The 57671-nt window shown below is 60.6% G+C and carries 51 protein-coding genes, 1 pseudogene and 4 riboswitches (1 of these 56 running past the window's edge); of the genes and pseudogenes, 28 read left to right on the forward strand and 24 right to left on the reverse strand.

The window, feature by feature from the left end:
• Positions 1-206: hypothetical protein (locus M0D69_RS23095; RefSeq protein ID WP_301784212.1), on the forward strand; the 206-nt coding region annotated here is incomplete at its 5' end.
• Positions 207-258: 52 nt separating this feature from the next.
• Here the strand turns inward: M0D69_RS23095 and M0D69_RS23100 are convergent.
• A pseudogene (locus M0D69_RS23100) lies at positions 259-1167 on the reverse strand (LysR family transcriptional regulator); the annotation flags it as partial.
• Positions 1168-1364: 197 nt separating this feature from the next.
• Here M0D69_RS23100 and M0D69_RS23105 point away from each other — a divergent pair.
• From M0D69_RS23105 to M0D69_RS23125, 5 genes are all read left to right on the forward strand, one after another.
• On the forward strand, positions 1365-2192 hold the full coding sequence (locus tag M0D69_RS23105) for an alpha/beta hydrolase fold domain-containing protein (protein WP_301784214.1): 828 nt from the start codon (positions 1365-1367) through the stop codon (positions 2190-2192).
• A 37-nt stretch (positions 2193-2229) separates the two neighbouring features.
• On the forward strand, positions 2230-3423 hold the full coding sequence (locus M0D69_RS23110) for an efflux RND transporter periplasmic adaptor subunit (RefSeq protein WP_301784215.1): 1194 nt from the start codon (positions 2230-2232) through the stop codon (positions 3421-3423).
• Positions 3424-3550: 127 nt separating this feature from the next.
• A complete protein-coding gene (locus M0D69_RS23115; protein WP_301784216.1) occupies positions 3551-6745 on the forward strand; it encodes an efflux RND transporter permease subunit in 3195 nt (1064 codons plus the stop codon).
• An 11-nt stretch (positions 6746-6756) separates the two neighbouring features.
• Complete coding sequence (locus M0D69_RS23120) at positions 6757-8280, forward strand: efflux transporter outer membrane subunit (RefSeq protein WP_301784217.1); 1524 nt, start codon at positions 6757-6759, stop codon at positions 8278-8280.
• 108 nt (positions 8281-8388) lie between these two features.
• A complete protein-coding gene (locus M0D69_RS23125; RefSeq protein ID WP_301784218.1) occupies positions 8389-8622 on the forward strand; it encodes a hypothetical protein in 234 nt (77 codons plus the stop codon).
• Positions 8623-8634: 12 nt separating this feature from the next.
• Here the strand turns inward: M0D69_RS23125 and ppk2 are convergent, their stop codons facing one another.
• Positions 8635-9531 (reverse strand): polyphosphate kinase 2, encoded by an 897-nt coding sequence (ppk2, locus tag M0D69_RS23130; RefSeq protein ID WP_301784219.1) that lies wholly within the window; start codon positions 9529-9531, stop codon positions 8635-8637.
• Between the two features lie 269 nt (positions 9532-9800).
• Between ppk2 and lhpI the strand changes: the two genes are divergently transcribed.
• Both lhpI and M0D69_RS23140 read left to right on the forward strand, forming a co-directional pair.
• Positions 9801-10748, forward strand: coding sequence for a bifunctional Delta(1)-pyrroline-2-carboxylate/Delta(1)-piperideine-2-carboxylate reductase (gene lhpI / locus M0D69_RS23135; protein WP_301784220.1), 948 nt, complete (start codon positions 9801-9803; stop codon positions 10746-10748).
• Between the two features lie 81 nt (positions 10749-10829).
• Positions 10830-11165, forward strand: coding sequence for a hypothetical protein (locus M0D69_RS23140; RefSeq protein ID WP_301784221.1), 336 nt, complete (start codon positions 10830-10832; stop codon positions 11163-11165).
• 75 nt (positions 11166-11240) lie between these two features.
• Here the strand turns inward: M0D69_RS23140 and M0D69_RS23145 are convergent, their stop codons facing one another.
• Entirely contained in the window at positions 11241-11801 is a 561-nt protein-coding gene (locus M0D69_RS23145; protein WP_301784222.1) for a histidine phosphatase family protein, read from the reverse strand.
• 43 nt (positions 11802-11844) lie between these two features.
• Positions 11845-11979, forward strand: a riboswitch (cobalamin riboswitch).
• Between the two features lie 30 nt (positions 11980-12009).
• Here M0D69_RS23145 and M0D69_RS23150 point away from each other — a divergent pair.
• Positions 12010-12243, forward strand: coding sequence for a CbtB-domain containing protein (locus tag M0D69_RS23150; RefSeq protein WP_047846732.1), 234 nt, complete (start codon positions 12010-12012; stop codon positions 12241-12243).
• A gap of 8 nt (positions 12244-12251) precedes the next feature.
• Entirely contained in the window at positions 12252-13019 is a 768-nt protein-coding gene (locus M0D69_RS23155; RefSeq protein WP_301784223.1) for a CbtA family protein, read from the forward strand.
• A gap of 46 nt (positions 13020-13065) precedes the next feature.
• Here M0D69_RS23155 and M0D69_RS23160 read toward each other — a convergent pair whose 3' ends face one another.
• Genes M0D69_RS23160 through cobA form a run of 5 tightly spaced genes read right to left on the reverse strand, consistent with a single transcriptional unit; the run spans position 13066 to position 16303 of the window.
• Positions 13066-13302 carry a DUF1289 domain-containing protein gene (locus tag M0D69_RS23160; protein WP_301784224.1) on the reverse strand — a complete coding sequence of 79 codons (237 nt, stop codon included), beginning with the start codon at positions 13300-13302 and terminating at the stop codon, positions 13066-13068.
• Complete coding sequence (locus tag M0D69_RS23165; RefSeq protein WP_301784225.1) at positions 13299-14597, reverse strand: cobyrinate a,c-diamide synthase; 1299 nt, start codon at positions 14595-14597, stop codon at positions 13299-13301. The genes M0D69_RS23160 and M0D69_RS23165 overlap by 4 nt, the downstream gene beginning before the upstream one ends.
• Position 14598: 1 nt before the next feature.
• Entirely contained in the window at positions 14599-15201 is a 603-nt protein-coding gene (gene cobO / locus M0D69_RS23170; protein ID WP_301784226.1) for a cob(I)yrinic acid a,c-diamide adenosyltransferase, read from the reverse strand.
• Complete coding sequence (locus M0D69_RS23175; RefSeq protein ID WP_301784227.1) at positions 15201-15596, reverse strand: cobalamin biosynthesis protein; 396 nt, start codon at positions 15594-15596, stop codon at positions 15201-15203. Before M0D69_RS23175 ends, cobO begins: the two co-directional genes overlap by 1 nt.
• On the reverse strand, positions 15593-16303 hold the full coding sequence (gene cobA, locus M0D69_RS23180; protein WP_301784291.1) for a uroporphyrinogen-III C-methyltransferase: 711 nt from the start codon (positions 16301-16303) through the stop codon (positions 15593-15595). The genes M0D69_RS23175 and cobA overlap by 4 nt, the downstream gene beginning before the upstream one ends.
• 597 nt (positions 16304-16900) lie before the next feature.
• Positions 16901-17169: riboswitch (cobalamin riboswitch) on the reverse strand.
• Positions 17170-17329: 160 nt separating this feature from the next.
• Positions 17330-17599, forward strand: a riboswitch (cobalamin riboswitch).
• Positions 17600-17770: 171 nt separating this feature from the next.
• On the opposite strand from cobA, the gene cobW reads away from it, so the two are divergent.
• The 4 genes from cobW (at position 17771) to M0D69_RS23200 (ending at position 24305) form a co-directional block, all read left to right on the forward strand.
• Positions 17771-18859, forward strand: coding sequence for a cobalamin biosynthesis protein CobW (gene cobW / locus M0D69_RS23185; protein ID WP_301784228.1), 1089 nt, complete (start codon positions 17771-17773; stop codon positions 18857-18859).
• A 3-nt stretch (positions 18860-18862) separates the two neighbouring features.
• Positions 18863-22636 carry a cobaltochelatase subunit CobN gene (cobN, locus tag M0D69_RS23190; RefSeq protein ID WP_301784229.1) on the forward strand — a complete coding sequence of 1258 codons (3774 nt, stop codon included), beginning with the start codon at positions 18863-18865 and terminating at the stop codon, positions 22634-22636.
• The gene (locus tag M0D69_RS23195) at positions 22633-23631 is read left to right on the forward strand and encodes an ATP-binding protein (protein WP_301784230.1); all 999 of its coding nucleotides are present in this window, start codon (positions 22633-22635) and stop codon (positions 23629-23631) included. Before cobN ends, M0D69_RS23195 begins: the two co-directional genes overlap by 4 nt.
• A gap of 92 nt (positions 23632-23723) precedes the next feature.
• Positions 23724-24305, forward strand: coding sequence for a VWA domain-containing protein (locus M0D69_RS23200; protein WP_301784231.1), 582 nt, complete (start codon positions 23724-23726; stop codon positions 24303-24305).
• Position 24306: 1 nt separating this feature from the next.
• Here M0D69_RS23200 and cobJ read toward each other — a convergent pair whose 3' ends face one another.
• Genes cobJ through cobG form a run of 4 tightly spaced genes read right to left on the reverse strand, consistent with a single transcriptional unit; the run spans position 24307 to position 28635 of the window.
• Positions 24307-25980 carry a precorrin-3B C(17)-methyltransferase gene (gene cobJ / locus M0D69_RS23205; protein ID WP_301784232.1) on the reverse strand — a complete coding sequence of 558 codons (1674 nt, stop codon included), beginning with the start codon at positions 25978-25980 and terminating at the stop codon, positions 24307-24309.
• Complete coding sequence (locus M0D69_RS23210; protein ID WP_301784233.1) at positions 25968-26693, reverse strand: precorrin-2 C(20)-methyltransferase; 726 nt, start codon at positions 26691-26693, stop codon at positions 25968-25970. Before M0D69_RS23210 ends, cobJ begins: the two co-directional genes overlap by 13 nt.
• On the reverse strand, positions 26694-27320 hold the full coding sequence (locus M0D69_RS23215) for a precorrin-8X methylmutase (RefSeq protein ID WP_301784234.1): 627 nt from the start codon (positions 27318-27320) through the stop codon (positions 26694-26696).
• Positions 27313-28635, reverse strand: coding sequence for a precorrin-3B synthase (cobG, locus tag M0D69_RS23220; protein ID WP_301784235.1), 1323 nt, complete (start codon positions 28633-28635; stop codon positions 27313-27315). The genes M0D69_RS23215 and cobG overlap by 8 nt, the downstream gene beginning before the upstream one ends.
• A 100-nt stretch (positions 28636-28735) precedes the next feature.
• Positions 28736-28913, reverse strand: a riboswitch (cobalamin riboswitch).
• Positions 28914-29032: 119 nt separating this feature from the next.
• On the opposite strand from cobG, the gene cbiE reads away from it, so the two are divergent.
• The 5 genes from cbiE to M0D69_RS23245 are packed head-to-tail and all read left to right on the forward strand — an operon-like array spanning position 29033 to position 33229.
• Positions 29033-30235, forward strand: a complete 1203-nt coding sequence (gene cbiE, locus M0D69_RS23225) for a precorrin-6y C5,15-methyltransferase (decarboxylating) subunit CbiE (protein ID WP_301784236.1) — start codon at positions 29033-29035, stop codon at positions 30233-30235.
• A gap of 18 nt (positions 30236-30253) precedes the next feature.
• Positions 30254-31345: a cobalt-precorrin-5B (C(1))-methyltransferase gene (locus M0D69_RS23230; protein WP_301784237.1), complete on the forward strand. Its 1092-nt coding sequence runs from the start codon at positions 30254-30256 to the stop codon at positions 31343-31345.
• The gene (locus M0D69_RS23235; RefSeq protein WP_301784238.1) at positions 31342-32094 is read left to right on the forward strand and encodes a cobalt-precorrin-6A reductase; all 753 of its coding nucleotides are present in this window, start codon (positions 31342-31344) and stop codon (positions 32092-32094) included. Before M0D69_RS23230 ends, M0D69_RS23235 begins: the two co-directional genes overlap by 4 nt.
• On the forward strand, positions 32095-32823 hold the full coding sequence (cobM, locus tag M0D69_RS23240) for a precorrin-4 C(11)-methyltransferase (protein ID WP_301784239.1): 729 nt from the start codon (positions 32095-32097) through the stop codon (positions 32821-32823).
• Positions 32824-32833: 10 nt separating this feature from the next.
• Positions 32834-33229 (forward strand): DUF4186 domain-containing protein, encoded by a 396-nt coding sequence (locus M0D69_RS23245; protein ID WP_301784240.1) that lies wholly within the window; start codon positions 32834-32836, stop codon positions 33227-33229.
• 55 nt (positions 33230-33284) lie between these two features.
• Here M0D69_RS23245 and M0D69_RS23250 read toward each other — a convergent pair whose 3' ends face one another.
• A complete protein-coding gene (locus M0D69_RS23250; protein ID WP_301784241.1) occupies positions 33285-34031 on the reverse strand; it encodes a TerC family protein in 747 nt (248 codons plus the stop codon).
• 286 nt (positions 34032-34317) lie between these two features.
• On the opposite strand from M0D69_RS23250, the gene M0D69_RS23255 reads away from it, so the two are divergent.
• Entirely contained in the window at positions 34318-35445 is a 1128-nt protein-coding gene (locus M0D69_RS23255; protein WP_301784242.1) for an OpgC domain-containing protein, read from the forward strand.
• A 132-nt stretch (positions 35446-35577) separates the two neighbouring features.
• On the opposite strand, the gene eutC is transcribed toward M0D69_RS23255, so the two are convergent.
• Together eutC and M0D69_RS23265 are read right to left on the reverse strand one after the other, a co-directional pair.
• Positions 35578-36381: an ethanolamine ammonia-lyase subunit EutC gene (gene eutC / locus M0D69_RS23260; RefSeq protein WP_301784243.1), complete on the reverse strand. Its 804-nt coding sequence runs from the start codon at positions 36379-36381 to the stop codon at positions 35578-35580.
• The gene (locus tag M0D69_RS23265) at positions 36381-37760 is read right to left on the reverse strand and encodes an ethanolamine ammonia-lyase subunit EutB (RefSeq protein WP_301784244.1); all 1380 of its coding nucleotides are present in this window, start codon (positions 37758-37760) and stop codon (positions 36381-36383) included. The genes eutC and M0D69_RS23265 overlap by 1 nt, the downstream gene beginning before the upstream one ends.
• Positions 37761-38043: 283 nt before the next feature.
• Here M0D69_RS23265 and mnmH point away from each other — a divergent pair, with 283 nt between their 5' ends.
• Both mnmH and M0D69_RS23275 read left to right on the forward strand, forming a co-directional pair.
• Positions 38044-39129: a tRNA 2-selenouridine(34) synthase MnmH gene (gene mnmH, locus M0D69_RS23270; protein WP_301784245.1), complete on the forward strand. Its 1086-nt coding sequence runs from the start codon at positions 38044-38046 to the stop codon at positions 39127-39129.
• A gap of 34 nt (positions 39130-39163) precedes the next feature.
• Positions 39164-40219: a permease gene (locus tag M0D69_RS23275; RefSeq protein WP_301784246.1), complete on the forward strand. Its 1056-nt coding sequence runs from the start codon at positions 39164-39166 to the stop codon at positions 40217-40219.
• Positions 40220-40357: 138 nt separating this feature from the next.
• Here the strand turns inward: M0D69_RS23275 and M0D69_RS23280 are convergent, their stop codons facing one another.
• The 3 genes from M0D69_RS23280 to M0D69_RS23290 are packed head-to-tail and all read right to left on the reverse strand — an operon-like array spanning position 40358 to position 42909.
• Entirely contained in the window at positions 40358-40516 is a 159-nt protein-coding gene (locus tag M0D69_RS23280; protein ID WP_301784247.1) for a hypothetical protein, read from the reverse strand.
• Positions 40494-41495: a cytochrome d ubiquinol oxidase subunit II gene (cydB, locus tag M0D69_RS23285; RefSeq protein ID WP_301784248.1), complete on the reverse strand. Its 1002-nt coding sequence runs from the start codon at positions 41493-41495 to the stop codon at positions 40494-40496. The genes M0D69_RS23280 and cydB overlap by 23 nt, the downstream gene beginning before the upstream one ends.
• Before the next feature lies 1 nt (position 41496).
• A complete protein-coding gene (locus tag M0D69_RS23290; protein ID WP_301784292.1) occupies positions 41497-42909 on the reverse strand; it encodes a cytochrome ubiquinol oxidase subunit I in 1413 nt (470 codons plus the stop codon).
• 461 nt (positions 42910-43370) lie between these two features.
• On the opposite strand from M0D69_RS23290, the gene M0D69_RS23295 reads away from it, so the two are divergent.
• Both M0D69_RS23295 and waaC read left to right on the forward strand, forming a co-directional pair.
• Positions 43371-44291, forward strand: a complete 921-nt coding sequence (locus M0D69_RS23295) for a neutral zinc metallopeptidase (protein ID WP_301784249.1) — start codon at positions 43371-43373, stop codon at positions 44289-44291.
• 339 nt (positions 44292-44630) lie between these two features.
• Positions 44631-45644 carry a lipopolysaccharide heptosyltransferase I gene (gene waaC / locus M0D69_RS23300; RefSeq protein WP_301784250.1) on the forward strand — a complete coding sequence of 338 codons (1014 nt, stop codon included), beginning with the start codon at positions 44631-44633 and terminating at the stop codon, positions 45642-45644.
• Between the two features lie 58 nt (positions 45645-45702).
• Here waaC and M0D69_RS23305 read toward each other — a convergent pair whose 3' ends face one another.
• The 3 genes from M0D69_RS23305 to M0D69_RS23315 all read right to left on the reverse strand — a co-directional run bounded on the left by M0D69_RS23305 (position 45703) and on the right by M0D69_RS23315 (position 48961).
• The gene (locus tag M0D69_RS23305) at positions 45703-46353 is read right to left on the reverse strand and encodes a DsbA family protein (protein ID WP_301784251.1); all 651 of its coding nucleotides are present in this window, start codon (positions 46351-46353) and stop codon (positions 45703-45705) included.
• A 41-nt stretch (positions 46354-46394) separates the two neighbouring features.
• Positions 46395-47267 (reverse strand): hypothetical protein, encoded by an 873-nt coding sequence (locus M0D69_RS23310; protein WP_301784252.1) that lies wholly within the window; start codon positions 47265-47267, stop codon positions 46395-46397.
• A gap of 353 nt (positions 47268-47620) precedes the next feature.
• A complete protein-coding gene (locus M0D69_RS23315; protein ID WP_301784253.1) occupies positions 47621-48961 on the reverse strand; it encodes an FAD-binding oxidoreductase in 1341 nt (446 codons plus the stop codon).
• Positions 48962-49167: 206 nt separating this feature from the next.
• Here M0D69_RS23315 and M0D69_RS23320 point away from each other — a divergent pair, with 206 nt between their 5' ends.
• The 3 genes from M0D69_RS23320 (at position 49168) to M0D69_RS23330 (ending at position 51554) form a co-directional block, all read left to right on the forward strand.
• Complete coding sequence (locus M0D69_RS23320; RefSeq protein WP_047846670.1) at positions 49168-49599, forward strand: OsmC family protein; 432 nt, start codon at positions 49168-49170, stop codon at positions 49597-49599.
• A 513-nt stretch (positions 49600-50112) separates the two neighbouring features.
• Positions 50113-51204 carry a calcium:proton antiporter gene (locus M0D69_RS23325; RefSeq protein WP_301784254.1) on the forward strand — a complete coding sequence of 364 codons (1092 nt, stop codon included), beginning with the start codon at positions 50113-50115 and terminating at the stop codon, positions 51202-51204.
• Between the two features lie 200 nt (positions 51205-51404).
• Positions 51405-51554: a hypothetical protein gene (locus tag M0D69_RS23330; RefSeq protein WP_166681306.1), complete on the forward strand. Its 150-nt coding sequence runs from the start codon at positions 51405-51407 to the stop codon at positions 51552-51554.
• Positions 51555-51713: 159 nt separating this feature from the next.
• On the opposite strand, the gene M0D69_RS23335 is transcribed toward M0D69_RS23330, so the two are convergent.
• The 3 genes from M0D69_RS23335 to M0D69_RS23345 all read right to left on the reverse strand — a co-directional run bounded on the left by M0D69_RS23335 (position 51714) and on the right by M0D69_RS23345 (position 56247).
• Positions 51714-53108, reverse strand: coding sequence for an NCS2 family permease (locus M0D69_RS23335; protein WP_301784255.1), 1395 nt, complete (start codon positions 53106-53108; stop codon positions 51714-51716).
• Positions 53109-53434: 326 nt separating this feature from the next.
• The gene (ggt, locus tag M0D69_RS23340) at positions 53435-55162 is read right to left on the reverse strand and encodes a gamma-glutamyltransferase (RefSeq protein WP_301784293.1); all 1728 of its coding nucleotides are present in this window, start codon (positions 55160-55162) and stop codon (positions 53435-53437) included.
• 155 nt (positions 55163-55317) lie between these two features.
• Positions 55318-56247, reverse strand: coding sequence for a LysR substrate-binding domain-containing protein (locus M0D69_RS23345; RefSeq protein ID WP_301784256.1), 930 nt, complete (start codon positions 56245-56247; stop codon positions 55318-55320).
• A gap of 477 nt (positions 56248-56724) precedes the next feature.
• Between M0D69_RS23345 and M0D69_RS23350 the strand changes: the two genes are divergently transcribed.
• On the forward strand, positions 56725-57671 hold the 5' portion of the coding sequence (locus M0D69_RS23350) for a peptide ABC transporter substrate-binding protein (RefSeq protein ID WP_301784257.1). It continues 754 nt past the right edge of the window; the window shows 947 of its 1701 coding nt (coding positions 1-947); its start codon is at positions 56725-56727; the stop codon falls past the right edge of the window.

The raw sequence follows: 57671 nt of genomic DNA on the forward strand, positions 1-57671 counted from the left end.
CTAAACCTAAACCTAAACCTAAACCTAAACCTAAACCTAAACCTAAACCTAAACCTAAACCTAAACCTAAACCTAAACCTAAACCTAAACCTAAACCTAAACCTAAACCTAAACCTAAACCTAAACCTAAACCTAAACCTAAACCTAAACCTAAACCTAAACCACCACCTCAGCGGTACCGGCAACATCCGGCGTCCCGTGTTTAACGACCGAGGACTTAGGCGTAGCCGTCGGCAGACACCGCTGCTCGGCATCTTCCTGCCCTGAAAGCAGAGGACACCGTTCAAACAACTCAGCGGCCCAGTCGACAAAAACCCGCACCTTGGGCGACAAATGCCGGTTGTGCGGATAAACCACCGAAATGGGCATGGGCAACGGTTTCCACTGCGGCAGCACTTCGACCAGTTCGCCGGAGCGCAAATGCGGAAGGGCCATGAAGCGCGGTATCTGGACGATCCCCACTCCTTTGACGCCGCACGCGATATAAGCCTCGGCGTCATTCACGGCAATCTTCCCGCGCATCTTCACGTCGACGGATTTCCCATCGACGACAAAATCCATATCCATCACGCGGCCAGTACGGCTGGAAAAATAATTCACAGCCGTGTGCTGCTGCAAATCCTCGATGGTATGCGGTACGCCATGAAGTTCGAGATAATCCGGACTCGCCGCGGTCAGGCCCTGAAATACGCCGATCCGCCGCGCCACCAGACTCGAATCCTGCAGGGTCCCGACGCGAATGACACAATCCACCCCTTCCTGAATCAGGTCGACCGGTTTGTCGCCGAAACCGATCATCAATTCGATGTCCGGATAACGCGAGTGGAATTCACAAAGCTGGGGCATGACGATCATGCGCCCGATCGACCCCGGCATATCGATCCGCAATTTACCGCGCGGACCTTTGCCGGTATTGGCGAACGAACTCTCGGTTTCCTCGATATCCGCGAGAATCCGCACGCAGCGCTCGTAATACGCAGCGCCGTCCGGCGTGAGGTTCAGGCGTCGTGTCGTGCGTTGAAGGAGACGCACGTTGAGGAACGCTTCGAGGTTCTGAATGATCGTCGTCACCGAGGCGCGGGGCATATCCATGGTGTCTGCCGCGCGCGAAAAACTGTTGGTGTCGACGACTCTTGTAAACACCTGCATAGCTTGTAGCCGGTCCATTTTTCTCTCACCGTCAATGCTTTGCAGCGTCCGGAATAAGGATGCCGCTCAGACAGGAATGGGCAGTTTCGATCGCGATTGTTCGGTGCGACCGAATTGTGTTGCCGGATTATAGGCATTTATTTCAAATGTCGTTGCCCCCAGAATTCGTTCCATCGCAACTCGGGTGGGATGGCGCGGACGCGCTGAAAATAACCATGGCATCAACGCTGGATCTGGGCCTCTGCATAGAGGATGTTCGAATCGCGGGACATGCGCAACCCATAACCTTGCGCAGTTATCGCCCCGCCTCGGACGGCAGCGTCCTGCCGGTCGTGCTCTATTTTCATGGCGGCGGTTTTGTGCGCGGCACGCTGGATGACGCTGACATTGCCGCAGCCACTATCGCCCGGGACACCGCGGCGTGGGTCGTGTCGGTGGGCTACTCGCTGGCCCCTGCTTTCCCGTTTCCTGCCGCGCCTGAAGATGGTTATCGGGCGGCGCAATGGGCCATAGCGAACGCTCGTGCGCAACGGGCGGACGCGAATCGGATTGGTGTGGCGGGGCACGATGCAGGCGGCAATCTGGCCACCTGTCTTGCGGCTATTGCACGGGATCGCGGGGACATTGTGATCCTGGCGCAAGCGCTGCTCGCGCCGCTGCTCGATCCAAGCATGACGCGCATGGCCGACGAGAACAAGGTGCGCTCGCCGGACATCTGCATGACGGAGTGCGCGCAGTGTTATCGCGCGTACCTGCCGAACGCTTCGCAACGGCTTCATCCGTACGCAGCGCCGCTGGAATCGCGGCGCCTTGCAGGCTTGCCGCCGGCGCTGATTGCAAGCGCCCAGCATGATCTGCTGCATATCGAGGCAGAGAAATACGCGGGTGAGCTGATCGCCGCCGGTGTGCCGACGGAAGTCACGCGGCACGTCAATGCATCGCATAACGCGCTTGCAGCGGACCCGGCCGCACTCGCCGACGTCGTCGCATTTTTCAAGAAACGGCTTCGCGCGCAGGCAGTTGCACCACTCGCGACACATTAAAAATTCAAACAATCTCAACGACTAATCGGAGCAACGCATGTCCATCACTCGCAAACGTCTTATCGTCGCGCTGGGCGCCACGCTGATCGTCGCAGGCATCGGAACATTCACTGCCATGCACGGTTTCGGCCGCGGCGATCTGCCGGTGAATGGCGCCGAGGCCGCCATCAAGCCGTCGGCGCCCGCCATGGAAGTGGATGTCGCCACGGTGGTCTCGAAGACCATCACCGACTACCAGAACTATTCGGGGCGCCTTGAAGCCGTCGACAAAGTCGAGATCCGTCCGCTCGTGCCGGGGACCATCGTCGCGGTGCATTTCGCCGACGGCGCGCTCGTCAAGAAGGGCGATCCGCTCTTCACGATCGATCCGCGGCCGTACGTGGCGGCAGTCGATCAGGCAGCGGCACAGCTCGCCGCAGCGCAGGCGCGCAACGGTTATACATCGACCGATGCCGCGCGCGCCGAACGGCTGCTGGCGGACAACGCCATCGCCAAGCGCGACTACGACGAGAAGCAAAACTCGGCGCATGAAGCGGCTGCGAACCTGAAGGCGGCGCAAGCGGCGCTAGAGACGGCGAAGATCAACCTGACGTACACGCAGATCGTGGCGCCGGTGTCAGGCCGTGTATCGCGTGCCGAGATGACGGTGGGTAACATCGTGTCGACGGGTTCCAGCGCACCGTTGTTGACTACGCTGGTGTCGGTGTCGCCGATCTACGCTTCGTTCGATGTCGATGAACAAACTTACCTGCGTTATCTGAGCCGCGACTCGCGTGCAAGCGTGCCGGTCTCGCTCGGTCTCGCGAACGAGAATGGTTTCTCGCGCGAAGGCAAGGTTGCATCCGTCGATAACCAGCTCGACACGGGCTCAGGCACGATCCGCGTGCGGGCTCGTTTCGATAACGCCGACGGTTCGCTGGTCCCGGGCCTGTACGCACGCATCAAAGTGGGTGGCGGCACGCCGCATCCGGCCGTGCTGATCGACGATGCCGCGATCGGAACCGACCAGGACAAGAAGTTCGTGATGGTGGTCGATCACGACAGCCACGCGCAGTACCGCGAAGTCACGCTCGGCACCCTGAGCGACGGCCTGCGCGTGATCGTGAAGGGCTTGCAGCCGGGCGAACGGATCGTGGTGAACGGTCTGCAGCGCGTGCGTCCGAACGATGTCGTGAAGGCCAATCCCGTAGCAATGGCGAGTGCGTCGCCGGCCACCAAAGACGCTTCATAAGACGCGCTTTATAAGACGCTTAACAGCGGCTCTACGTGTGCGAAGTACGTGACGGGTTCGTTCCTGACGGGACGGACCGGTGACCGCCTACGCGCGCGCAGCCTCTCATGCAGATAAAGAAACCGTCATGAACATATCTAAATTCTTCATCGACCGCCCGATCTTCGCTGGCGTGCTATCGGTGCTCATCCTGCTGGCGGGCATTATCGCCATGTTCAAGCTGCCGATCTCCGAATATCCGGAAGTCGTGCCGCCGTCCGTGGTCGTCCATGCTCAATATCCGGGGGCGAATCCGAAGGTGATCGCTGAAACGGTGGCGTCGCCACTGGAAGAGCAGATCAACGGCGTGGAAGACATGCTGTACATGCAGTCGCAAGCTAACAGCGACGGCAACCTGAACATCACGGTGACGTTCAAGCTCGGCACGGACCCGGACAAGGCACAGCAACTCGTGCAGAACCGCGTGTCGCAGGCCTTGCCGCGTCTGCCTGAAGACGTGACGCGGCTCGGTGTGACAACCATCAAGTCGTCGCCGACGCTCACCATGGTGGTCCATCTGATCTCGCCGAATGACCGCTACGACATGACGTATCTGCGCAACTACGCGCTGATCAACGTGAAGGACCGGCTTGAGCGGATTCAGGGCGTGGGGCAGGTTCAGCTCTGGGGTTCGGGCGATTACTCCATGCGCATTTGGCTCGATCCGCAAAAGGTCGCGCAGCGCGGCATGACGGCGACCGATGTGGTGAACGCCATCCGCGAGCAGAACGTGCAGGTGGCAGCCGGTGTGATCGGTGCATCGCCGACATTGTCGAATGTACCGCTGCAACTGAACGTGAACGCACAAGGACGCTTGCAGACCGAGGCCGAATTCCGTGACATCGTGCTGAAGACCTCGCCCGATGGCGCGGTCACGCATCTGCATGATGTGGCACGGGTTGAGCTGGCTGCGTCGGAATATGGCTTGCGTTCGCTGCTCGACAACAAGTCGGCGGTTGCGATGGCGATCAACCAGCAACCGGGTGCGAACTCGCTGCAGATCTCCGATCAGGTTCGGCAGACGATGAAGGAGCTGAAGGTGGACATGCCGGCGGGCGTGGATTATCAAATCGTCTACGACCCGACGCAGTTCGTGCGTTCGAGTATCGATGCAGTGGTTCATACGCTGATCGAAGCGATTGCGCTGGTCGTGCTGGTGGTGATCGTGTTCCTGCAAACGTGGCGCGCGTCGATCATTCCGCTGCTGGCGGTGCCGGTGTCGATCATCGGTACATTCTCGCTGCTGCTCGCGTTCGGCTTCTCGATCAATGCGTTGTCATTGTTCGGGATGGTGCTCGCGATCGGGATCGTGGTGGACGATGCGATCGTGGTGGTGGAGAACGTCGAACGGAACATTGAGGCAGGGTTATCGGCACGGGAGGCGACCTATCAGGCCATGCGCGAAGTGAGCGGGCCGATCGTCGCTATCGCGCTGACGCTGACAGCTGTGTTCGTGCCGCTCGCGTTCATGTCCGGTTTGACGGGTCAGTTTTACAAGCAGTTCGCGATGACCATCGCCATCTCGACAGTGATCTCGGCATTCAATTCGCTGACCTTGTCGCCGGCATTGGCAGCGATGCTGCTGAAGGGCCACGACGAACCGAAAGACTGGCTCACACGCGGCATGGATCGTGTATTCGGTGGTTTCTTCCGCCAGTTCAACAAGGTCTTCAAGCGTGGTTCGGAGAAGTACGGCAAGGGCGTGACCGGCGTGGTCAACCGCAAGGCGCTGATGATGGGCGTTTATGTCGTGCTGCTGGCCGGCGCGGTCCTGATGGGCAAGGTCGTGCCGGGCGGCTTCGTGCCGGCGCAGGACAAGGAGTACCTGATCAGCTTTGCGCAGTTGCCCAACGGTGCGTCGCTTGATCGTACCGAGGCGGTGATTCGCCAGATGACGGACATCGCGAGAAAGACGCCGGGCGTGCAGAGCGCGGTGGAATTTCCGGGTTTGTCGGTGAACGGTTTCACGAATTCGTCGAGCGCGGGTATTGTGTTCGTGACGCTCAAGCCGTTTGACGAACGCAAGGGCAAGGCGCTCTCGGCCGGTGCGATTGCGGGTGCATTGAACCAGAAATATGCGGCGATCAAGGGTTCGTTCATTGCCGTGTTCCCGCCGCCGCCGGTGCTTGGGCTGGGTACGCTGGGCGGCTTCAAGTTGCAACTCGAGGACCGTGGCGCACTGGGTTACACCGCACTGAGCGACGCGACGCAGGCGTTTATCAAGCGTGCATCGCAGACGCCTGAACTGGGTCCGACGTTCTCCAGCTATCAGATCAACGTGCCGCAACTGAACGTGGATCTGGACCGGGTGAAGGCGAAGCAACTGGGCGTCTCTGTGACGGATGTGTTCAGCACGATGCAGGTGTATCTCGGCTCGCTGTATGTGAACGACTTCAACCGCTTCGGCCGTGTGTACCAGGTGCGGGTGCAGGCGGATGCGCCGTTCCGCTCGAACTCCGATGACATCGGCTTGCTCAAGACGCGCAACGCGAACGGCGAGATGGTGCCGCTGTCGTCGCTCGTCAAGGTGACGCCGACCTATGGTCCAGAGATGGTGGTGCGCTACAACGGCTACACCGCGGCCGACATTAACGGTGGTCCGGCTCCGGGTTATTCGTCGGGCCAGGCGCAGGCTGCAGTGGAACGAATCGCGGCTGAAACGCTACCGCGCGGCATCAAGTTTGAATGGACCGACCTGACGTATCAGCAGATCCTCGCGGGCAATGCAGCCATGTGGGTGTTCCCGATCAGCGTGCTGCTCGTGTTCCTCGTGCTGGCTGCGTTGTATGAAAGCCTGACGTTACCGCTCGCCGTGATCATGATCGTGCCCATGAGCATTCTCTCTGCATTGCTTGGCGTGTGGCTCACGAAGGGCGACAACAACATCTTCACGCAGATCGGCTTGATGGTGCTGGTGGGCTTGTCAGCGAAGAACGCCATCCTGATCGTGGAATTTGCGCGTGAGCTGGAAATGCAGGGGCGCTCGATCGTGGAGGCGGCTATCGAAGCGAGCCGTCTGCGTCTGCGGCCGATCTTGATGACGTCGATCGCTTTCATCATGGGCGTGGTGCCGCTTGTGGTGTCGTCGGGAGCAGGTTCGGAAATGCGGCATGCAATGGGCGTCGCGGTGTTCTTCGGCATGCTCGGCGTGACGCTGTTCGGCCTGATGCTTACACCGGTCTTTTATGTGCTGCTGAGAAAGCTGGCTGGCGGCGAACATCTCGTCGACAAGCATGGCCACAATCCGCACATGCGCGGCGTCAATGCTTCGCTTGAAGTATGAGAGAGACTGAAATGAAAACGTTGAATATCAAGCGGTGGCTGGGATTGTCGGCGTTACTCGGGTCGTTGCTGGTCGTCGCGGGCTGCTCGCTCGCGCCGACCTACGCGAAGCCCGACGTGAGCGCACCGGCAGCCTTCAAGGAAGCACCTCAGGAAACGGCACTGTCGCCGTCGGAGCAGGGCACGTGGAAGACGGCGCAACCGTCGGAGCAGGTCTTGCGCGGCGAATGGTGGACCGTCTTCAACGACGCTACGCTCAACGACCTGGAACATCAGGCGCTTGAGGCGAACCAGAACCTTAAGGCTGCGGCGGCACGCGTGAAGGAATCACGCGCGATCAACCAGACGGCGCGGGCCGCGTTGTTCCCAACGCTCGATGCGGGTTTTGGTCCGACCCGCGAGAAGTTTTCGCCGGCGTCGCAGTTCCTGCCGGCCAACGCAAACGTACCGTCGCAGACCTTGTGGCGTGCGCAGGCGAGCGCATCGTATGAAGTGGATCTGTTCGGCCGCGTGTCGGACTCCGTGAAGGCCGCGAACGCCGACACGGAGCAAAGCGAAGCGTTGTTCCGCTCCGTGCAGCTCGCATTGCAGGCGGACGTGGCGCAGAACTACTTCAACCTGCGTGAGCTCGATGCGGAAAGCGATGTCTTTACGCGGACCGTGGTGCTGCGCGAGCAGGCCCTGAAGCTCGTGCAGAACCGCTTCAACGAGGGCGAGATCAGCGAGCTGGACGTGGCTCAGGCCAGGTCCGAACTCGCCACGGCGAAGTCCGACGCCATGACGGTGCAGCGCTTGCGCGCCGCGTCCGAACATAGCCTCGCGGTGCTGCTCGGCAAGTCGGCGTCGCAGTTCTCGATGGCGGCCAACCCGCTGAATCCTGTCGATATCAATATTCCGCCGGGCTTGCCGTCTTCGTTGCTCGAACGTCGTCCGGATATCGCGGCGGCCGAGCGTGCAATGGCAGCGGCGAACTCGCGTATTGGCGTGGCGAAGTCGGCGTTTTTCCCGTCGCTCAACATAACGGGCTCGGGCGGATTCGAATCGGCGACACTCGGCGATCTCTTCAACTGGTCGAGCCGCACGTTCTTGCTCGGACCGTTCTCGGGCACGGCGCTCTCGTTGCCGATCTTCGATGGCGGGCGTCGCAAGGGTAATCTCGCGAACGCGCGCGCTATCTATGAAGAGGATGTCGCGAACTATCGGCAGCAGGTGCTCGTGGCGTTCCAGGAAGTCGAGGACAACCTGTCCGACCTGCGCATTCTTCATGATCAGACGCGCACGCAAGCCGAGGCGGTGACTGCGTCGAACCGGGCAGCGCAGCTTTCCCGTTCGCAGTACACCGAGGGAGCGGTCAACTATCTCAGCGTGATCGATGCCGAACGTACCGTGCTGCAGTCGCAACGCACAGCCGTGCAACTCGCGGGCGTGCAGGCTACGTCGGCGGTGAATTTGATCCGCGCACTCGGCGGCGGTTGGGGAGACTTGCCGGTGGCATCTGCCGCACCCGCGGCGGATGCGAACGTCGCCTCGCGGTAAGGACTAAAAGCGCGATTGTTCAAAACGCGCGACAAGTGTCTTCGATTACAGAGGGTTTATCCGGGGGCTCCCGGTCCGTAGAATAAAACTATGGATACGGGAGCCGTCATGAAAGCTTTAATCGAACGACAACTCTACCGACCCGCCGTCGTACTACCGCTGTTGGTCTTGATGCGCCTGATGGTGACGCTCGATTTCAACCTGATGCAAGTGACGTTCGTCGTGGTCATGAAGGGTTCGCAATACATGTTTCAAGCGGTCTTCAGGCATCGTCATGATCATGACGATGCTCAGCCGCTGCAGGTCGTCCATGCCATGCATGACAAGACCTGCCACTGCTAACGCGCTCGTCAATCAATACACTTCCGGCACGATAATGCTTTCGGGCACGGGCTGCCGCAGATAATCGTCGTTATAAACGCGGTCGGGCAATTCGATCGAGGGGTGCTCGATCTCGTGATACGGCACCTGGCTCAGCAGATGGTGAATGCAATTGAGCCGCGCACGTTTCTTGTCCACGGCCTGCACGACCCACCACGGTGCCTCGGGAATGTGCGAGCGGGCCAGCATCACTTCTTTTGCGTGCGTATAGGCCTCCCAGCGACGACGGCTTTCCAGATCCATCGGACTGAGCTTCCACTGCTTCAGCGGATCTTGAATACGCGCCTGAAAACGGACTTCCTGCTCGTCGTCGGTGATCGAGAACCAGTACTTCAGGATCTGAACGCCGCTGCGCACCAGCATCTTTTCGAATTCGGGCACTGAGCGGAAGAACTCTTCGTACTCGGCATCGGTACAGAAATTCATCACACGTTCCACGCCCGCGCGGTTGTACCAGCTGCGGTCGAACAGCACGATCTCGCCGCCCGCCGGCAGATGCGACACGTAGCGCTGGAAATACCACTGCGTGCGTTCGCGATTATTCGGCGCAGGCAATGCGGCGACCCGGCAAACGCGCGGATTCAGCCGCTGCGTAATGCGCTTGATCGCGCCACCTTTGCCGGCGGCGTCGCGCCCTTCGAAAATCACAACCAGCCGATGGCCGCTCGCGACGACCCAGTCCTGCAGCTTGACGAGTTCACCCTGAAGACGGAACAGTTCGCGAAAGTAAATTTTGCGCTGCTCGCGCGCTTCGGCGGAAAACGTACTGTCGCCGTCGAGGATACGGTCGTCGACTTCCATCTCCAGTTCTTCGTCGTAGCTGTCGATCAGGTCTTCTTCGAAGCGGCGCTGTTTATCCTGCGAAATCATGGGAAGCTCCGTTTGGTTTGGCGTGTTGACCGTGTTGACTCGTCCCGGCAGGAAATACAAAATCCGCAAAATCCGGCCATTTTGCAAATTATCGATTATCCGGCCCGATAATTTCAGGAATGTTACGGCATTGGGCGGCAAGGGCGGCAAGGGCGGTAGAGCGGCCATACGAACGCGATCATTGCCGCCGATAGGGCCGGCGTGATTTTGTTTGCCTTTAGAATGCCCGCTTGCACCCGCCTGCCAACGGCTTTCTCCTCGCGACCGCCATGACCGATACCGCTACGCTTTCCTCTTCGCTGCCACGTTTCGACGCCACCGACACCACGCGCCTGCTGCCCTTCGATCGCCTCGTCGATACCCTGAAGGTCACCATGCTCGACTACGCCGCCGGCCGCATCACGAGCCCTGAGCGCATGGTGGTGCCGCTTCGCGACGGCGCCGTGATGCTCTCGATGCCAGCCGCCGCCGACGACCTCGCCATGCACAAGCTCGTCAACGTATGCCCGAAGAATGGCGCGCTCGGATTGCCGACCATTCACGGTCAGGTCACCGCTTTCGATGCCGCAACCGGCGTGCCGCTGTTCATGCTGGACGGTCCCACGGTCACTGGCCGCCGCACGGCCGCGGTCACGATGATCGGCATCCAGGCGCTGCTCGGACGCGAGCCTGAGGCCGTCTTGGTCATCGGCACGGGCAAGCAGGCCGTGCATCACGTCGAGGCGCTGAGCGCGCTGTATCCGGCCGCGAACATCATTGTGCAAGGCTCGCGAGTCGAACGCGCCGAGGCATTTTGTGCGGAGCATGCGGGTTTATCGGCGAAATTGAGCGCATTGAAGGACGTGGACATTCCCGCTTCGATCGATGTCGTCATCGCGACGACCACGAGCAAAACGCCGGTCTATACTTTGCCGCCCATCGAGGGCCGGCTCGTGATCGGAGTGGGCGCGTTCACCCCCGACGCCGCCGAGATCGCTGCATCGACGGTGCTTGCAAGCAATGTTTTCGTCGACGATTTGGCCGGTGCGCGGCATGAGGCCGGGGATCTTATCCAGGCGGGTATCGACTGGAATGAAGTGCGGCCGCTCGCCGGTGCCTTGAGTGGTTCAATCACCGATTCAGGACTCATGGGGCCGATCATGCTCAAGAGCGTCGGATGCGCGGCATGGGATCTGGCGGCGTGCAGGGTCGTACGAACAATCCTCGCGAGCAGTTGAACAAGCGCTCGCCCGTTCAAGCTGGAATAGTCCTTGCTAACAAGCTAAGGGTGATCCGAGGATTATTTCAGGGCTTGATTGATGACTAGTCGAAACGAATTTGAACTGAGAGAAGCGGGTTGGCACGCCCAATCCGATGTAGCGACCATCGCAAAACAGGCATGGTCAGACGCGATTCCCACAGTGACACCCACCGCCTCCTCAAGCGCGACGCCTCCGGCGACGTACTTTATTTCGGTGCTTGAACTGGCGACCGGCGAGACGCTTGGCAACGACGAACGGCTTCGCGCCATCGCTATTCTTGAAGCGCACTTTGCGGCGGGGCGTCCCCGTACGCTGAAAGAAGCGATCAGGATTTGCGCAGGTGCAATCGATTCTTCGACGCTTCAGCGCATGGCACGCGGTGCGAAAGCCTGACTGGAATTGGTGGCCAAGGACGTTCGCAATATCAGCTCGTTTTTTCCAGCATCCGGTAAGAACGACGCGTTTTTGTCATACGGAAGACTTGCATCGCAGGCGCCATGTTTCGCCTGAGCGGGTCAGCGTGACTGTCGAAAGCGGCTCCAGGTCCATGCAATAGATTGCCGTGAGCGGTGCGTCCAGCACGATGGCGAGCACTGTCTTGACCACGATTGCGTGAGTCACGACCAACGTGACGCCAGCTCCGTGATCACCCTCCAGTGCGCCGCGAACCCTTGTTTGCAGGGCCTCCAGACTCTCACCGCCATGCGCCGCGCTTCCCGGTTCGGAAAGCCACGCGCCCAACCCAACCGCATCTTCATCGTGAATCTCGCGGATCGGGCGGCCTTGCCAAAGACCATAATTCAGGTCGTTCCATGACGTGTCCACACTCGCTTCGATTCCGAACGTTCGTCCGGTTTGCATAGCCGCATTTGCCGGGCTGGTAATGATGCGATCGGGTTGAAACATCGAAGCGAGTTTCGGAAGTCGGGCTTGCTCAAGCTCGTCGATGGCATCGGCGGCATTCGGAAAGCGGCCGCTCTTCATTGCGTGAGTGGCCGCGTGACATAACAAAATAAGTTCGGTTTTCATGGCGCTCTACTTAAGGCATCGCTTTACTTTCGGCTGACACATCATAGAATGACAAGCTTGCAGCGCGAGGAAGCCGGTGAGAGCCCGGCACGGTCGCGCCACTGTGAGCGGTAGTCGATTGAGGAAAATTCAATCGGCATCCGCAAGTCAGACCCCCGCTGCAACCTTTCCTAAGTCTTACGGGACGCGTTTTCCCTTGGAGTTGTTCATGAATCATCCTGCCGTATCCGCCAATCTGTCCGGCAATAATCCCGCATTTGATGCACCGGTACCCATTCCGGTGCGTGAAGTGCTGCCCTGGGCTGTGTTTATCGGCCTGCTTTTGCTGATCGCGATTTATTTCGTCGGCGCGGAACAAGGCGCGACCTCGATCTTCCAGGGTATGTACATTCACGAGTTTGTCCACGACGGTCGCCATCTGCTCGGCTTCCCCTGCCACTGAGGCCGTCCATGATCCGAAATCTTTTGATACGCGGCATGATCGCGGGACTCGTTGCGGGCCTGCTCGGCTTCTGCTTTGCAAAAACTTTTGGCGAGCCATCGGTGAATCGTGCGATTGCGTTCGAATCGCAGCAGGAGCAAGCGCGCGAACAAGCTGATGCAGCGGCGGGGCATGCGCACGATCACGGCGATGACGTCGAACTGATCAGTCGCGGTACACAAGCGGGACTGGGTTTGCTGACTGGCGTCTCGGTGTTCGGCACTGCGTTGGGCGGTCTGTTCTCGCTCGTATTCGCGTTCTCGTATGGGCGGCTCGGCGCTTTGCGCGCGCGCGGCACGTCGGCGTTGCTTGGCCTGTTCGGCTTCGTGACTATCGCCATCGTGCCGTTCCTCAAGTACCCCCCGAACCCACCGTCCGTGGGAAATCCTGAGACCATCGGCGCGCGTACCGCATTGTTTTTCGGCATGGTCGTGATCTCGCTCGTGGTAGCCGTGTTTGCCGTCCGGCTGCAGCGTCGCATGCAGGCATCGCGCGGTAACTGGAACGCGGCGCTGATCGCCGTGGCCGTTTATATCGTGCTGATGGCGCTGGCGTACTTCGCGCTGCCGCCCGTCGATGAAGTGCCCAAGCTGTTTTCAGCGACGCTGCTGTGGAATTTCCGCGTGGCGGCGATCGGTATTCAGGCAGTGATCTGGACCACGCTCGGTCTGCTCTTCGGCGTTCTCGCACAACGCGAAATGGAGCGCGTGCCGGCGCGGCGCTTGGCTTCTGCCTGAACGAGTTATTGCATGAAAGAGGGGCGGCCCAGAAGCCGCCCTTTTTTTATGCCGCAGTCTTGCGTGCAAGCAGGCTGTCGAAGAGAGCGAGTTTGTCAGCATCGGGCATCGTCTTCCATGCCTTGATTTCTTCGCGGCTTCTGAAGCAACCCTCGCAATGACCCGTGATCTTGTCGAGCCGGCATACGTCCGTGCAAGGTGACCCCACGGGTTGAAGCTGCCTGGCGCGTTCGATGGTGAACGTCAGTTCGAGCGGTAATTCCATTTCCATAGGCATTGTCATAGCGGTTCGCCACGAAAGAGGGCAGCTGCCGCCACCGGATTCGTTGGCCAGTAAGTGTGCATGTAGGTAGCGGTGATCGGACCATGCCGGTAGATCGCTTCGCCTTCCACGCCCGTGGTGGCATGCGTCGCGGTGAGTATGGGTGACATGCCGGTGGTCATCGACGAATAGTGAAAGGTGTGGCCGGTGCTGGTGCCGTGACGGCTTTCAACCCGCTGCATCGCGAGCCGTGCAAGGCGCTTTTGCATCTTCGCGTGGCCGGGCAGAAGGCCGAGCATGGCGTGCCGCGAACCGTCGATGTCCGTCAGCGAGTCGAGAAGATACAGCATGCCGCCGCATTCCGCGACCAGCGGTTTTCCCGCTTCAACGTGTGCGTGAATAGAGGCCGCGCTAGCTGCGTTGGCGGCGAGTTGGGCAGTGTGCAGTTCGGGATACCCGCCGGGCAGATAGAGCGCGTCGGCGTTGGCCGGAGCAGGTTCATCGGCGAGGGGCGAGAAGCTTGAAAGCGTCGCGCCCAGCGCCGTGAGCAGATCGAGATTGGCGGGATAGATGAACGAAAACGCGGCGTCGCGGGCGATGGCAATGTGCATGCCTTCCAGCAAACGTGGCGGCTGCTGGTGGGCCTCGTGATTGAACACTACCGCTGGTGGAAGCTCTCGCAACGTCGTCTCGCCGATAGCATCGGCAGCACGATCCAGCCGTGCATCAAGATCTGCCACCTCGGCGGCTTGCGTTAGACCCAGGTGCCGGCCGGGCAACGCGATGTCGTCGGCGCTCGACAGATGACCGCAATATCGAATGCCTTCCGGAATGGCTTCGCCCAGCATTTGCGCATGCCGCGCCGACGCCACGCGATTGGCGAGCACGCCATGGAACGGAAGATCAGGACGATATCGCGCGAGTCCGAACGCCATCGCGCCGAAGGTCTGCGCCATGCCATGTGCACCGATCACGGCCAGCACCGGCACGCCGAACGTGGTCGCGAGATCAGCGCTGCTGGGCGTACCGTCGAACAGACCCATTACGCCTTCGATCAAAATCAGATCGGCTGTCTGCGCCGCTTCCGCGAGCAACGCACGGCAGCCGCTTTCGCCGACCATCCACAGATGCAGCGAATACACCGGAGCACCGGACGCGCGCTCCAGGATCATCGGATCGAGAAAGTCGGGGCCGGTCTTGAAGACACGCACGCGCCGGCCAAGCCGCGCGTGATAGCGCGCGAGCCCGGCGGTGACCGTGGTTTTACCCTGGTTCGACGCGGGCGCGCTGATGAATAAAGCGGGGCAGGCGCGCACGTCAGAACTCGACGCCGCGTTGCGCTTTCACCCCTTGCTCGCGATACGGATGCTTGATCGGACGCATCTCCGTCACGAGATCGGCGGCCTCGATCAGCGCTTCGGGAGCATGGCGACCTGTCACGACCACGTGCAGCATTTCAGGCCGCGCGTTGAGCACTGCGAGCACTTCGCCGAGCGGCAGGTACTCGTATTTGAGCACCGTGCAGAGCTCATCGAGCACGACCATCTGATACTCCCCGCTTTCAATCATCTTGCGCGCCGCGTCCCAACCTTTGCGAGCCGTTGCGATGTCGGCATCGCGATTCTGCGTGTCCCATGTATAACCGTCACCCATGGTGATGAAGTCGCAGTTTGCGATTGCGCCCAGGAAATCGCGCTCCGATGTATGCAGCGCGCCCTTGATGAACTGCACCACGCCAAGCCGCATGCCGTGTCCGAGCACGCGGACGGCCATGCCGAACGCCGCCGTTGTTTTACCCTTGCCCGTACCGGTGTTGACGATCAAAAGACCCTTCTCGCGCGCGGCGGCGGCCTGCTTTTTCTCGTGGCCTTCCTTGCGTCGCTGCGTCATGCGCAGATGCGCTTCTTCGTCCGTTTTCATCACGCTCTCTCGTTGTCAGTCTGTTGCTTCGGGTTGTCTTCAGCGATAGCGACGGTCACGCCATCGGCCACTATTTTCGGCACTATGATTCGTCCGTCACGCGATGCCAGCAGCGCGCAGGGTTCGCAAACGCCATCGACGCCAATAAGCGTCTGCACGCGTTTCGACGTGCTGGTCTCGATCTGCGCGATGTGTTGCTTAGAAAAAAATTGCAGCGGCAAACCGTGATGAGCAGCAAATTCGATCAGCGCGGTTTCGTCTTTCTTGCTATCGATCGAGGCCAGTGCGCGGACGTTCGAAAACGGTCGTGCACCCAATGCCGCGAACACTGCGGCATAGATCTGCTGGACGCTCACTCCGCGCCGGCAGCCTATGCCGATGACCCATGTGTTCATGGTTGCCGCGTGACGTAATCCAGCGCACTTGCAATGCCCAGCCCGGCAACCGAGCCGATCACGACAACAGCCGGCGCACCGATTCCCGCGTGTTCCACCGCTTCCGCGAGGTGCCTGAGCGGTGCTCGCAGATGCCGTTGATCGGGGCGGGTAGCACGTTCTATCGCGGCGCAAGGGGTCTCGGGATCGAGCCCGGCATCGACCAGTGCGTTGGTGATATCGGTGAGCCGCCGCACGCCCATGTATACGACAAGCGTCATCTTCGTCGCGACGAGCGCGCGCCAGTCAGGCTCGATCGCACCCGATTCGCGGCTGGCGCCGTGGCCGGTGACAAACACGACGCCCATGGTGTGATCGCGATGCGTGACCGGAATGCCCACGGCGGCCGGCGCGGCAATGCCCGCCGTGATGCCGCCGACCACGTCTACCTGTACACCGGCTGCATGCAGGGCCTGAACCTCTTCGCCGCCGCGCCCGAACACAAATGGGTCCCCGCCTTTCAGCCGCGCGACCACGCGGCCGGCACGCACATGGGCCAGCATTTCTTCGATGATCACCGCTTGCGGCGTGGAAGGATGGCCGCCACGCTTGCCGACGTATTGAATGACTGCGTTGGCCCGGGCGAACTTCAGCACGTCGGGATTCACGAGGTCGTCGACGAGCACGACATCGGCTTCCGACAACGCGCGCACGGCTTTGAGCGTCATCAGTTCGACGTCTCCGGGGCCGGCGCCGATCAGCCAGACGCGGGCGGGCGTGCTCACGGGTGCGCTCCGTGCATGGGGGCTGGAACCGCGGAAGCGGCCCGGCGGAGGCACTGAAAAATTGAATTCATCAGGGTCTCCGTGAAACCCCGGACTTCAAGCCGGGGAGGTAAGGAGACGGTTTTAACTGCGTCTCGTTAAATAGGTGACGGGCTTTGCACCCATCAGGGTCTTGCGACTCTGCCCGTAAGGGCCTAGTAACGCAGTCTTGCGACTCGCTCCCCTCGACAATGTTGTGCACCGGCATTTCGTCCCGATCCGTTTCGTACTTACCCTGTCGCTTGTCTGCAACCGGGACTTCCAGAGCCGGGGACTGAGGAAGCATCCCAGGGTGGGTCTTGAACCTATGCACAACGTAGCGCCCGCTCTAATCGGCAATGAAGTCCGGATTAAGGCATCCGGAGCGCTTAGTCTGGTCAACCCGAGCTCGCGGTATTCTGCAAGCTCCGCCCTTCAGGGCGGGGTAGTTGACGTAAGACGATATAAGCATTACGTCCTTCATCCGTCCCTCGCGGATGCGGCGTCCGGCGCGCTTTTAGAGCGCGCCACTTGGCGACTGGCCGGTATCCGGGCTTGGCGACCGCATTCCGCTCGCCTTCCCGCTCGTGGGAGCAGTGGCCGTGGAGGAAATGGGCACCCGGTTCGAATGAGAGAAAGTCGAAGCGGGCGCGGGTCGCGTACCGTTGCGGGGACAGCACAGGTTCTTTGTCGGCACAAGCGTGAGGAAAAACGCGCTTGTGCATCCTGTGTCCCGTTTAACTACGCGCGCGGGAAAAGCGCGCGTGAGCACCAGACGCTGGCCAAAGATAGCACAGCGGGTGTTGCTTGCGCTGGGGTTTTACAGGCTGAATTCCACCAACGGCGAAGGTTTTTCCGGTTCGCATAGGCACGGCCTCTCGTCTGCCGGCGCCCGTGAAAGCCCCTTTTACACGCCGCCCAAACCTTGACGCTAACCCACCAGCAGCCTAGACTTGGCGGCAGTTTTCTGGTGCTCGCGCGCGGTGTCTGCTGCGCGCAGTTAAACGGGAAGCAGGACGCGTTGCCGGATCCTCGGTCATGCCAACCTGCGCTGCCCCCGCAACGGTCAAGCGAAAAATCGCGTGGCGTGGTTTTACCCAGTTTCCCCCCACCTCGCGCGATAAAGCCGGCTTCAAAAAACCACTGCATGTCTATTCCATGCGGGAAGGTGAAGCGGCATTTTCGTCAGCCCGGATACCGGCCGGAACGAGTCAACACCTGAAGCGAACGATGTCGCGGGGATGCGGCATACGATCGACACTTTTCATCATGATTTTCCGGATTGAAGTCCTGCATCGCGACGCCCGCGAGCGGTGTTTATTGTTTGCCTTGAGTCACTGAAGGCAAACGCATTCCGGCGGCAAGCAGCCAATCGATAAAACGGAGCAACGGATGCAAACGCGCAAAATCCCGGTCACGGTCGTAACGGGTTTCCTCGGCAGCGGCAAGACCACGCTGATGCGGCACATCCTGCAAAACGCGAAAGGGCTGCGTATCGCCGTGATCGTGAACGAGTTCGGCGAACTGGGTATCGATGGCGAGATTCTCAAGGGTTGCAACATCGGTTGCGAGGACGAAAGCGTCACGGATCAACCGAATCTCTATGAATTGTCGAACGGCTGTCTTTGCTGCACTGTGCAGGAAGAGTTTTATCCGGTAATGGAGCAACTCGTCGAGCGGCGTGAGCAGATCGATCACGTACTGATCGAGACATCGGGCCTCGCGTTGCCCAAGCCGCTAGTGCAGGCGTTCAACTGGCCGTCCATCAAGAATGCGTTCACGGTAGACGCCGTCGTGACCGTGGTCGATGGTCCCGCCGCGGCAAGCGGCCAGTTCGCCGCGAGCCCGCAAGCCGTCGATGCACAACGTCGTGCCGATCCAAACCTCGATCACGAATCGCCGCTGCACGAGCTGTTCGAAGATCAACTGGCGTCGGCCGATCTGGTGATTCTCAACAAGACCGATCTGATCGATGAACCTCAGCAGCGCGCGGTGGAAGCGTTGATTCGCGGCGAGGTTCCCGCTGGGGTGAAGATCGTGCCAGCGCAAATGGGTCAGCTCGATCTGCATGCGTTGCTCGGGCTTGAAGCGGCATCGGAGACCACGATTCATTTACGCGTCGACCATCATGGTTCCGCCGACGACGAAGGTCACGCCGATCATCATCACGACGACTTCGATTCGGTCGTGGTGGAGGCGCGGGTCGAGTCGCGCGAGGCGGTGGTCGAAGCGTTGCGCTCGCTGGTCGATGCCAACACGATCTATCGCGTGAAGGGTTTCGCCGCGTTGCCGGGCACGCCGATGCGGCTCGTCGTGCAGGGTGTAGGACAGCGTTTCGAGACTTACTTCGATCGTCGCTGGACCGCTGAGGAGGCCAGCAACGGGACCAGCCGTTTCGTGCTGATTGGTGAGGACCTCGATCAGCCGCGTCTGCAACAAGCACTCGTCGCAGCGCTCGCCAACGCGCCCGTGCAGGCCTGAGTCGTGCATCTGCTACGCACGACTCCCGGAGGTTTTGTCGACGATGCTGCCGGCGTCATGCGCATCGATCAGACTCCGGCGCCAATCGTCGTGCTCAGTTCCGCCGATACCACGCTGTCGCTACTCGCTAGTGTCGTGCCGCATCTGGAAGCGGATTTTCCAGCGGTGCGGCTCGCAAACCAGGCGTTCTTAAGGCAACCGGCATCGGTGGATTTCTATGTCGATGACGTGCTGAAACATGCACGCGTGATAGTAATCGATCATCTGGGTGGTGAAGCTTACTGGCCCTATGGACTCGAGAGCATCACGACACTTGCGCGCCGCAGCGGCCAGATGCTCGTGATGTTTTCAGGCGATCTGCAGGAAGATCCGAATCTCGTTGCAAAGAGCACGGCCGAGCCCGCGTTATGCGACCAACTCTGGCGTTATCTGCGTGAAGGCGGGGCGCAAAATGCTGAAGAGTTTCTTCGCTGCGTTGCGTTTCGTGCATTGGGATATGGTCGTGAGGCGCGTGCTCCGAGTCCCTTGCCAACAGTCGCGCTCTATCATCCGGAGCGGCAGATTGCGACCGTAGAAGACTGGCAAAAACGCTGGATTCAAGGCGCACCGGTCGTCGCCATCCTGTTTTACCGGGCTCATTTGCAGTCCGGTAACACGGACGTGTTCAATGCGTTGATCGATGCCCTTGAAGAGCAAGGACTTAACCCGTTGCCGATCGCGATGGCTTCGCTCAAGGATCCGTTGAGCCGCGAAGTCGTGCAGCAACTCTGCGCAGATCATGACGTAACGCTGGTATTGAACACCACTTCGTTCGCAGCCGGCGTCATAGACGACCCGGTACCGTTTGAACTCGCAGGCGACGCGCCGGTGTTGCAAGTCATCCTGAGCGGGGGCAATCGCGAAGACTGGCTGAAGGACAACCACGGGCTGAATTCGCGCGACATCGCCATGCATGTCGCGCTGCCCGAAGTGGATGGCCGCATCATCACGCGAGCGATCAGTTTCAAGGGACTTGCGTATCGATGCAAGGTAACGCAAGTCGATGTGGTGCGCTATCAGCCAGACCTCGAACGAGTGCGCTTTGTCGCTGAGTTGAGCATGCGCTGGTGTCGCTTGCGACAACTCGACAACGCTGACAAACGCGTCGCGCTCGTGCTCGCAAATTACCCGTTGAGTGAAGGCCGTATTGGCAACGGCGTTGGTCTCGACACACCGGCGTCCGTAGTCAACATTCTTTCGATGCTCGCGAAAGAAGGGTATCGAGTAGACGATATTCCCTCCGATAGCGACGCGCTGATGCGAGCGCTGACGTCCGGCGTGACGAATGATCCGGTCGTGCGCGACCTGCGTCCGGCGCTGCAAAGCCTTGCACTCGATGACTACCTCGATGCGTTCCACAAGCTGCCATCTGACGTGCAGCGGGAGTTGAATGCCCGCTGGGGTCCGCCCGAAAGCGATCCCACGGTGCGGCGCGGCCGCTTCATGATCGCGGGCTGGCGCTGCGGGCATGTGTTTGTCGGTATTCAACCGGCACGATCACGTGAACGTGGCGACTACGCGAGTTATCACGATGCTGAACTCGTGCCGCCACACTCGTATCTGGCGTTCTACTTCTGGCTGCGCCAGCGCTTCAACGTCGACGCAATCGTTCACGTCGGCAAGCATGGCAATCTCGAATGGCTGCCGGGCAAGAGCGTTGCGTTGAGCGCGTCGTGCTGGCCCGATCTGACGCTGGGAGCCATGCCGCATCTTTACCCGTTCATCGTCAATGATCCGGGCGAGGGAAGTCAGGCGAAGCGGCGCACGCAGGCGGTCATCATCGACCATTTGATGCCGCCGCTTACGCGCGCTGAAAACTATGGGCCGTTGCAGGACCTGGAGCGTCAGGTCGACGAATACTACGAAGCGTTGATGGTCGATTCGCGCCGCGCCAAGCTGTTGCGAAAAACGATTCTTGCAAGCATCGTCGAGCATCGGCTGCACGAAGAACTCGGACTCGACAAACCTCGTGATTCCGATACTGAAGACGCATTGCTGACACGCGCCGACGCGTATTTATGCGAGCTTAAAGAGGCGCAGATCCGCGATGGCCTGCATGTATTCGGCGCATCGCCGCAAGGCGTTCAGCGCCGCGATACCTTGCTCGCGCTCGGCCGTTATCCGACCGGCGATGCACAAGGTGCGAACGCGAGCGTGCTTACTGCGTTGGCTCGTGACTTAAGCCTGGGCGACACATTCGATCCTCTCGATTCTGACTGGACCGCGTCCTGGACCGGACCTCGTCCGGCTGAACTCGTAAGCGTGATCGATGCCCCTTGGCGTCATCACGGGGATACACGCGAGCGTCTTGAGCTGCTGGCAACGTCGCTGCTGGATCAACCTTCCGACAATGCCGGGCCGCATACGATGCAGGTATTGACGCGCCTCAACGGCGACCTGCTCGCGCGACTCGACGCTTGTGGTCCGCAAGAACTAAAGCAACTTCAACGCGGCCTCGATGGGCGTTTTGTGCCACCAGGCCCCAGTGGTTCACCTTCGCGCGGAAGACTTGATGTACTTCCCACAGGACGCAACTTCTACTCCGTCGATACCCGCGCCGTTCCAACCCGGGCAGCATGGACGCTCGGGCTGAAGTCAGCCAATCTGCTGATCGAACGCCATCTTCAGGAGCACGGCGACTACCCGCGCGCGATCGGGTTATCCGTATGGGGCACGGCCACCATGCGCACCGGCGGCGACGACATTGCCCAAGCCATGGCGTTGATCGGCGTGCGTCCCAAGTGGGCGGCGGGCAGCAATCGCGTGACGGATTTCGAAGTCTTGCCGATCACCATTTTTAATCGCCCGCGCATAGACGTGACGCTACGCGTGTCGGGTTTTTTCCGCGATGCCTTCGCCAACCTGATGCATCTCTTCGATGCCGCCGTGCAAGCCGTCGCCGAACTCGACGACGAGGCCGAAGACATCAACCCGATCCGTGCGCGCATCATACGCGAACGCGACGAACACATGGCGCGCGGACTGGACGAGAAGGAAGCGCGCCTACGTGCGGGATGGCGTGTATTCAGCACGAAACCCGGCGCGTACGGTGCGGGTCTGCAAGAAATGATCGACGCAAAACAATGGCAAAACGACGCCGATCTTGCGCGCGGTTTTCAAAGCTCTGGCGGCTACGCGTACTCGCAGAAGGGCGATGGCGTGGACGCGCGCGAAACCTTCGGCGCGCGCCTGTCGACTATCGACGTGGTGGTGCAGAACCAGGACAACCGCGAACACGACCTGCTCGACTCGAACGACTATCACCAGTTTCAGGGCGGCATGGTGGCGGCCGTGCGGCATCTTTCCGGCGCTCAGCCACAAGCGTATAACGCCGATCACAGCAACCCTGCCGCACCGCGTATCCGTACGTTGCAGGAAGAGATTTCGCGCGTGATCCGCTCGCGTGTGGTCAATCCAAAATGGATCGATGGTGTGAAGCGGCATGGTTACAAGGGCGCGTCGGAACTCGCGGCGACAGTAGATTATCTGTTTGGTTACGACGCCACCGCGCGGGTTGTATCGGATCATCAGTACGCGCTTGTCGCCGATGCTTACGTCAACGACGCAGATACGCGTGAGTTCATGCAGCAGCATAATCCCCACGCGCTGCATTCCATCTGTGAGTGTTTGACCGAAGCGATGCAACGTGGCTTATGGCAAAACCCGGGCGCTTATCAAAGCCAGATCGAACGCCATCTGCTGGACGCCGAACAGCAACTCGAAGGGCAACGAACGTGAACGAAATCATCTTCCCTCTCGCCGCATTGGTCGCACAAGAACGCTTGCAGCAAGCACTATTACTCGCCGCGGTCGATCCTGCGCTGGGTGGCGTGTTGGTCAGCGGTCCGCGTGGCACGGCGAAATCGACGACCGCGCGTGCGCTTGCCGAATTGCTACCGGAGGGTCAGTTCGTGACCTTGCCGCTGGGCGCAAGCGAAGAGCAGTTGATCGGTACGTTGGATATTGAAGCTGCGTTGCGCGACGGCGGCGTGCGTTTTTCACCGGGCTTGCTCGCGAAGGCGCATCAGGGTGTGTTGTACGTCGATGAAGTGAATCTGCTGCCCAATCAGCTTGTGGATCAGTTGCTGGACGTGGCGAGTAGCGGCGTGAATATGATCGAGCGTGACGGCATTTCGCATCGGCATGAAGCACGGTTCGTGCTGATCGGGACAATGAATCCGGAGGAGGGCGAGCTCAGGCCGCAATTGCTGGATCGCTTCGGTCTCGCGGTGGAATTGCAGAATTGTTTCGACGCCGAAAAACGTCAGGAGATCGTCAAGGCGCGTCTCGCATTCGATATGGAACCCGCAGCTTTTCGTTCGCGATTTGCTGGACAACAAGACGCCTTGGCTCAAAAGATTCGTCACGCCAGGGTGATACTTCCGAGCCTCGAATTCGACGATGCGGTGCATGCACGCGTGAGCGAGCTATGCATCGAGGCACACGTCGACGGCTTGCGTGCTGACCTCGTGATGCTGCGCGCTGCGCGAGCGCTGGCGGCGTTGGAGGAGGCTTCGGCGGTGAACGTTGAGCACGTCGAACGTGTTGCGGAGTCGGTGTTGTTGCATCGGCGCAAGGAAGGCAATGCGCCGGCAAACGGTCAACGCGCTGAACCCCGTACAGAGCAACGTCCGCAAGACAGCGACGAAGCCAATTTCGGCTATATGCCACCCGAGCCGGGCGACATTGCAACAGTCAAGAACGTGAGGCCGCTTGCCCCAAAAAAATCCTGAGCCATCGAAGGCCGGATGCACGCGCCGAACCCGGGCGCCTTCGATGGCTGGAACCTTCCGCATCGGGTAGAACGCGATCACGCGAAGGCGAAGTGAGCGCGCGCATCGACTGGTTGCAAACGCTGCTGGCAAAGCGCAATCGGGCTCTTGATGCGACGCACTTGAGGTTTCATCGCGAGCGAGGCGACAGCGGCGCATTGCATTGTTTCGTGCTCGATTGCTCCGGTTCGATGCTAAGCGGCAAGCGGCTTGCGCTTGCTAAAGGCCTGGTCGTGGCGTTGTTCGACCGGGCGTATCGCGAACGGGCAGAGGTGGCGCTAGTCTGCTTTGGCGGCGCGACGGCGCAAGTGCGTCGCGAACCCGGCGCTGCGCACTGGTGGAATGATCGTTGGCTTGCACCGATAGGTGGCGGCGGAGGCACGCCGCTCGCATTGGGTGTACGTACCGGTGCCAACGTGCTTGCCAAGGCTGCGCGGCATCAGCCTTCTCAGCGGCGTTTCCTATGGTTGCTGACCGACGGCCGCAGCCCGGAAACGCCGTCGCGTCCGGATGCAGCGGATCAGATCGTCATCGTCGATTTTGAAAACGAGGCGGTGCGCCTCGGTCGGTGCATCAAGCTTGCAGAGTCATGGCAAGCGGACTATCGCACGGCGGCTTCCATGACTTCCACGTAGCTCATTCGTACCAGCGTGGCGTGTAGACCCAGTCGCCATTGCCGTCGCTACGCGGAAAACACCGCGTGGTGGACGACCCTACGATCACCATCGTACGCATATCGACCTGATCGGAACGCAGATTCTCAAGCGTCGTTGTGGTCAGCGTTTCACCCGGCCTGCCGATGTTCCGGCCCAGCACAACCGTGGTTGCACCGGTTCGATGTTCGCGCACGATATCGAGCGCGCGATCAAGTTGCCACGGGCGCGCGCGTGACACCGGGTTATAAAGCGCCATGACGAGATCGGCTTGGGCGGCGTGCTGCAAGCGCGCTTCGATGACTGCCCACGGCTTGAGATTGTCGGAGAGAGACAGCATGCAGAAGTCGTGGCCGAGCGGCGCGCCTGCACGGGCAGCGGTCGCGAGCGCCGCGGATACACCCGGCACGACCGACAATTCGACAGCGTTCCACTGCGCGTTATCCCGGGCTTGATCAAGTGCTTCGAGCACGGCCGCGGCCATCGCAAACACGCCGGGGTCCCCCGACGATACAACCACGACGTTGCGTCCCGTGCTCGCCAGTTCGAACGCATGGCGCGCACGCTGCATCTCTTCGCGGTTGTCGGTGCAATGAAGGGTTTGATGTGGCGCGAACGGACCGGCCATGCGTACGTAGGTCTCGTAGCCGAGGACGTCGTTGGCAAGCGACAACGCATGTCTTGCTGCCGGCACCATCAGGTCCGCGCTGCCAGGACCGAGGCCGATCACGGTAAGCGTGCCACGTGCCTGTCCGAGCGGTGAAGGATCGACCGGTTGTGGTGTGATAGCTATCACAACGCCGTTTTCATGCTCAAACGTTTCGAAGCCTTCTGGAAGGGCTCCAAATCGCAGCGGCACATCCAGCGCCTGCGCTGCTTCAGCAAGCCGTACGGAACCCATCATGCTTAAAGGCGCAAGCACTGCGGCCAGCGACATCGGTGCAATGCGATGTTCATGCAACGCGTGACGTACTCGTTCGATGATCGAGTGCTCTGAGGACGCCGCCGTCACATAGGCCACCACGCAGCGTGGATGAATTATCAACTCGCCAGCAACGTCGCTCGTGTGCGGCGTTACGCGGATGGCGAGGCGGGCGTCGACGGCGCGCGGCAGATCGACCTGATCGAGCCACGGCGCAACACCTTCAACACGGGTCGTGGCACCCGCCAGCAGATCGGACACGAAGCGTTTTCCTTTCTCGATATCAGCGAGCACGTAACCCGTTGGCGGGTTCAGCAGGCAAGTGCCGAAACGTAGTTCTCCACTTGTCGTGATCGCCGGCACGACGTCCAGCGCCGCGGCAATTTCTCGCGCCATCACGTTCACGCCACCCAGACCGCCGAGCAAAGGCACGACCGCACTGCCGTCTTCGGCAACGGCCAGCACAGGAGGCTCGAAGGTCTTATCGGCGAGCGCAGGAGCGAGGCAACGGATCACGATACCCGCCGCGCATAACGCGACGACAGGCGTGTTGCGTGTGTACAGTTCGCGTAGATGCGGACCGAGTTCGGTGAATGCGACATCGGCCTGCACGCGGCTCGCGAGACCATGAATAAGCGAACCCGGATACCGTGCCTGGATGCGGCGGGCGGTATCGATCGCACCCGTACCCAGCACCACGATTGCTATGGGTGTCCCTTCGTTCATGCCTGCCATTTTTCCCCCGGTACGACGAGCAGCGAGAAGTAGGGCGAGGCCATCGGATCGACTTCTTCCAGCGGCACGATGCGCTGGTTCGCCATGGTTGCGCGCTCGACATATAACGCACGTTTGTCGAGCCCGAGTTCGGTCAGCACGCGCCGTACCTTGTCGAAGTTACGGCCGAGTTTCATGATCACGGCGGCGTCCGCAGTGGCGAGACGTTCTTTAAGATCTGCCTCCGGCAACACGCCCGATAACACTGACAAGCTCTGGTTCCGATACACGAGCGGCACGCCAAGCACGGCAACCCCGCCAAGCATCGAACACACGCCCGGCACGACTTCCGCTTCGAAGCGTTCAGCCAGGCGGTCATGCAGGTACATGTACGAACCATAGAAGAACGGATCGCCTTCGCAAATCACGGCCACATCGCGGCCCGCTTCCAGATGATCCGCTATGCGGATGGCGGATTCATCGTAGAAGTCGCCGATGATCGTCTCGTAGCAAAGCGGCGGCTCGAGCGCTTCGGTCGTCACGGGATACACCAGCGGCATGCGCGTCTGGGTCTCCTTGAGATGCCCTTCGATAATGCCGAACGCGTTACCTTTCTTGCCCTTTGCAACGAAGTAGGCAACAACCGGTGCCGAGCTCAGCAAGCGCAGCGCCTTCACTGTTATCAACTCGGGATCGCCCGGACCGACACCGAGACCATAGAGGCGTCCGCTCATTTATTCGGTCTCCGTTGCCAGCGCGTTCACGGCGGCGGCCGCCATCGCGCTGCCGCCGCGTCTGCCGCGCAACGCGACGAACGGCACGCCGCGGCTATCGGCGGCGAGCAGGGCCTTCGATTCCGCCGCGCCGATAAATCCCACTGGAAAGCCCAGGATCAGGGCGGGTTTGGGTGCGCCGGAGTCGAGCATATCGAGCAGATGGAAAAGCGCGGTGGGCGCATTGCCGATCACGACCACGCTCCCTTCAAGATCCGGACGCCACAATTCGAGGGCGGCGGCGGAACGCGTATTGCCGAGCGCACGAGCGCGTTCCGGTACGGATGGATCGTTGAGCGTGCAGATCACGCGGTTGTTTGCGGGCAACCGCGCGCGCGTGATGCCCTCGGCGACCATGCGTGCGTCGCAGAGAATGGGTGCACCGCGGCTTAGGGCAGCGCGGCCTGCCGTGCCCGCGCCGGGCGAGAACACGAGGTCGTCGATCACGTCCGTCATACCGCACGCATGGATCACACGCACGGCGAGTTTCTCGAGATCGGCGGGAATGGCAGCGAGATCGGCCTCGGCGCGAATGGTCGCAAACGACGCGCGATAAATCGCCTGGCCGTCGCGAATGTAGTCAAGCATCAGGGGTGCTCCGGGCGAGCCAGCGGGCTGCCTGTTCGATGGTTAGATGGTGGGCGACGGCTTCAGGTGCCTGGTGGTAAAGATCGTAGCGACCGGGTGCGACGGCCATCAACGTGGTCTCGACGCAGTGCGCCGCCGCGCATGAACGCGCGCAGCCGCTGACGTGGACATCGCCTGCTGATGGCATCGACCGGGCGAGAAGTTGCGCGTCGGCTTTGGTATCGGTGAAACTTTTTGCGCAGCCTTGTGAACCCGCGCATGCAATCAGGCGCGCGAATGGTTCGTCGGGGTTTGTCGCGAGGCCGAGTGCGGTGAGTTGGTCAACGACAGCTTGTGCATTTGCAACCGGCACGTCGAGCAACATCACGCTTTGCCAGGGCGTCATGCGTAATCGCGGCGCGAGATCGGCGAGTGCCGATAGCGTTGCTGCATCCATACGCCCTAGCGGAACTTGCGCACCGACGCACACGCTATCGCCCGTTCCTTGAGGATGCACGCCGAAACGCAGCCGTGCATCGGAAGCGGGACGACGCCAGTTACCCGCGTCCCGGTCTAACGGAAAACTCAGTTTGTCCTGCACATGGTCAACAAATTCTTCGATTGAACACGTCGCCAACAGGTCGCGCATCCTCGTATAGTGCGGCAGCGCGAGATCCAGAAACGTATGCAGCAATGCATCGATTAACGCAGGAACGTGCATGCGGTTAACCGCGCCCAACGCAGACGCGTCGCTTTCAAACCTCGGCGGACAGCCTGCGAGCCCGAATACAAAACGTTCCGCCGAACCCGCCGAAAGCCACACATCGTGCGGATGATCGAGCATCGCGAGACGCTCGCCGCCGTCAACCATCAACGCAAATTTCGGCGACAGCTGATGCAAGCGAGTGTCCCGCTGCAACTGATCGAGCAAAGCGCAAGCGAGCGGTGTTACGTCGAGAAGGGCGTGCGGATCCAGACCCGCGAGCGGGCTCAGCATCACATTACGGAGATCATCAGAACCCGGCGTAGTTGGCCCGAGCCCCGCACCGACGAGCCGCGAGATCAACGCCTCTTGCGAGCCCTCCCGTACACCGCGGATCTGCAAATTCGCGCGATTGGTCGCGTCGATAAAACCCGAACCGAACGCCCGCGCCACCTCCGCGACCACGCGCGCCTGCGCCGCACTCAGTTCGCCCCGTGCAAGGCGAATTCGGCACAGGCCACCGTCGCGTGCAGGCACAATCCGCATCAGGCCAGGACAAGCCGATGGCCGCAATGCCTGCGATGCGTGCAATGCGTGCGTTAACCCGCGTACAGTAGTGAGTGGTTCGTTCAAAGCGTGACCCGTTCGGTCTCGCGCGGCGCCTCGAACCTGCCGGACCCTTTGCGGGAGTGGCACGTTCGCGGCATCGGTACACCCCGCCCGATGTTGGCTTGCACGAAGAATTCCGGTCGGCAGGTCTCTTGGCTTGCAGGTCGTCGTCCGCACCGGCCTTCCCAGTCGAAACCAGTGGCAGTGGAGCGCGGACTCGCTGCGTACAATTGCGGGGGCAGCCACAGTTCTGCTGTGTTCCCTGTTAGGCCCGTAAGGGCACCGACTAACCGCGGTATTATGCCCGTTTTTATGGCGGTTAAAGCGCATCGGCGTCACGCCGGGCGTGCTTTAGCCGCATTGTCTGAGCCACGTTGTAGACGCGGCGTAATCTGCGAATGAATCAAGCGAGGATCGGCGGATGTCACCGTGGTTGACCGTGGTGGGGATCGGAGAGGATGGCTGGCGCGGACTGAGCCGGCATGCGCGTCAGGCGTTGCTGGCGGCGGATACGATTTTCGGCGGGGCGCGTCATCTTGCGTTGTTGCCGGCCCGGATCGGCGGGGAACGTCGCGCGTGGCCTGTGCCGTTCACGATTGCACCGGTACTTGAACATCGTAATGAACGGGTGTGCGTGCTCGCAAGCGGGGACCCGATGATGTTTGGCGTCGGCGCCACATTCGCCCGTGAACTGGCTGCGGGCGAATTTTGTGTGGTGCCCGCGCCTTCGTCGTTATCGCTTGCCGCCACGCGTTTGCATTGGGCGCTGCAAGACGTGACGGTCGTCTCGCTGGTCGGGCGGCCGGTTGCGGCGCTTGAAATGCAGCTTCATCCCGGCGCGCGTATTTTCGTTCTCAGCAGCGATGCTTCGAGTCCCTCGAGGGTCGCCGAGTTGCTGACAAAGCGCGGTTTTGGCTCGAGCCGCCTGACTGTGTTTGAGCATCTGGGTGGCGAGCAAGAGCGCCGTATCGATGAGATAGCCAGCGCGTGGCAGGCAATCGATGTGGCCGCGCTGAATCTGGTGGCGATCGAATGTGTCGCGGAAAACCATGCGCGCCGATTGCCGCTGACGCCCGGTCTTCCCGACGATGCATACCAGCACGACGGCCAGCTCACCAAACGCGATGTCCGCGCGATCACGTTGTCGCGGCTCGCCCCCGAGCCAGGCGAACTGCTGTGGGACGTGGGTGCGGGATGTGGTTCGATCGGTATCGAATGGATGCGCTCGCACACGTGCTGCCGTGCTATCGCGATCGAAGCGGACATTCAGCGTCAGCGCCTGATCGAACACAATCGCGATGCACTCGGCGTGCCTGGACTGCAACTGATCGAGGGCGAAGCGCCGGGCGCTTTAACCGGGCTTCCGCAGCCCGATGCAATTTTTATCGGCGGTGGCGTGACGGCGCCGGACATGCTCGACACGTGTTGGTCTCATCTGAGGAAAGGCGGCCGGATGATCGTCAACGCGGTCACGATTCAAAGCGAGGCGACACTGGTCGCGTGGCGCGCGCTTCATGGTGGCGAGATGACGCGCATCAGCATTGCCCATGCACAGCCGCTAGGCGCTTTCGATACCTGGCGCCAGGCGCTTCCCATCACGCTGCTGCATGCTGTCAAACCATGATGCTTACTCGTTACCACCATGCGTGACGAAACGCCCGAACAGCCCGCGCCGCTGCGGACAGGACTTACTACGGGCAGTTGCGCCACCGCGACATCGCTCGCGGCTGCGCGTCTGCTGCTGACGGGGCTGGTCAGCGAGCACGCGGACATCGTCTTGCCCAAGGGGCAGCAGATCATGATGCCGCTCGTTTACTGCCGTCTTGCTGAAGGTGAAAGCGCCGAGGCGGGCACCATAAAAGATGCCGGCGACGACCCCGACGTCACCCATGGCGCGATCGTTTTTGCCCGCGTGCGATTGCTGAGCGAACCGGGCGTGCGTTTTCTCGCGGGACCGGGCGTGGGCACCGTCACGCGCGCCGGACTTGCGCTTGCGATAGGTGAACCCGCCATCAATCCCGTGCCGCGCAAGATGATGACCGACCATCTCCTGGCACTTGCCGGAGAACACGGTTATGCGGGCGGATTCGAAGTCATCATCGGCGTGGAAAACGGTGCGGAACTCGCGCTCAAGACGATGAATCCGCGCTTGGGGATCGTCGGCGGATTATCGATTCTTGGCACGACGGGCATCGTACGGCCGTTCTCCTGCTCGGCTTATATTGCTTCGATTCACCAGGGTATCGACGTCGCGCGCGCGAATGGTTACGTTCATATCGCGGCGTGCACGGGCAATCAAAGCGAGGACGCCATGCGTCTTCGATACAACCTGCCAGATATAGCGCTCATCGAAATGGGCGACTTCGTGGGCGCTGTGCTCAAGCACTTGCGGCGCGCACCGGTGGAGAAGTTGAGCCTGTGCGGCGGCTTCGGCAAGATCAGCAAGCTCGCGGCGGGGCATATGGATCTGCATAGCCGGAACTCGAGCATCGACTTGCCGCAACTCGCTAGCTGGGCTGCGAGCGCGGGTGCAAGCGCTGTGCTTCAGCAGGATATGTGCGCGGCTAACACGAGCCAGGAAGCGCTGCTGCTGGCTCACGAGCAGGGCGTGCCGCTCGGCGATATTGTCTGCGAACACGCGCGGCAATTTGCGTTAGGCGTGGTGCCTGAAGGTATCAGCGTTGAATGTTTTGCGATCGATCGGCAGGGGCGCATCGTGGGGGCCGCGCAATGAAACGGGTCTTGCTGTTGGGCGGCACCGGCGACGCATTGACCATTGCGCGACGTCTCGGTCCTGATCATGTTTATAGCCTCGCCGGACTGGGCCGCATGCCGGGCGATTTCGCGTGCAGCGTGCGTGTGGGCGGCTTTGGTGGGGTAGAAGGGTTGAAGACGTTTCTTGAAGCGGAGTCGATCGGCTTGATCGTCGATGCAACACATCCTTACGCGGCGCAAATGAGCCGTCACGCGAGTGCTGCTGGCGCGCTTAAGAGCGTTGAATGCTGGGCGCTTCGGCGCGCACCGTGGCAACCGCAAGCCGGAGACGATTGGCGCGAAGCTGCGGATTTTGCGGATATCCTCCACCTCATCGCACCTTACAAGCACCCGCTCTGGACGCTGGGCCGTGAACCGCTTGCGCATCTTGACGAGATTCCGACGTCGCAAAACTGGACCATTCGTTGCCTCGACCCGCATCCCGGCAACGCGCGTGCGACGATCATCGCCGCGCGTGGACCGTTCACGCTCGATGGCGAACGCGCGCTCTTCAATGCACAGCAAACCGATGTCGTCATCAGCAAGAACAGCGGCGGCGCTGCGACCGAGGCGAAACTTGCGGTCGCGCGGGAACGATGTTTGCCTGTAGTCATGCTGCAGCGACCGCACTTGCCTCAAGTCGAGCGCGAATTTTTCGACAGAAGCTCGCTTCTGAACGCACTTGAAGCATGGCTCCATCCGCATCCACTTTTCGATAAAACCCCTTAAATGACGGTCTATTTCATTGGCGCTGGACCCGGAGATCCCGAACTCATCACGGTGAAAGGGCAGCGCCTCATTCGTACGTCCCCGGTCATCCTGTATGCCGGATCGCTCGTGCCGGCAGCAGTGTTGAGCGGACATCGTGCGCAAAGCGTGGTGAATACGGCGGATCTTCACCTCGATGAAATCGTCGCATTGCTCGAATCCGCGCACGCTAAGGGGCAAGACGTTGCGCGAGTGCATTCCGGCGATCCGTCGCTGTATGGCGCGATTGGTGAGCAGATCCGGCGTCTGAATACGCTCGGGATACCGTATGAAATCGTACCTGGCGTGACGGCTGCGGCGGCATCGGCGGCTTCACTCGGATGTGAATTCACGTTGCCGGGTATCTCCCAAACCGTGATCCTCACGCGCTTCGCCACGAAGACGTCGATGCCCGAAGGCGAACAACTCGCCGATCTCGCTCGCCACCGCGCGACCATGGCGATTCACCTTGGCGTGCGTCATATCGAACGGATCGTCGCGGACCTGATTCCGCATTACGGCGCGCAGTGTCCAGCGGCCGTGATCTTCCGGGCAAGCTGGCCCGACGAAGAAAAAGTGCTGGGCACGCTCGCCGATATCGCGGGAAAAGTGCTTGAAAAGGGCATCGAAAGGACTGCGCTGATCGTAGTCGGGTATGTGCTGAATGCGGAAGGTTTCACCGATTCATCGCTTTATCGCAAGCCATTCTGACGCTTCGCCGATGCGCGATCTCGATACCGTCTTCAGCGCCTTGTCGCATTCGAACTTCCGCAAACGCTTCCGTCTCGGTGCGCGTGAGGAAGCCTATTTGCGCGAGCACGGTATGACGGAGGTGATCGGCCATGCGCGCGAACTAATCACGCGCCGGCTTGCACCGGAACAACCGCCGAACGACGGCAAGCAGACGCCGTTTCGCGGCCATCCCGTGTTTATCGCGCAGCACGCCACGGCAACGTGCTGCCGGAGTTGCCTCGCCAAGTGGCATGGCATAGAGGCGGGAAAACACCTGGACGATGACGAACGGGACCACGTCGTGCAGGCCATCGAACGCTGGCTGAAGGCACAAGAAGTCGTAGGCGCCGATAAACCGCCACGTCAGCCCGATTTGCCATTCTGACAAAAAAAACGCCGCGCGGTTTTGAGCCGCGCGGCGTGATTGACTTATCGCGCCATCATTCTAAAGCGCGCTTCTTTTTAGCCCTTCGCGACAACATATTCAATCCCTCGACCAAGGCCGAGAACGCCATCGCCGCGTAGATGTAGCCCTTGGGCACGTGCGATCCGAACCCTTCGGCGACCAGCGTCATCCCGATCACAAGCAGGAAGCCGAGCGCGAGCATCACGACAGTCGGGTTCCTTTCGATAAAGCGCGACAGCGGTCCCGCCGCGAACATCATCACCGACACCGCGCCGATCACCGCGACAAACATGATGGGAATGTGCTCGGTCATGCCCACGGCGGTCACGATGCTGTCGATGGAAAACACAAGATCGAGCACCAAAATCTGGCCGATCGCGGACCACGGCGTGAGCGTGGACGTCTTCGCAGCGCCGCTGCCATTGCCTTCGCCTTCACTCGATACGTGGTGATGGATCTCGGTAGTCGCCTTCCAGACCAGGAATGCACCGCCGGCGATGAGGATCAGGTCGCGCCACGAGAAGTCGTGTCCGAACGCGGTGAAGATCGGCGCGGTCAGGCGCACGATCAACGCAACCGTGCCGAGCAGCCCAAGCCGCATGAGCAATGCCAGTCCAATGCCGAGCCGCTGCGTGCGTGCACGGTGCGCTTCGGGCAATTTGTTCGTCAGAATGGAGATGAAGATCAGGTTGTCGATGCCGAGCACGACTTCCATGACAAGGAGCGTCGCCAGTGCGGCCCACGCGCCGGGGTCGCTTGCTAATGCAACTAGATAGTCCATGAGATCCGAGGGTCTTGGGGAAGTGGGAGACAACAGGTAAGGCGCCTACGCGGCGGCCGTTCGCGATGATACGTGACACGCAAAGCAAAAATGTAAGCTTAATGAAATAATTGAGAGCGATGCCGCGCCAAAAAGTTCGCCGGACGGATTTTCGATGTCGACATGCCCGCCAAAATGGTGCGCCGCGCAAATACGGGTAAACTCTAGTGTCGAGCGCCGTTACTTTAGCCGACCCGGCGCCTTCAACTTTCGCTGCCCGATTCCGGCAGTCGCTTTCGGGTTTCGCATGCAGGGAAAATCGCAACGCCTGGTCGAACTGGACTTTTTTCGTGGCCTCGTGCTGCTGGTGATCGTGGTCGATCATATTGGCGGCAGCATGCTTTCCCGCGTGACGCTGCACGCATTCGCCCTCAATGACGCCGCCGAAGTCTTCGTGTTTCTCGGCGGTTTCGCCACCGCGACGGCCTACGCTTCCGTGGCCGCCCGCCGCTCCGAATCTGCTGCCCGGGCGCGGTTTTTCCGCCGCGCGATCGAGATCTACCGCGCGTTTTTGGTCACCGCCGTCCTGATGCTGGCGACAAGTTTCATGCTGCGGCCATTTTTCGGCAGCGCGCCGAATCTGGTGACCTCGGATCTCGACAGCTTTCTCGCCACGCCGTTCACCGCCATCGCCGACGTACTGCTCCTGCGCCGTCAGCCGTATCTTTCTTCCGTCCTGCCCATGTACGCGTTCTTCGCGCTGGCCGTGCCGCTGGTCATTCCGCTCGCACGCAGCAAGCCGTGGATTCTGCTTGGTGGAAGCGTCGCGCTGTGGGCGGTCGCGGCGCCGCTCGCCGAATATCTGCCGTCGGCGGAAGATTTGCTGTGGGACTTCAATCCCGCCGCGTGGCAGTTGATGTTCGTACTCGGCGTGCTTGCGTGCTGCCAACCCATCTATCGGCGTGTGAGTTCGCACCGATTCGGCTGGGTAGTGAGCGTCGCCGCACTTGGGATTGTCGCGGGCATGGCGTACTACAAATTGCTCTTGCTTCCCACTTCCCTCGATGGCGATTTCAAGCGCAATCTGGCCGGCGTGCGGATCGTGAATTTTTTGGCAATCGCGTGGCTTGCAAGCGACCTGGCGCGTCGCGGAGTGGTGAAGCAGATTGCGCAACGCTTGCCGTGGGTCGGAGCGGTTGGCCGCGATGGACTCGTATGTTTCGTGGCGGGCGCGATGATTTCGCTGATCGTCGATTCGGTGTTGTACACGCTGACCGATGGTTTTCTCGACGTCCCGCTGGGTTTCGCCGCCGATATCGTTGCGTTGGGTCTGTTGCTCGCGATTCCACATCGCCAGCGCGTATTCGGTGCGATGGGTTTGGGATCGGTTGCGGCTATTGCGAAGACAGAAGGGGAGCGTCGTGCGACTCGATGAATGACGTTTTATGAAAGAGCAAAAAATGCGACTAACGGTCTGCGTTTTCTGCGTCCAGGAGCTATATCGGCGAGCGCTTGATCAAGCTTGAACGAAAAGCCGGCTTGCAGAAAAGCCTCGCCCGATTACGGCCTAATCCGCCTCGATAGAACCCAAGTCCGCCGAAGGCAACAACGCATCGCTATCGTCTTTGAGTTTCACGCCCGTCAGCTTCAAACGTGTTGCTTCGGTCAACAGGTAATGCAGCTTGAACGCGGCCGAATCGTAGGGAAGACCTTCGGGCCGCACGTTCGAAATACAGTTGCGCTCCGCATCGCTTTTGCCCAAACGCGGCTCGTACGTCAGGTAGATGCCGAGACTATCGGGGGAACTCAAACCCGGCCGTTCACCAATCAGCATCACCACGATCCGCGCCCGTAAAAGCTCACCGATACCATCGCCGAGTGCCACTCGTGCCTGCCGCGCGACGACGATCGGACCGATGCTTACGCCCGCCAGCTTCGTGCGCATCCGTTCGAGCAGCGGTACTGCATGACCCGTAGCGGCATAGGCGGATAAACCATCGGCGACCACAAATACGACATCGAACGCAGCGGGCGCGGAAGCCGCATAGTCGCGCAGCCGCGCCGTACTTTCATCGTTCAGTGTTCGGCCCAGATCGGGGCGCCGCAGATAATGATCGCGATCGGGCGCGGCGCTTTCTACATCGAGCGTATCGAAACCGGACGCACGCAATGCGGCGTGCAGCGCGGCCACATCGAGCGGTTGATGCACGGCGTCGCGGGCTTGCGCGTGCGAAAGATTAAACGCGAGCAGCGGCGCCGTCGGCAAGCTGCTGCCCGCGCGGCCCAGCGCAATGCGTGCGTTCGTAAAACGGCGCAATGCGTCCCATGGGTTGGTGCTGACGGAAGACGGGGAATCGTCGAAATCGGCCATTACGCGCTCATCCATTCAAGCAGTGGTTGCGGTGCGGACTGGTTCAGCAAGGCGCCGCGCGGATCGACGATTCGCATCGACTCAAGCCATGCCTCGAACTCCGGCGCACGGCGCAGGCCGAGCACGTTGCGTACATACAGTGCGTCGTGGAATGACGTGCTTTGATAGTTGAGCATGACGTCGTCGGCGCCGGGAATGCCCATGATGAAGTTGACGTTGGCCACACCCAGCAGCGTGAGCAGGTTGTCCATGTCGTCCTGATCGGCTTCGGCGTGGTTCGTATAGCAGATGTCGCAGCCCATGGGTACGCCGAGCAGCTTGCCGCAGAAATGGTCTTCAAGCCCGGCGCGAATGATCTGCCTTCCATCGTACAAATACTCGGGACCGATGAAACCAACCACCGTATTGACCAGCAGCGGGCTGAACTTGCGCGCAACCGCGTAAGCGCGCACTTCACAGGTCTGCTGATCGACGCCGTGATGCGCGTTGGCGGACAACGCGCTGCCCTGGCCCGTTTCGAAATACATCAGATCGGTGCCAACGGTGCCGCGTTTCAGCGACAACCCCGCCTCGTGCGCCTCCTTGAGCAGCGGCAGCGATACGCCGAAACTGCTGTTCGCTTTCTCGGTACCGGCAATCGACTGGAACACGAGATCGACAGGCGCACCTTTCTCGATTGCAGCGATGGTATTGGTCACATGCGTGAGCACGCACGATTGCGTCGGCACTTCGTAGCGTTGCCGGAAGTCGTCGATCATCACGAGCAGTGTCGTGATCGCGCTCAACGAATCCGATGCCGGATTGATGCCGATCACCGCATCGCCGCAGCCGTACATGAGGCCGTCGAGCATGGAGGCGGCGATGCCCTTGACGTCGTCGGTGGGATGGTTCGGCTGCAGGCGCACCGACAGATGTCCAGGCAAGCCGATGGTGTTGCGAAAGCGCGTGATCACGGGCCGTTTCTTCGCCGCGAGAATCAGGTCCTGGTTGCGCATGAGCTTCGATACCGCCGCGACCATCTCCGGCGTCAGTCCCGGCGTAACGCGGATCAGCGCAGCGGAATCGGTGGTGTCGGCGAGCAGCCAGTTGCGGAAATCGCCCACGGTAAGATGCGAAATCTCGGCGAAAGCCTGTGAAGAATGATCGTCGATGATGAGCCGCGTGACCTCATCGCTTTCGTACGGGATCACGACTTCGTTGAGGAAAGTGCGCAGCGGCACTTGCGCCAGCGCCATCTTCGCCGCCACGCGCTCCTCCTCGGTGTCTGCCGTCACCCCCGCGAGCTGGTCGCCGGAGCGCTGCGGACTGGCCTTCGCCAGCAGCGTTTTCAGGTCGTCGAAGCGGTAGGTCCGGTGACCGATGGTTTCGTTATAGCTCATCGCGTGATCCTTGTTCCAAGGCTTCTCCAGAGACTTATTCTGCGCCTGCCCGCCGGGCAACGCATCCTGTCAACGTCTTGAGCGAGCTGAATTCAAGCGTCGACCTCGAAGTATGCGGTGAAACGGTAAAGAGCCAAAAATGCAGGAACGTTAATTTGAATCGAATGGGGCGCTGTGTTCGTGCTTATTGCCTGCCTCGACGGCATTTTGGGTGCGCCACCGCCCATTTTCGCGCGTGCGATAATCCCGTTCTTCCCATCCGGGCACTTTTGCGCGCCGCACCTTGAAAAACCTGCTTGTTCCCCTCGATCGCCTGGCCGATTTCGACGAGATTGTCGATGTCCGCACGCCGCTCGAATTTGCCGATGACCACATCCCGGGCGCGCTCAACGCCCCTGTGCTGAGCAACGAAGAGCGGGTGCTGGTCGGCACGATGTACAAGCAGGTGTCGCCGTTCGAGGCCACCCGCGTGGGCGCGGCGCTCGTCGCGCGCAATCTCGCACAGCACCTCGACACAACCTTTGCCGATCGGCCGCGCAACTGGCGGCCGCTGATTTATTGCTGGCGCGGCGGCAACCGGTCCGGTTCCGTCACCGCGATGTTCAACATGATCGGCTGGCAAGCGCGGCAACTGGAAGGCGGGTACAAAAGTTACCGGCGCGCAACTCTCGATACGCTCGACCATCTGCCGGCCACGTTCCGCTATATCGCACTGACGGGCCCCACCGGCAGCGGCAAAACGCGCCTGCTGCACGCGTTGCACGAGGCCGGCGCGCAGACGCTGGATCTGGAACACCTGGCGGCGCATCGCGGTTCGCTGCTCGGCGCGTTGCCGGGCGAGCCGCAACCGTCGCAGAAATGGTTCGACACGCTGCTGGTCGGCACGCTACGCGGCTTCGATTCGGCGCTGCCGGTGTTCGTCGAAGCGGAGAGCCGGCGGATCGGCGCAATTTCCTTGCCGCTGGCGCTGCTGGAGTCGTTTCATCGCGGCGCGTGTGTCGAGGTCGAAGCAAGCCGCGAGGATCGCGCAACGTTTCTGCTGCACGATTACGCGCATCTTTTCCATCATCCCGTGTCGTTCAAGCAGCAGTTGTCGAAGCTGGTCGGCCTGCATAGCCGCGAGCGGGTGAGCGGCTGGCATGCGTTGATCGACCAGGGCCGGGAAGCGGAGCTTGCCCGCGAACTCATCGACCTGCACTACGATCCGGCCTACGCGCGCAGCAGCCGTCAGAATTTCAGCGAATTGCCGCACGCTACGCACATGCTGTTCCGGCCGAACGACGCCGACGTGATCGAGCAGGCAAGGGCGCTGCTGGCACGGCTCGACGCTTCCCGTGCCGCCGAAACGCCGCCTGTCACGTCGGCCTGACCCGTTTTCATCCCGATAAAAACTACCCAAGACCATGCAATCCACTCTTCGACAACCGCGCGTCGCGCTTGGCTGGATCACATTCCTGCTGATCGCGGTCGTCGGTCTTTTCTACGTCAAATGGTTTCCGTACTACAACCGCGCGTTCATCGCGGCCAGTCAGCATTCCATCGGCAAATCGATACTGATGGGCACCGCCGCGAGCGCGCCCGCGCCGTCGTGGCAGGCCGCCATCGACTACGCCTTTGCTTACGGCAAGGCGATCTGGCAAGCGATGGTGCTCGGGCTTTTGCTCGGCTCGGCGGTGCAGGCGCTGATTCCACCGCAATGGGTGGCGCGGGCGCTGGGCAGGAGCGGCTTTGGCAGCGTGGTGAACGGTGGCCTGATGTCATTGCCCGGCATGATGTGCACGTGCTGCGCAGCGCCGGTCGTGGCCGGTCTGCGGGCGCGTCAGGCGGCGCCGGGCGCCGCTGTCGCATTCTGGCTCGGCAACACCGTGCTCAATCCGGCCACGCTGATTTTCATGGGCTTTGTGCTCGGCTGGCAGTGGATGGGATTGCGGCTCGCCCTGGGCGTGCTGATGGTGTTTGGTCTCGGCTACGCGGTGAACCGGATGGTGACTCCGAAGGAAGCGGAAGCGTCGCGCAGCGCGATGGCGAAGCTGGTTACCGCGGAAGATCCGGGCACTGCATTCACTCGCTGGGTCCGGATTCTCGGGCGCATGACAATCCGGCTGGTGCCTGAGTACATCGTGCTGGTGCTGGTGCTCGGGGCGGCGCGGGCTTGGTTGTTTCCGCATATCGGTCCGAATATCGACAATAGCGTGCTGTGGATCGTCGGTCTCGCCATCGCCGGGACGTTGTTCGTGATCCCGACAGCGGGCGAGGTGCCGATCATCCAGGCAATGTTGTCCCTCGGTATGTCGGCCGGTCCCGCAGGCGCGTTGCTGATGACGCTGCCGCCGATCAGCCTGCCATCGGTCGCCATGCTCGGCCGATCTTTTCCGCCGCGCGTGCTGACAGTGGTGGCGGTTGCCGTGGTGGGCTTTGGGATTGTCGCGGGGTTGCTTGCGGTGGCGCTGGGGTTCTGACGAACGATCGCAATAGGCGAGAGTTCAAGAAAGAGGCCGTTCCAACGTGAGTTGGAACGGCCTCTTTTTCGTGTGCGTGGGCGGCTTATCGCGGTGTCGAGTGCGTACCTGATTCGAACGGGCACGCTTTCGCGCGCCCTAATGCGTGCCCATCTGGATCAGCAGCTTGAACGGCAGCGCCAGCAGCATCGCACCCCCTACGCCTGCGCACCACAGCGCGATGAACCACAAGGTGCTCTTGAGCCGCGCACCCTTGCGACGTTCAACGCGGGCTTCAGTGGTAGTGATGTTCGCCATGGCGCACCTTGCCTCGAAAAACCCAATAACCAAGCGTCGTGTACGCGATGATCACGGGCAAGATCACCGCCGCGCCAATGAGCGTGAACCTCTGGCTCGAATGCGGCGCCGCGAGTTCCCAGAGCGACACGCCGGGGAAGATGGCATGGGGCGAAATGCTCGCCACCAGGCCGCTATAACCGAGCAGCACGAACGCCAGCGCCATCATGAACGGCCGTGTTTCGTGCCGTGAACGGATGGACTGGCGCATCAGCCACGCGCAGGCAATTACAAGCACGGGCACCGGCAGGAATCGATAGAACCACGGGGTATCGAACCAGCGCGAGGCGATTCCCGCGTCCTGCAGCGGCGTCCAGATACTGACGACCGCGATAGTCCCCAGCTGCAGCAGCGTCAGCGGCCACACGATGCGATAAAAGCGGCGTTGCAGATCACCCTCTGTTTTCGCGATCAGCCAGCAGCAGCCGAGCAGCGCATACGTGACCACCAGCGCGAGCCCGGTGAAGAGGCTGAACGGCGTGAGCCATGTGAAGGCATCGCCGGAAAAACGGCCATCCGCGACCGGAATGCCATTGAGAAACGCACCGAGCGTCACGCCCTGGAAGAACGTCGCCCCGGCCGATCCGCCAATAAACGCCAGATCCCACATCGGTTTGGTGCGTGTTGCCTTCGAGCGGATTTCGAACGTGACGCCACGAAAGATCAGGCAGATCAGCATGAAGATCAGCGGCAGATAAAGACCCGACAGCACGGTCGAATAGATCATCGGAAACGCAGCGAACAGGCCGGCGCCCCCCAGCACGAGCCAGGTTTCGTTGCCGTCCCAGACCGGCGCGACGGTGTTCATCATGACGTCACGGTCACGCTCCTCGGGGAAGAACGGAAACAGGATGCCGATGCCGAGATCGAATCCGTCCAGCACCACGTACATCAGCACGCCCAGCGCGATGATCGCGGCCCATGTAAGGGACAAGTCCATGTTAGGCTCCTTCGATTGAATGCGTCGCGGTGGACAGCGGCCGGCGCGCGGTGTGGTTGTCGTCGTCAATGCGCGGCGTGTGCGTGATCGTGCCCGGCAACGCGGGACCGGCTCTAAGCAGCTTGAGCAGGTAGTAGATGCCAGTGCCGAACACGAGCGTATAAACCACCACAAACACCAGCAGCGTCACGCCCACTTGCTGTGCTGTAACCGGCGACACAGCCTGCGCCGTGCGCATCACGCCGTAGACCACCCACGGCTGACGTCCCGCTTCGGTCGTGATCCAGCCGGCCAGCAGGGAGATAAAACCGGATGGTCCCATCACGAGCACGAAGCGCTGGAACATCTTCGATTCGAACAGCTTGTTTTTTCGACGCAGCACAAAGCCGGCGGCACTCAACAGGATCATCAGCACACCGAGCCCGGCCATGATCCGGAAACTCCAGAACACGATGGTCGAATTCGGCCGGTCCTCTTTCGGAAACGACTTGAGGCCGCGGATTTCACCGTCCCAGCTATGCGTCAAAATCAGGCTGCCCAGGTGCGGAATGGACACGGCGTATTTCGTGGTTTCCGCTTCCATGTCCGGGAGGCCGAAGAGATTCAGTGCAGTGCCGCTTTTCTCCGTGTCCCACAGGCCTTCGATTGCCGCGATCTTTGCCGGCTGATATTCGCGCGTGTTGAGGCCGTGTTGATCACCGACGACCGCCTGAACCGGCGTGAGCACCAGCAGCAGCCAGAGCGACATCGAAAACATCTTCTTGATCGCAGGGTCGCGGCGGCCTTTCAGCAGGTGATAGGCGCCCGAAGCCGCCACCACCAGCCCCGCGACGATGAACGCCGCGATCGCCATATGCGTCAGCCGGTACGGAAACGACGGGTTGAAGATGATCTGGAACCAGCTGACCGGCACGACATGATCGCCTTCGATACGAAAACCTTGCGGCGTCTGCATCCAGCTATTCGACGCAAGAATCCAGAAGGTCGAGATCAGCGTGCCGATGGCGACCATCAACGTAGCGCCGAAGTGCGCCTTCGGTCCCACCTTGTTCCAGCCGAACAGCATGATGCCGAGGAAACCGGCTTCCAGGAAAAACGCGGTCATCACCTCATAGGCGAGCAGGGGGCCGGTGATCGAACCGGCGAAACTCGAGAAGCCGCTCCAGTTGGTGCCGAACTCGTAGCTCATTACGACGCCGGACACCACACCCATGCCGAAGGCCACCGCGAACACCTTCGACCAGAACAGGCATAACTCCTTGTAGACCGGCTGACGCGTCTTGAGCCACGCGCCTTCGAGCACGGCGATAAAGCTCGCCAGCCCGATGCTCAGCGCAGGGAAAACGATGTGGAAAGAAACCGTGAAGGCGAACTGAATACGCGCCAGGTCGAGCGCTTGTTGAGTGGCATGCATGGCAGGTTGTGCATCCATCGCGGGCGCACTCTAACGAGGTCGCAGGCGGGCGCTGGTTGGTTGGACTAAGTACGACGGAAGTGACTTTAAGCCAGTTTTTGAGATGAATGGTGCGACGCGGTAGAGCGTGAGAATGCGCGAAAATGTCGCATTTTGAAGGTGATTTCGTCCGTAACTTACTGTTTCTGGACAATTTTTTTGAGGCATCGATTTGACGCTTGCAGCCACCGGTACGTGAATTCCGCGACAATCGACCGCACTGCGTCAAAATGCGTATCCCCGCGCTCAGGTAGAGAAGAAACGCTACCGCGCATGGCGTGCTCAAGCGCGCTGGCGCGATTTCTCCAACGGCGCACCGGCGTGCGCCGGGTACCATGACGGAACTGCGTCGGCGGCATTTTCCCGGTTGGGAAAACAGGCCTGCGGCGAAGCCAACCGAACATCGCGACGGGAGAAAAATCATGCGTCTTGATGACGAAGCAGAGAGCCGGAATGTGGAGGACCGGCGCGGTGCCGGTGGGGGCGGCGGTGGCGGTGGCGGATTTCGCATGGGCGGAGGGCGCTCGATCGGTATCGGCACGATTGTCATAGCGCTGGCAGCGGCCTATTTTTTCGGCATCGATCCGATGCTGATCCTTAACGGCGGTTCGACCGGACAGAGTGGTTCATACAGCCAGCCACAGCCGCAGCAACGGCAGATGGGTCCGGGTGGTCAGCCACAGACGAGCGCGAACGATCAAGGCGCGGTGTTCGTGCGCCGCGTGCTCGGCAATACCGAACGTACATGGCAGCAGATTTTCCGTACCCAATTCAAGCAGGACTACCCCGCGCCGAAACTTGTCCTGTTCTCGGGCGGCACCCGCACCGCGTGCGGTACCGGCCAGTCAGCAATGGGCCCGTTCTACTGCCCGGGCGACCGCACGGTGTACATCGATTTGTCTTTCTATCGGGAACTGCGCGACCGCTTCGGCGCAAGCGGAGACTTCGCGCAGGCGTACGTGATTGCGCACGAAGTCGGCCACCATGTGCAGAACGTGCTGGGCATCATGAACAAAGTCGATGCCGCGCGGCAACGGATGTCGCGGGAACAGGGCAATCAGTTGTCGGTGCGCGTCGAATTGCAGGCAGATTGTTTCGCAGGCGTGTGGGCGAACGTGGCCCAGAAGAACAACGCAAAGCTGATTGAGCCCGGCGATTTTCAGGAAGGGCTGAACGCGGCAGGGGCGATCGGCGACGACCGGTTGCAGAAAGAGACGCAAGGCCGCGTGGTTCCGGAAGCCTTTACGCATGGCACGAGTGCGCAGCGGCAGCGCTGGTTGAATCGCGGACTGGCGACGGGCGATTTGGGGCAGTGCGACACTTTTGGCGCTAAAACGCTCTGACCGTGATCCTTTTTCAGCCGCTGCATGGCGTAATTTTCAATGGTGGAGCGCCTGAACAGTTGGCACCTTGTTCGGGAAAGACTGTGAAATAGTAGTGAAAACCGTTATTTCGACGGATAATTCGGGCAGAACGCGCAGCGATCAGCTTACAAATGCTGGCAGCGAGGCGTCACGCCAATTTATAGAATTCCGTCTTTCAAAAAAATCGACCGTGACCCGAACGCCTTTCGATCTGCCGAAAGCGCAACCGGTCAAGCGAGTCAGCCGTCCGGCGGTACCGGCTCATGCGTCGCGGCATGAGTGCGCTCGTCGACGAATTAAAGGTTCCATAGCATCCCCATGAAGCGAATCCTGATTGTCAAGGTGACATCATTGGGCGATATCGTAGAGACGCAGCCCGTCGTCTCCGATCTTCGCCGTGCATTTCCGTCTGCCAAGATCGACTGGGCAGCGGACGCGGCCTTCGCCGACATCATTCGCTGGAATCCGGCCGTGGACCGCGTGTTGAGCGCGCCGCTGCGCAAGTTCAAGAAAGCGCGGAGCTGGGCGGATTTGAAAGATATCGCCGCGTCCATCGGGGAATTGCGGGCTGAGAAGTACGACGTGGTCCTCGATATCCACGGTGTGTACAAGAGCGCGATCATCGCGTTTCTTGCGCGTGGGCGTCAGCGTTATGGTTATAAGAACAGGGACCTGGGCGAACTCGGCGCGGCGTTTGCGTACAACAAGCGCTTCGGGCCGCGGCCGGGAACGGACGCGTGGCGCGGTATGCGCGTGAGCGTGGCCGACGCGCTGGGCTATACCTTCGACGAAACCCCCGACTTCAATCTGCATCTGCCGCCTCTTGCTACGCCGCTCGAGCTTCCGCAGGGCGCACCCATCGCCATGCTGTTCCACGCTACGTCAGCCGATGAAAAGAAATGGCCGATCAATCGATGGGCCGAGACGGGGCGTTCGCTGACCGCGCGCGGTTATCGGATCGTGTTGCCGTGGGGCACCGAAGGCGAGCGCAAGGAGGGCGAGCAGATAGCAGCGCTCGTGCCGGGCGCGATTGTCTTGCCGAAGCTGAGCGTGACCGAGTGCGCGCATTGCATCGAGGCGTCGGCGCTTGTCGTGGGCATGGATACGGGGCTGGTCCACCTGGCGCATGCGCTGGGTCGTCGCACGGTGATGATTTTCACGGCGACGTCGCGCGGGCATTTCGGCATAAGCGCACCGGGGCGTTCGGTTTCTGTCGGCGATCACCATGCTCCGCCCGATGTAGCTTCGGTGCTTGAGGCTATCGAAAGCGTGTTGACGGGAACGGTGACGCCGGCAGCACGCGATGTCGCGACAGGGGCTGTTTCCGGGTAATGGCGGCGTGGATACCGTTCAGGTCTCCAGCCCTGTAGCGGGCTTGCCCAAAGCCGCGTCAAGCTCCCGGGAATCCGTCCGGAAACAATCGCTCGATCGCTGCTTCGAAGTGCTGGATCGGCGCCGCGCCGCGCAACGCGATAGGCGGCGGCGGTTCCTGATCGCCCACTCCTTCGCGTGACAGCACGACGAACGGCACGCCCGTCACACCGAGCTTCTTCGCGAACTCTTCGTCTTCGATCACGGCGTCGGTGAGTTCGTCGCCCAGCAACGCTTCTTCCAGCGACTCCGGATCGATACCGCAGGTAGCGGCAATATCCAGCAGCGCATCTGTATCGCCGATATCAATACCGTCCTCGAAAAACGCCTTGAAGATCGCGCGATGCACAGCCTCGAAACGACCCGATTCGCGCGCGAAAAACGCTGTCTCGAACGCCTTGCGGCTACGCGGCTGAACCGGCGGGAGACGCAACAGCAAACCGCGTTCGTTGGCCATCGGGTAGACGGCGCTCTCCCACGTTTCATGCAGATAGTCGCTGTCGGGATCGAGCGTGGGCACAGGTTCGGGACGCAGTTCGAACGCGTGCCAGCGAACCTCGACCGCGTCGCCATACGCATTCTGGAACTGGTCGATGACCGGCACTTCCAGATAGCAGAAAGGGCACACAAAATCCGACCACACGTCGAGGTACAGCTTGGGGCTTGTCATATAAGGCTCGTTTGATATTCGGCGAAATTTTGTCCGAAATTCTACCCCGCATTCAGCTTTGGTTCCGGCCACGCGCAATCCGCGGAGGATTTCCAATCGAGCCATTTCGTGTCGGCCCGTCGTGTTTTGCCGCAGGCTTCTGTCTCGCGCTCGGCGAGAACATTGCGTTTCCTTGACAATACCGGGCGTGGCCAACTGAGCTGATACTGGTAGCCTGGGTCAGGATCTATGATCTGATGACTGAACGATTTTGTGACCGCATCGAACGGCACCCGGCTCAGCTCTTCCGGTGTTGCGTGGTCGACTGCGGTGGAACATCGGGTGACGAGCGCCGATTGGGTGAAGTATTTATTCGACACATACAGCAACTCGACCCGAAAATGAATCAGCCGGATTGGCTGGTCCACACGCTGCCGCAAGAAGGTCTGCGCTATCTCGTCCGAGTCGTCGATATCCATTCGTAGCTGGACCACCTCAGCTTCATTGAACATGCGCACGCGGGGAAACGTAAGCATGACGCGCTTCGTGTTTTCTCCCGCGACCGGTTCGATAGCAGATACGGTCTGAAGGTCGGACGTGACCACGGGATCCGTGCTGCCCGTCCACAAGAATTTATGAGTGAACCGGTTTTCGTAGGCAGTCTTGATCTGAATGTGCCGGTACGTCTCGTTCACGAACCTTTTTCCGTCGAACGTGGTGTAACGGAAAAAGCTGGAGATGCAAAGATAGCCATCCGGATAATGCAGCTTGGAGAATGTGTCGAACGCTTTCCGCGCCAGCCATGCTATGTAGCTCACGCACAGGAGACAAATGGCCAAAGCCGCCCATGATTTCCACCGGTCTGCTACCAGATCGCTTGCGCTAACGCCGACAATTGCGACGAGCGAAGCAAGATTGCCAGCGAGTCGCCACATTGACTGCCTCGAAATTGACGTTAAAAAAATAAGGGCGCCGATAGGCGCCCTTTAGAGGAAATACTTGTTCTCGTTAAGAAGCATCGCCGCCCATACGCCCTCTACTTGTCAACGAGTTACCGCTTAGAAGTTAGCTCAGGCGCTAACTTTGATGTATTCGCAGTCACTTTGCCAACACTACCCGTTAGCCCGTGATTTATCCAGGGTTCCAGGCGATGGCAGAGGGCCTAAACGCCCGTACATATTGGCCATTTGTTCCAGGTCTCCATGCTGCAAGGGCTTTCTGGACGACGTACGTTACAGCGCGCTGTTTGTAAAATTTTGCACCATTCGCATTCCTTTGCTTTGAGCGATCAAAATCCGCCATCCATTTCGATCTTCGACCCATCGCTGAAACGACTCAGCCGGAATGCTCGCGGGTCCACCAGCGGCTTGTCGTTCGCGACAATATCCGCCATCAGTTTCCCGGCACCCGGTCCGATCCCGAAGCCGTGACCTGAAAAACCGGTGGCGATGAACATGCCGGGAAGCTGTTGCGCAGCGGAGATCACAGGCACGGCGTCCGGCGTAACGTCGATATAACCCGCCCACGCTTGCGCCACTTTCACTTGCCCAAGCGCCGGGAAGATCGCACGGAACGCGTTGATGGCGACATCGTTGAATTTCTGGGTCGGTGGTGGATCGAGCGTGCGTACGATCTCGAAGACGGTCGGTTGGTCAAGTTGCCATTTCCGCGGCTGGCGCAACGCTTCGAAAAATCGCCGGCCGAAAGCGAACTCGATCGATCCGAACTGGCTTTTCAGCGCCGGCAGATATTGGCTGAATAGCCGGAAGCTGTCGGGCGTGATCTCGGCAAGACTGTGGAACGCATTCGCGATCGTGTAACCGCCGTCGAGCCGCTTGCGGTATCCGACGGTCTGGTTGCATGCGCTGACTTCCGGTCCACCGTCGACCGGCTCCGTGCGCAAGACCGACGAGCGTACCGTCAGTTGCGGCAGTTCGACATCGACGCTGCCGGCAAACAAACGCGTCCACGCACCGCCTGCTACCACCACGCTCCCGCAGCGGATCGAGCCGTATTCGGTCACCACGCCGCTGACCGTCCCGCCGCTCGTTTCGATGCCGCGCACCGCACACGGTGTCAGAACTTTCACGCCTCTGGCGCGCAGTGCATTCGCGATGGCCGGCGCCGCCCGCTGCGGTTCCGCGCGGGCGTCGGAGGGCGTATAGATGCCGCCGGAAAACTTGCGCGCCGCGCCGGGCATCAGCGCCAACGTTTCTTCGCTGGACGTGATGCGTGAGTCGATACCTTCGCGCCCCACGAGACCGACGGCGCGGGCCAGCCAGCTTTCGTGATCGGCGAGCGCCTTCGGGTCGTCGGCGGCGTAGAGGATGCCGCATTGCCGGAAACCTGCGTCGATGCCCAACGTCCGGTCTAGCTCGCGCCACAGCTTCAGGCTTTCGAGACTGAGTTCCAGCTCGCGCAAGTCGCGATGCGTTGCGCGGCACCAGCCCCAGTTGCGGCTCGATTGTTCGCCTGCTATATGCCCTTTCTCGCATACCGTGACTGAGATCCCCTTCTCTGCGAGATATAGGGCCGTGCTCACGCCGATAATCCCGCCGCCAATCACGACAACATCGACGCGCTCGGGTAAATCACGATCTTCAACGACTTCAACTACTTGTGGACCCATCTATCCTCCTTGGACAGGTCGAACCGAGCGTCATGTCGGGAAACGTGTCCGGACAACCCGCCCGATGTGCTTCCGGGCATCCTGTGTGCTTTGATCAACCCGATGGCGCGTCAAAGCCGGCCCGTCTGATCAACTGGCTTTGCGGTCGAATCCTTGCTGCGGCGGCATTGCGCGGCAAATCCACCCTGACTTTCTGGAGAACACTCGTGCAAAAGACAGCATCGGCAAAATGGAGTGGTGGCATCAAGGACGGTAAAGGTTACATTTCGACGCAAACCGGCGTTTTGAAAGACGCGCCGTATGGTTTTTCTTCCCGCTTCGAAGGCGGTCCCGGAACGAATCCCGAAGAGCTGATCGGCGCTGCACATTCGGGCTGTTTCACGATGGCGCTGTCCCTGCAACTCACGCAGGCCGGCCTCACGGCGGAAAGCATCGAAACGAAGTCTACCGTGACGCTGGACAAGGTCGGCGATGGTTTCTCCATCACCGCCTGCCATCTGGATGTGAAAGCGAAGGTGCCCGGCGCCGACCAGGCCACATTCGAGAAGCTTGCGAACGCGGCGAAAGAGGGGTGCCCCGTGTCCAAGCTGTTCGCTGGAAACGCGAAGATCACCCTGAACACGGAATTCGTTTCCTGAGTTCGTTGGACTGAAGCACGTTAGAACACGAAGGCGTGGCCGGGAATCCGGCCGCGCTTTTTCGTTTGTCTTTGCGGGGCAAGCCACGCCCAAATGCTGATGTCGTTGGTTTGCGGCACCCTCGAGCCCCGCACGCGTTCATCGTCGTGTCGCTGTTGCTGCTGATCATCATCGGACTGCCGACGTTCCTGCCTGCACCACCGACTAAAATCAGTACCCGGACTTATCCACATTTTTTGTGGATAGCCGTGTGGACAACATGCGCAAGCAGCCGCCAACCCACTGACGCATAACGGTTTACGGTTTCCCAACGTTTCCAAAGCAGGAACGCTGTTTTCAGTCGGCAATGCACTTTCAGCCGTTCGTTGCAAGCTCCGTAACCCGTCATTTGTCCCCAGACCCTGTAATCTGACGGCACTTTCAGTTCATCTGGTCTGGCCGGACCATCGAGATCGATAACCGGTCCGGCTTCCTGACACTTCCATCCACACGCAGCACCGCCCTGGAGCATCGATGAAATTCAAGCTGGACTGGACGGGCATCGCGCCATTTGCCGCACTTGTCATCCTGGGACTGACGTTCGCCATGCCGAACGGCTTCATGTTCATCCTCGCCGCCATCGCACTCGCCGCCGCCGTGTTTGCCGCGGTTCATCACGCCGAAGTGGTTGCGCATCGAGTCGGCGAGCCGTTCGGCACGCTTGTGCTGGCCATTGCCGTGACGGTGATCGAAGTGGCGCTGATCGTCTCGGTCATGATCTCGGGCGGTCCGGAGAAAGCAGCCTTGCCGCGCGACACGGTATTCGCCGCGATCATGATCGTGTGCAACGGCATCGTCGGGCTTTGCTTGCTTGTGGGTGGCATGCGCCATCACGAGCAGAATTTCCAGCTACAGGGCGCAAGCGCGACGCTGGCCATCCTGTGTGCATTGTCAGTGTTGACCATGGTCTTACCCGATTTCACCAGCACGGTGGCGGGGCCGGGATTGTCGACGTCGCAACTCGTGTTTGTTGGCGTGACATCGCTGGTGCTGTACGTGGTGTTCGTGTTCGTGCAGACCGTCAGACATCGCGATTATTTCTTGCCACCGGTGCCGGCGCTCGATCCAAATCGAGCCGAAACCGACGACGTTCACGCGCCACTGCCCACCAATGGCTACGCGTTGGCCTCCGGCGGTTTGCTGCTGCTCTCGCTGATATCGGTTGTCGGACTGGCGAAGCTGCTGTCGCCGGCCGTTGAGGCGGGAGTCGCTCGGGCGGGCGCGCCAGAAGCGGTGGTCGGCGTGGTGATAGCGGCGCTTGTGTTGCTGCCGGAAGGCGTGGCCGCGTTGCGCGCTGCACGGCTGAACCGGCTGCAGACCAGCTTGAATCTTGCACTTGGATCGGCGCTGGCGAGTATCGGTCTGACGATTCCGGCCGTGGCTGTGGTGTCGCTTGCAATCAGCCAGCCGATCGCGCTTGGTCTCGGTTCGAAGGAAATCGTACTGCTCGCGCTGACCTTGATCGTCAGTGTTCTCACGCTCGGCACGGGGCGCTCGACCGTACTGCAGGGCGTGGTTCATCTGGTTATTTTCGCGACCTTCCTGTTTCTTTCGGTTGTGCCCTGAGATTGGCGGAAGAGCGTTCGCAGCCTTGCGGGCCGGTCCTGAAAATAAAGGGCCGGACCTGATTCAGCAATTCTCCGGGCGGTGTTGCGTTCGCGCTTCACCCGAGGGCTAGTCTCAAAATCTTTTGCAATGCAGCATCGGATGCGTATAATCAGGGTATTCCCTAACGTGTTATCCCTAACTCACGCTGAGGTGCTTTTATGAAAACCGCCGCTCAAGGTTCGATTCTCGTTTCGTTCGGTTCGTGGTTCCGCAAGGCGAAGGCTGTCGTTCGCCGCGAAGCTGCCCATGCGTTGAACCTGCATCTGCAAAATTGCGCTGTGCTGGCTGAAGCGTATCGCCGCAAGTAAATCGGCTGCAGCCTAGCCGACCGCTGAATCGACGCACCGATCGAGCCGCTGAGCGCTCTCGAACGTCGATTCGCCGGCCTTGCATGCGTTAAAACGGTTGCCGGGTAGAAAGTCGGCAACCGTGACTGTCGGCACTGAACAAGTGTTAGCCCATCAGTTTCAGATTGCCCATCCGCCGAGATAAAACGCGGCGAGCACCGCTGCGATCGCGACCGTGCCGACGTTCAGTTTCTTGTACTCGCCGGAAACCACCCGGCCGATGACGAGCGTGCAGAAACCGAGCATGATGCCGGTCACAATATTCGCCGACAGCACAATGAACACGGCGCAGACGAGACCGGACATGGCGTCGACGAGATCGTCCATGTGAAGCTTGCTCACGCTGGCGAGCATCAGCAGGCCAACATACATCAGGGCGGGAGCCGTGGCGTACGAAGGCACGAGCCCGGCGAGCGGCGAGAAGAACATCACCAGCAGGAACATCACGCCAACGGTAGCGGCCGCCAAGCCCGACTTCGCGCCTGCAGCCACGCCCACAGTCGATTCGATATACGCCGCAGCCGGTGCACCGCCCAGGCACGCGGCGACGATCGAGCTGACGGAGTCCGCGGTCAACGCCCGGCCGCCGTTCACAATACGGCCTTTCTCATCGATCTGACCTGCCTGTCCAGCCACTGCGCGAATCGTGCCGGTGGCGTCGAAGACGGCGGTCATCACCAGTGCGAACACGCTTGGCAACACGGCCAGCGACAGCGCGCCGCGAATGTCCATGGCGCCGATCAGCGATGCATGTCCGGGAGCGCTCAACGAGGGCAATGCGAACACGCCGGTGAAACGAACGGCGGGATCGAAGGCCAGTCCCAGCGCCGACAACCCGACCACTACGAGCAAGATTCCCCCCGGCACGCGCCGGCGCTCCAGGCCGATGATCGCGGCAAGTCCGAAGATCGACATCAGCACCGGAAACGCCGTGATATGACCGAGCGAAACGGGCATTCCCGCACCCGGATTTTTCACGATCAGGCCGACATCATTCGACGCGATCAGCAGCAGAAACAAGCCGATCCCGATCCCCGTGCCATGTGCGACGCCCGCCGGCAGGTTGCGCAGGATCCACGAGCGCACCCCGGTGACGGAGACTGCGGTGAAGGTGATGCCCATCAGGAACACCGCGCCGAGCGCGACGGCTGGCGAGAGCCCTTTGCCCAGCACCAGCCCGAAAGCGGTAAACGCGGTGAGCGAGATCGCACAGCCGATCGCGATTGGCAAGCGCGCCCATATACCCATCAAAAGCGAACCGAAAGCGGTCGTCAGGCAGACCGCCACGAAGACGGCGCGCGTATCGAAGCCGGCCTTGCCCAGCATTTCCGGCACGACAAACACGGAATAAACCATCGCCAGGAAGGTGGTAATACCTGCTATCACCTCGCGCCGCTGCGTACTGCCGCGCGCGCTGATCTGAAAATACCGGTCGATTAATCCGCCGGATTGAGACGCGGGGGCATCGTCCTGAATGTCGATGCCGCCGAGCGGCTGGGCGTGGGGTTCCATCATGAGCTGTTCTCCTTTATCAGCAGGCTGAAACAAGCGCGTCGTATAGTCTTGGCAGACCGGCCGCGCCGTCTTCAGGGTCGTCTCGATAGGTTTGATTTATGTTGTTGGCCGGAGCCAACGCACTGGACTGGGCCAGCACAGAGACTAGGCGATCATTAAGCCGCCTCCAATCTCAAAAACGGGATTCCAGTCATGCCGCGATCCTTATAAGGTCTGTTTCCATGCGGCTTTGAAAGGCGTGCACGTGCTGTAGAAAAGCCAAAGGGCCAGGTCGAATGACCTGGCCCTTTGACTTGGTTGGAACTACGTGGAACTAACGCGACACCTTACTGAATCACGCGCGTCACGCCGCGGCCGCGCGGATCGGCCGCTGGTTCGGGCGTCGTGCCGTCGATCTTGATGACCTGGATATCGCCGTTGAAACCCTGCTTCGCGAGCGTATATCCCTTCGCTTCCAGCTCTTTCGCGAGATCGCCGTCAATGGGCTTGTACGGTTCCCAGAAAATCGTGTTCGGCGGCAGCAACTGATGATGGAAGCGCATTGCCGCGACCGCATCGGGCAGGGGCATCGAGAAGTCGTAGACGTTGTTGATGACCTGAAAGATCGATGTAAAGATGCGCGAGCCACCCGGCGTGCCGATCACCATCGCGACTTGATCGTCCTTCGTGAGGATGGTCGGTGTCATCGAGGAAAGCGGGCGCTTGCGCGGCTCGATCGCGTTGGCGTCGCTGCCCACTACACCGAACATGTTTGCCACGCCCGGTTTCGAAGAGAAGTCGTCCATCTCGTCGTTCAGCACCACACCTGTACCGTCCGCCACCACGCCCGAGCCGAAATAGCCGTTGATGGTGTACGTATTCGATACCGCATTGCCCCACTTGTCGACCACCGAGAAGTGCGTGGTTTCAGCCTTTTCCGGCATCGTGGTGCCGAGGCCCGGAACGACGCTCTTGGTGTCAGACGGCGTATCGGGATTGACTTCCGATGCACGCTTCAGGATGTAGTCGTCGTCGATGAGCTTTGCGATAGGCACCTTGTAGAAGTCGGGATCGCCGAGATACTGGGCGCGATCGGCGAACACGCGCTTTTCAATTTCCGCGGTCAGGTGAATGTATTGCGCGGAATTGAGCGGCACGTCGGCATACTTGTCCTTGAGATCGGCTTTCATCTTCAGCAACTGTACGAGACCGATACCGCCGGAACTCGGCGGTGGCGCGGTGATGATGCGATAGCCGTTCCAGCTCGCGAGCACCGGTTGCCGCCAGACCGCCTTGTATTCCTTCAGATCCTGTGCCGTGATCAGGCCATGGCCGGTCATGGCGGTGGCGATCAGATCCGCTGTCTGGCCTTCATAGAAGCCCTTGGCGCCTTTATCCGAAATGCGTTGAAGCGTCGCGGCCAGTTCCGGCTGCTTGAAGTTCACGCCTTTACTCAGGGTTCCGAAGTAACTGTCGAAATTGGTCTTGCCTGCGAATTCCTTCGACGCCGCGTCTTTGCGTTCCTGCAGTTGATCGCTGACTTCAAAACCGTCCTGTGCGTACTTGATCGCGGGCGCCACAACCTGTTTCCATTTCAGCTTGCCGAAGCGCTTCTGCGCTTCCCACATGCCCGAGACCGTGCCCGGCACGCCCACTGCACGATACCCATAGAGGCTCATGCCCTTGATGACTTCGCCCTTGTCGTCGAGATACATGTTCTTCGTGGCGGCGATCGGGGCGCGCTCGCGATAGTCGAGGAAGTAGGGCCGATGATCCACGTAGAGCGTCATGAAACCGCCGCCGCCCAGGTTGCCCGCTTCCGGATAGGTCACCGCCAGCGTGAAAGCGATTGCGACGGCTGCGTCGACCGCATTACCGCCCTCCTTGAAGATCTGCTCGGCTGCGTCGGCCGCGAACTTGTCGGCGACCGCCACTGCCGAAGCGGTCAGGACCGCCGGTTGCGGCGTGACTTTCGCGTAGGCCGGTGCGCTTTCGACAAACGCGAACGAGATCGAAAACGCCGCGGCAGCGAGGGTTCCGAGCGCGAACGAACGTGTGCGATGCAGCGAACTCATGGACTTCTTCATGGACATCTTGCTCCTCCTGAAAATGGGTAACCGCCTTTCCCGGTCGCCTTTTCCGGCGAAGCGCTTGGGCGGAGACGCTCCGGGGCTTATATCACGGGCGCAATTGATTCGGCGGCGGCTAACACACCCGGGTGAGCAACTGCTCAGGCGTCGACGCCGGTGGGCGCGTGTGCTTCATCCAGGAAATACGTGGCCACCACGCGCAGGACGGATTCACGGAACGAAGCGACGAGATCCGAGCGTATGCCGCTGCTTGGATACGACAGCACGTATTCGTATTCGATAGCGGCCTCGAACGGGCGCACGACCACGCCGTGAGCCCGCCACACCTTGGCTGCGAACGGTTCGACAATCGACACACCCAGACCGCCCGCGACCATTGCATAGCGTGTGTGGGCGGTGTCGGTCAGGACCGTGTAGTTCGCGCGGTCTTCGCCGGCCGCGAACAGCGACTGTTCGGCCGCGTAAGGCTGGCGCGAATTCGGCAGCCAGCCGATGATGCGTTCGCCACGCAGATCCTGTGCTCGCACCGATTTTTTCTTCGCCAGCCGATGCGATGCCGGCATCGCGCACTGCGCACGCGCATGCAGCAGCTTTTCCACTTCGATACCCGCAACCGATGCAAATGCCTGGCTGATCGCGACGTCGGCCTTATGGTTCTGCAGGATCGTGAGTACCTCCGGGACCTTCACCGAATCGACGCGTATGGGCACGCCCGGATGACGCTCGACGAAATCCGCGAGGATGGGCGGCAGCAGCGTGCTGGCGAGCACGGGTAAGCAAGCGACCGTCAGCCCCTCGGACGCTTCGTCGCGAATGATTTCGGCGACCTGTTTCAGGCGTTCGAGCCCCAGGAAATTCTCTTCGACGGACTTATAAAAGCGCAGCCCGGCGTTGGTCGGATTTAACCGACCGCCCACGCGGCTGAACAGGCTAAAACCGAGGTCAGCCTCTAAATCGGCGATCAAACGGCTGATGGCGGGCTGAGTGACGTGCATCACACGCGCAGCCCCGACACTGGTACCCGTCATGATCAACTGGCGGAAAGCTTCTATCTGGCGAAAACGGATCATTGTTTGGAACCTGCCTGCACGGACCTCAAGGACGCCGATGTTAGCGCGAACCACGGGCGCCTGCTGATTTACGGCCGCGCGCGCGTGGATAAAGCGCGAGTCGAACCCCCAGCTTCCCGCTTATACCCAAAACACATGGGCTATAAGCACATGTGAGTGGATTCCACTTTATTGCTCTGAAATACTCCCGGCGAACTCGGTTTTGTCGCCCGTTCGTATGACTTGTAAAGCTTTTTGAAAGTAGCGTACTGGCGACGCGGTAAGGGCCGGCACACAATGCGGGCCTTTGATCAACGATGTTCGAAAGCAAAATGTTAGGTGGGCTAAGATGCTCGCCGTTGCGTCCGTCTGCTCTGGCATGCGGACTGCGGCACATAGCGGCACATAAAGACACACCTCACCGTGTTGCGCAGGGCCAAAAGCTCTTGTAATCCGGCGCTCCGGTGCCTGATGAACAAATAAATAACAAGGATTCCCATGACGTTGTTTGCAGTACTCGTTGCCCGTAGCGCTCGCATTGACGCTTTTTTTCGTCCGGGCGATGCTGTTCATCGCCGCGTTTCCCGCAAGTGGCTTCCGGCCCTTGCAGCGAGTGTCTGCGTTGCAGCGGCAAGCAACGTTCATCTGGCTCATGCGGCCATCGTGCCGTCCGGTGTGCAGCTTGCGGCGAAGCAGGAACTGGTGCGCAACAACGCGTCCGAGGTCGAGACCCTCGATCCGAACCTGGCTGAGACTGTGCCGGCCAACAACGTTACGCGTGACCTTTTTGAGGGCCTGACCGCGACCAATGCCGACGGGACCGTCGTGCCAGGCGTGGCGGAAAAATGGGAGCAGAAGGATGCAACCACGTGGATTTTCCATCTGCGAAAGAACGCAAAGTGGTCGAACGGCGAGCCGGTGGTCGCGAGCGATTTCGTATATGGCTGCCAGCGTCTTGTCGACCCGAAGATTGCTTCGCCGTATGCCAATACGTTTGGCATCTTCTTGCTGAATGGCGCTGAAATCGTGGCGGGCAAGAAATCACCGGACACGCTGGGCGTGCGCGCAATCGACCCGTACACGGTCGAGATCAAGACGCCGTATCCGGTGTCGTTCATCCCGGAACTGATGTCGAATACGAATCTCGGTCCGGTCAACAAGGCCGCCGTCGATAAGTACGGCCGCGACTGGACCAAACCCGGCAAGCTGGTGAGCAACGGTGCGTTCATGCTGAAGGATTGGCAGGTGAACAGCAAGCTTGTGCTGGTACGCAACCCGCAGTACTGGGACATCGCGCATGTGCAGTTGTCGCAAGTGACGTACCTTCCGGTCGAGAGCGAGACCTCGGACATCAAGTTGTTCCAGTCGGGCGACAACGACTGGGTGTATCAGTTGCCGTCCGGCATGTATCCGAAATACAAGCAGGAGTTCGCCGCCGACATGAA

The organism is Caballeronia sp. SEWSISQ10-4 2 (genome assembly GCF_030464885.1).
Lineage (GTDB): Bacteria > Pseudomonadota > Gammaproteobacteria > Burkholderiales > Burkholderiaceae > Caballeronia.

Bases quoted from the DNA above. Each gene is read 5' to 3' on its own strand.
- cobM (WP_301784239.1), top strand. From the start codon at position 32,095: ATGACGGTCTATTTCATTGGCGCTGGACCCGGAGATCCCGAACTCATC.
- M0D69_RS23215 (WP_301784234.1), bottom strand. From the start codon at position 27,320: ATGCTTGACTACATTCGCGACGGCCAGGCGATTTATCGCGCGTCGTTT.
- M0D69_RS23295 (WP_301784249.1), top strand. From the start codon at position 43,371: ATGCGTCTTGATGACGAAGCAGAGAGCCGGAATGTGGAGGACCGGCGC.
- lhpI (WP_301784220.1), top strand. From the start codon at position 9,801: ATGACCGATACCGCTACGCTTTCCTCTTCGCTGCCACGTTTCGACGCC.
- M0D69_RS23345 (WP_301784256.1), bottom strand. From the start codon at position 56,247: ATGATCCGTTTTCGCCAGATAGAAGCTTTCCGCCAGTTGATCATGACG.
- M0D69_RS23150 (WP_047846732.1), top strand. From the start codon at position 12,010: ATGAATCATCCTGCCGTATCCGCCAATCTGTCCGGCAATAATCCCGCA.
- M0D69_RS23140 (WP_301784221.1), top strand. From the start codon at position 10,830: ATGACTAGTCGAAACGAATTTGAACTGAGAGAAGCGGGTTGGCACGCC.
- M0D69_RS23155 (WP_301784223.1), top strand. From the start codon at position 12,252: ATGATCCGAAATCTTTTGATACGCGGCATGATCGCGGGACTCGTTGCG.
- M0D69_RS23230 (WP_301784237.1), top strand. From the start codon at position 30,254: ATGCGTGACGAAACGCCCGAACAGCCCGCGCCGCTGCGGACAGGACTT.
- M0D69_RS23290 (WP_301784292.1), bottom strand. From the start codon at position 42,909: ATGCATGCCACTCAACAAGCGCTCGACCTGGCGCGTATTCAGTTCGCC.
- M0D69_RS23245 (WP_301784240.1), top strand. From the start codon at position 32,834: ATGCGCGATCTCGATACCGTCTTCAGCGCCTTGTCGCATTCGAACTTC.
- M0D69_RS23335 (WP_301784255.1), bottom strand. From the start codon at position 53,108: ATGATGGAACCCCACGCCCAGCCGCTCGGCGGCATCGACATTCAGGAC.
- M0D69_RS23280 (WP_301784247.1), bottom strand. From the start codon at position 40,516: ATGGCGAACATCACTACCACTGAAGCCCGCGTTGAACGTCGCAAGGGT.
- M0D69_RS23145 (WP_301784222.1), bottom strand. From the start codon at position 11,801: ATGAAAACCGAACTTATTTTGTTATGTCACGCGGCCACTCACGCAATG.
- M0D69_RS23105 (WP_301784214.1), top strand. From the start codon at position 1,365: ATGGCATCAACGCTGGATCTGGGCCTCTGCATAGAGGATGTTCGAATC.
- M0D69_RS23160 (WP_301784224.1), bottom strand. From the start codon at position 13,302: ATGACAATGCCTATGGAAATGGAATTACCGCTCGAACTGACGTTCACC.
- M0D69_RS23305 (WP_301784251.1), bottom strand. From the start codon at position 46,353: ATGACAAGCCCCAAGCTGTACCTCGACGTGTGGTCGGATTTTGTGTGC.
- cobJ (WP_301784232.1), bottom strand. From the start codon at position 25,980: ATGGCAGGCATGAACGAAGGGACACCCATAGCAATCGTGGTGCTGGGT.
- M0D69_RS23115 (WP_301784216.1), top strand. From the start codon at position 3,551: ATGAACATATCTAAATTCTTCATCGACCGCCCGATCTTCGCTGGCGTG.
- waaC (WP_301784250.1), top strand. From the start codon at position 44,631: ATGAAGCGAATCCTGATTGTCAAGGTGACATCATTGGGCGATATCGTA.
- M0D69_RS23275 (WP_301784246.1), top strand. From the start codon at position 39,164: ATGCAATCCACTCTTCGACAACCGCGCGTCGCGCTTGGCTGGATCACA.
- M0D69_RS23255 (WP_301784242.1), top strand. From the start codon at position 34,318: ATGCAGGGAAAATCGCAACGCCTGGTCGAACTGGACTTTTTTCGTGGC.
- cobO (WP_301784226.1), bottom strand. From the start codon at position 15,201: ATGAAAACGGACGAAGAAGCGCATCTGCGCATGACGCAGCGACGCAAG.
- cobA (WP_301784291.1), bottom strand. From the start codon at position 16,303: ATGACGCTCAAAGCCGTGCGCGCGTTGTCGGAAGCCGATGTCGTGCTC.
- ppk2 (WP_301784219.1), bottom strand. From the start codon at position 9,531: ATGATTTCGCAGGATAAACAGCGCCGCTTCGAAGAAGACCTGATCGAC.
- M0D69_RS23265 (WP_301784244.1), bottom strand. From the start codon at position 37,760: ATGAGCTATAACGAAACCATCGGTCACCGGACCTACCGCTTCGACGAC.
- M0D69_RS23210 (WP_301784233.1), bottom strand. From the start codon at position 26,693: ATGAGCGGACGCCTCTATGGTCTCGGTGTCGGTCCGGGCGATCCCGAG.
- M0D69_RS23110 (WP_301784215.1), top strand. From the start codon at position 2,230: ATGTCCATCACTCGCAAACGTCTTATCGTCGCGCTGGGCGCCACGCTG.
- M0D69_RS23250 (WP_301784241.1), bottom strand. From the start codon at position 34,031: ATGGACTATCTAGTTGCATTAGCAAGCGACCCCGGCGCGTGGGCCGCA.
- M0D69_RS23330 (WP_166681306.1), top strand. From the start codon at position 51,405: ATGAAAACCGCCGCTCAAGGTTCGATTCTCGTTTCGTTCGGTTCGTGG.
- M0D69_RS23310 (WP_301784252.1), bottom strand. From the start codon at position 47,267: ATGTGGCGACTCGCTGGCAATCTTGCTTCGCTCGTCGCAATTGTCGGC.
- M0D69_RS23125 (WP_301784218.1), top strand. From the start codon at position 8,389: ATGAAAGCTTTAATCGAACGACAACTCTACCGACCCGCCGTCGTACTA.
- M0D69_RS23235 (WP_301784238.1), top strand. From the start codon at position 31,342: ATGAAACGGGTCTTGCTGTTGGGCGGCACCGGCGACGCATTGACCATT.
- eutC (WP_301784243.1), bottom strand. From the start codon at position 36,381: ATGGCCGATTTCGACGATTCCCCGTCTTCCGTCAGCACCAACCCATGG.
- cydB (WP_301784248.1), bottom strand. From the start codon at position 41,495: ATGGACTTGTCCCTTACATGGGCCGCGATCATCGCGCTGGGCGTGCTG.
- M0D69_RS23175 (WP_301784227.1), bottom strand. From the start codon at position 15,596: ATGAACACATGGGTCATCGGCATAGGCTGCCGGCGCGGAGTGAGCGTC.
- M0D69_RS23325 (WP_301784254.1), top strand. From the start codon at position 50,113: ATGAAATTCAAGCTGGACTGGACGGGCATCGCGCCATTTGCCGCACTT.
- cbiE (WP_301784236.1), top strand. From the start codon at position 29,033: ATGTCACCGTGGTTGACCGTGGTGGGGATCGGAGAGGATGGCTGGCGC.
- M0D69_RS23315 (WP_301784253.1), bottom strand. From the start codon at position 48,961: ATGGGTCCACAAGTAGTTGAAGTCGTTGAAGATCGTGATTTACCCGAG.
- cobW (WP_301784228.1), top strand. From the start codon at position 17,771: ATGCAAACGCGCAAAATCCCGGTCACGGTCGTAACGGGTTTCCTCGGC.
- M0D69_RS23120 (WP_301784217.1), top strand. From the start codon at position 6,757: ATGAAAACGTTGAATATCAAGCGGTGGCTGGGATTGTCGGCGTTACTC.
- ggt (WP_301784293.1), bottom strand. From the start codon at position 55,162: ATGAGTTCGCTGCATCGCACACGTTCGTTCGCGCTCGGAACCCTCGCT.